The organism is Vicinamibacteria bacterium (assembly GCA_035570235.1).
GTDB lineage: Bacteria > Acidobacteriota > Vicinamibacteria > Fen-336 > Fen-336 > DATMML01.
This window is the reverse complement of sequence record DATMML010000047.1, coordinates 1-57,413: the sequence shown is the minus strand read 5'-3', so window position 1 is coordinate 57,413 and position 57,413 is coordinate 1. Positions and strand designations below refer to the sequence as shown.

49 protein-coding genes and 1 tRNA gene (1 of these 50 running past the window's edge) are annotated in these 57,413 nt (G+C 69.3%); 27 read left to right on the top strand and 23 right to left on the bottom strand.

The annotated features are described in order from the left end of the window. Both VN461_09240 and VN461_09235 read left to right on the top strand, forming a co-directional pair. On the top strand, window positions 1-793 hold the 3' portion of the coding sequence (locus VN461_09240) for a histidine kinase (GenBank protein HXB54952.1). Its footprint begins 278 nt before the window's first position; only the last 793 of its 1,071 coding nucleotides appear in the window; the start codon falls outside the window, past its left edge; the stop codon is at window positions 791-793. Between the two features lie 13 nt (window positions 794-806). Next, a complete protein-coding gene (locus VN461_09235; GenBank protein ID HXB54951.1) occupies window positions 807-2,348 on the top strand; it encodes a M20/M25/M40 family metallo-hydrolase in 1,542 nt (513 codons plus the stop codon). A 2-nt stretch (window positions 2,349-2,350) separates the two neighbouring features. On the opposite strand, the gene VN461_09230 is transcribed toward VN461_09235, so the two are convergent. Continuing rightward, window positions 2,351-3,787: a pyridoxal-dependent decarboxylase gene (locus VN461_09230; GenBank protein HXB54950.1), complete on the bottom strand. Its 1,437-nt coding sequence runs from the start codon at window positions 3,785-3,787 to the stop codon at window positions 2,351-2,353. Between the two features lie 67 nt (window positions 3,788-3,854). Between VN461_09230 and VN461_09225 the strand changes: the two genes are divergently transcribed. After that, the gene (locus VN461_09225) at window positions 3,855-4,259 is read left to right on the top strand and encodes an NFACT RNA binding domain-containing protein (GenBank protein HXB54949.1); all 405 of its coding nucleotides are present in this window, start codon (window positions 3,855-3,857) and stop codon (window positions 4,257-4,259) included. Here VN461_09225 and VN461_09220 read toward each other — a convergent pair. Further along, window positions 4,252-6,084, bottom strand: a complete 1,833-nt coding sequence (locus VN461_09220) for an alkaline phosphatase family protein (protein HXB54948.1) — start codon at window positions 6,082-6,084, stop codon at window positions 4,252-4,254. The two genes, VN461_09225 and VN461_09220, sit on opposite strands and share 8 nt — an antisense overlap. 69 nt (window positions 6,085-6,153) lie before the next feature. Then, window positions 6,154-7,524 carry a hypothetical protein gene (locus VN461_09215; GenBank protein HXB54947.1) on the bottom strand — a complete coding sequence of 457 codons (1,371 nt, stop codon included), beginning with the start codon at window positions 7,522-7,524 and terminating at the stop codon, window positions 6,154-6,156. Window positions 7,525-7,594: 70 nt separating this feature from the next. Here VN461_09215 and VN461_09210 point away from each other — a divergent pair, with 70 nt between their 5' ends. The 3 genes from VN461_09210 to VN461_09200 are packed head-to-tail and all read left to right on the top strand — an operon-like array spanning window position 7,595 to window position 11,513. Next, window positions 7,595-8,599, top strand: a complete 1,005-nt coding sequence (locus VN461_09210) for a GDSL-type esterase/lipase family protein (protein ID HXB54946.1) — start codon at window positions 7,595-7,597, stop codon at window positions 8,597-8,599. Further along, window positions 8,596-10,350, top strand: a complete 1,755-nt coding sequence (locus VN461_09205; protein ID HXB54945.1) for a glycosyltransferase family 39 protein — start codon at window positions 8,596-8,598, stop codon at window positions 10,348-10,350. Before VN461_09210 ends, VN461_09205 begins: the two co-directional genes overlap by 4 nt. Further along, window positions 10,347-11,513 carry an SGNH/GDSL hydrolase family protein gene (locus tag VN461_09200; GenBank protein ID HXB54944.1) on the top strand — a complete coding sequence of 389 codons (1,167 nt, stop codon included), beginning with the start codon at window positions 10,347-10,349 and terminating at the stop codon, window positions 11,511-11,513. Before VN461_09205 ends, VN461_09200 begins: the two co-directional genes overlap by 4 nt. Before the next feature lie 62 nt (window positions 11,514-11,575). Here the strand turns inward: VN461_09200 and VN461_09195 are convergent, their stop codons facing one another. The 4 genes from VN461_09195 to VN461_09180 form a co-directional block, all read right to left on the bottom strand. Further along, window positions 11,576-12,469, bottom strand: a complete 894-nt coding sequence (locus VN461_09195; protein ID HXB54943.1) for a methyltransferase domain-containing protein — start codon at window positions 12,467-12,469, stop codon at window positions 11,576-11,578. 113 nt (window positions 12,470-12,582) lie between these two features. Further along, window positions 12,583-15,738, bottom strand: coding sequence for a hypothetical protein (locus VN461_09190; protein ID HXB54942.1), 3,156 nt, complete (start codon window positions 15,736-15,738; stop codon window positions 12,583-12,585). 72 nt (window positions 15,739-15,810) lie between these two features. Next, a complete protein-coding gene (locus tag VN461_09185) occupies window positions 15,811-17,340 on the bottom strand; it encodes a hypothetical protein (GenBank protein ID HXB54941.1) in 1,530 nt (509 codons plus the stop codon). Continuing rightward, on the bottom strand, window positions 17,337-17,753 hold the full coding sequence (locus tag VN461_09180; GenBank protein ID HXB54940.1) for a hypothetical protein: 417 nt from the start codon (window positions 17,751-17,753) through the stop codon (window positions 17,337-17,339). The genes VN461_09185 and VN461_09180 overlap by 4 nt, the downstream gene beginning before the upstream one ends. Before the next feature lie 29 nt (window positions 17,754-17,782). Here VN461_09180 and VN461_09175 point away from each other — a divergent pair, with 29 nt between their 5' ends. Both VN461_09175 and VN461_09170 read left to right on the top strand, forming a co-directional pair. Further along, a complete protein-coding gene (locus VN461_09175) occupies window positions 17,783-19,048 on the top strand; it encodes a pitrilysin family protein (protein ID HXB54939.1) in 1,266 nt (421 codons plus the stop codon). A gap of 7 nt (window positions 19,049-19,055) precedes the next feature. After that, window positions 19,056-19,880: an MBL fold metallo-hydrolase gene (locus tag VN461_09170; protein HXB54938.1), complete on the top strand. Its 825-nt coding sequence runs from the start codon at window positions 19,056-19,058 to the stop codon at window positions 19,878-19,880. 4 nt (window positions 19,881-19,884) lie between these two features. Here the strand turns inward: VN461_09170 and VN461_09165 are convergent, their stop codons facing one another. Further along, window positions 19,885-21,570: an NAD-dependent malic enzyme gene (locus VN461_09165; GenBank protein ID HXB54937.1), complete on the bottom strand. Its 1,686-nt coding sequence runs from the start codon at window positions 21,568-21,570 to the stop codon at window positions 19,885-19,887. A 126-nt stretch (window positions 21,571-21,696) separates the two neighbouring features. On the opposite strand from VN461_09165, the gene purB reads away from it, so the two are divergent. From purB to purQ, 4 genes are read left to right on the top strand one after another with little or no spacing between them, the layout of a single operon-like run. Further along, on the top strand, window positions 21,697-23,025 hold the full coding sequence (gene purB, locus VN461_09160; protein HXB54936.1) for an adenylosuccinate lyase: 1,329 nt from the start codon (window positions 21,697-21,699) through the stop codon (window positions 23,023-23,025). After that, a complete protein-coding gene (locus tag VN461_09155) occupies window positions 23,004-24,065 on the top strand; it encodes a mechanosensitive ion channel family protein (GenBank protein ID HXB54935.1) in 1,062 nt (353 codons plus the stop codon). The genes purB and VN461_09155 overlap by 22 nt, the downstream gene beginning before the upstream one ends. A gap of 15 nt (window positions 24,066-24,080) precedes the next feature. Next, window positions 24,081-24,323: a phosphoribosylformylglycinamidine synthase subunit PurS gene (gene purS / locus VN461_09150; protein HXB54934.1), complete on the top strand. Its 243-nt coding sequence runs from the start codon at window positions 24,081-24,083 to the stop codon at window positions 24,321-24,323. After that, on the top strand, window positions 24,320-25,015 hold the full coding sequence (purQ, locus tag VN461_09145; protein HXB54933.1) for a phosphoribosylformylglycinamidine synthase subunit PurQ: 696 nt from the start codon (window positions 24,320-24,322) through the stop codon (window positions 25,013-25,015). The genes purS and purQ overlap by 4 nt, the downstream gene beginning before the upstream one ends. A gap of 13 nt (window positions 25,016-25,028) precedes the next feature. Here the strand turns inward: purQ and VN461_09140 are convergent, their stop codons facing one another. Together VN461_09140 and VN461_09135 are read right to left on the bottom strand one after the other, a co-directional pair. Next, on the bottom strand, window positions 25,029-25,346 hold the full coding sequence (locus tag VN461_09140) for a hypothetical protein (GenBank protein ID HXB54932.1): 318 nt from the start codon (window positions 25,344-25,346) through the stop codon (window positions 25,029-25,031). A gap of 138 nt (window positions 25,347-25,484) precedes the next feature. After that, a complete protein-coding gene (locus tag VN461_09135) occupies window positions 25,485-26,753 on the bottom strand; it encodes a sterol desaturase family protein (GenBank protein ID HXB54931.1) in 1,269 nt (422 codons plus the stop codon). Between the two features lie 52 nt (window positions 26,754-26,805). Between VN461_09135 and purL the strand changes: the two genes are divergently transcribed. From purL to VN461_09120, 3 genes are read left to right on the top strand one after another with little or no spacing between them, the layout of a single operon-like run. After that, window positions 26,806-29,025, top strand: a complete 2,220-nt coding sequence (gene purL, locus VN461_09130) for a phosphoribosylformylglycinamidine synthase subunit PurL (GenBank protein ID HXB54930.1) — start codon at window positions 26,806-26,808, stop codon at window positions 29,023-29,025. A gap of 55 nt (window positions 29,026-29,080) precedes the next feature. Further along, window positions 29,081-30,535, top strand: coding sequence for an amidophosphoribosyltransferase (gene purF / locus VN461_09125; protein ID HXB54929.1), 1,455 nt, complete (start codon window positions 29,081-29,083; stop codon window positions 30,533-30,535). 7 nt (window positions 30,536-30,542) lie between these two features. Continuing rightward, window positions 30,543-31,412 (top strand): PfkB family carbohydrate kinase, encoded by an 870-nt coding sequence (locus VN461_09120; protein ID HXB54928.1) that lies wholly within the window; start codon window positions 30,543-30,545, stop codon window positions 31,410-31,412. A gap of 390 nt (window positions 31,413-31,802) precedes the next feature. Here the strand turns inward: VN461_09120 and VN461_09115 are convergent. Continuing rightward, window positions 31,803-31,891 (bottom strand) — tRNA-Ala (locus VN461_09115). Between the two features lie 142 nt (window positions 31,892-32,033). Then, complete coding sequence (locus VN461_09110; protein HXB54927.1) at window positions 32,034-32,444, bottom strand: hypothetical protein; 411 nt, start codon at window positions 32,442-32,444, stop codon at window positions 32,034-32,036. Between the two features lie 386 nt (window positions 32,445-32,830). On the opposite strand from VN461_09110, the gene VN461_09105 reads away from it, so the two are divergent. Together VN461_09105 and VN461_09100 are read left to right on the top strand one after the other, a co-directional pair. Beyond that, entirely contained in the window at window positions 32,831-33,667 is an 837-nt protein-coding gene (locus VN461_09105) for an IS1 family transposase (protein HXB54926.1), read from the top strand. 179 nt (window positions 33,668-33,846) lie between these two features. Next, window positions 33,847-34,443, top strand: a complete 597-nt coding sequence (locus VN461_09100) for a peptidylprolyl isomerase (GenBank protein HXB54925.1) — start codon at window positions 33,847-33,849, stop codon at window positions 34,441-34,443. Between the two features lie 6 nt (window positions 34,444-34,449). On the opposite strand, the gene VN461_09095 is transcribed toward VN461_09100, so the two are convergent. Further along, window positions 34,450-37,026, bottom strand: coding sequence for an FtsX-like permease family protein (locus VN461_09095; GenBank protein HXB54924.1), 2,577 nt, complete (start codon window positions 37,024-37,026; stop codon window positions 34,450-34,452). After that, a complete protein-coding gene (locus VN461_09090; GenBank protein ID HXB54923.1) occupies window positions 37,023-37,724 on the bottom strand; it encodes an ABC transporter ATP-binding protein in 702 nt (233 codons plus the stop codon). The genes VN461_09095 and VN461_09090 overlap by 4 nt, the downstream gene beginning before the upstream one ends. A gap of 33 nt (window positions 37,725-37,757) precedes the next feature. Here VN461_09090 and VN461_09085 point away from each other — a divergent pair, with 33 nt between their 5' ends. The 3 genes from VN461_09085 to VN461_09075 are packed head-to-tail and all read left to right on the top strand — an operon-like array spanning window position 37,758 to window position 40,365. Continuing rightward, window positions 37,758-38,438 carry an arylesterase gene (locus tag VN461_09085; protein HXB54922.1) on the top strand — a complete coding sequence of 227 codons (681 nt, stop codon included), beginning with the start codon at window positions 37,758-37,760 and terminating at the stop codon, window positions 38,436-38,438. Further along, complete coding sequence (locus tag VN461_09080; GenBank protein HXB54921.1) at window positions 38,435-39,421, top strand: ornithine cyclodeaminase family protein; 987 nt, start codon at window positions 38,435-38,437, stop codon at window positions 39,419-39,421. Before VN461_09085 ends, VN461_09080 begins: the two co-directional genes overlap by 4 nt. Beyond that, entirely contained in the window at window positions 39,406-40,365 is a 960-nt protein-coding gene (locus VN461_09075) for a threonine/serine dehydratase (protein ID HXB54920.1), read from the top strand. Before VN461_09080 ends, VN461_09075 begins: the two co-directional genes overlap by 16 nt. Window positions 40,366-40,375: 10 nt before the next feature. Here the strand turns inward: VN461_09075 and VN461_09070 are convergent, their stop codons facing one another. After that, a complete protein-coding gene (locus VN461_09070) occupies window positions 40,376-41,353 on the bottom strand; it encodes an alpha/beta fold hydrolase (protein ID HXB54919.1) in 978 nt (325 codons plus the stop codon). A 70-nt stretch (window positions 41,354-41,423) separates the two neighbouring features. Between VN461_09070 and ftsE the strand changes: the two genes are divergently transcribed. Continuing rightward, window positions 41,424-42,083 carry a cell division ATP-binding protein FtsE gene (gene ftsE / locus VN461_09065; protein ID HXB54918.1) on the top strand — a complete coding sequence of 220 codons (660 nt, stop codon included), beginning with the start codon at window positions 41,424-41,426 and terminating at the stop codon, window positions 42,081-42,083. Between the two features lie 4 nt (window positions 42,084-42,087). Here ftsE and udk read toward each other — a convergent pair whose 3' ends face one another. Together udk and VN461_09055 are read right to left on the bottom strand one after the other, a co-directional pair. After that, window positions 42,088-42,702, bottom strand: coding sequence for a uridine kinase (gene udk / locus VN461_09060; GenBank protein HXB54917.1), 615 nt, complete (start codon window positions 42,700-42,702; stop codon window positions 42,088-42,090). A gap of 177 nt (window positions 42,703-42,879) precedes the next feature. Further along, on the bottom strand, window positions 42,880-43,155 hold the full coding sequence (locus VN461_09055) for a hypothetical protein (GenBank protein HXB54916.1): 276 nt from the start codon (window positions 43,153-43,155) through the stop codon (window positions 42,880-42,882). A 177-nt stretch (window positions 43,156-43,332) separates the two neighbouring features. Here VN461_09055 and VN461_09050 point away from each other — a divergent pair, with 177 nt between their 5' ends. The 4 genes from VN461_09050 to ftsX all read left to right on the top strand — a co-directional run bounded on the left by VN461_09050 (window position 43,333) and on the right by ftsX (window position 47,229). After that, a complete protein-coding gene (locus VN461_09050; GenBank protein ID HXB54915.1) occupies window positions 43,333-44,280 on the top strand; it encodes a hypothetical protein in 948 nt (315 codons plus the stop codon). A 145-nt stretch (window positions 44,281-44,425) separates the two neighbouring features. Next, a complete protein-coding gene (locus tag VN461_09045) occupies window positions 44,426-45,643 on the top strand; it encodes an ATP-binding protein (GenBank protein HXB54914.1) in 1,218 nt (405 codons plus the stop codon). An 11-nt stretch (window positions 45,644-45,654) separates the two neighbouring features. Continuing rightward, window positions 45,655-45,951 carry a hypothetical protein gene (locus VN461_09040; protein ID HXB54913.1) on the top strand — a complete coding sequence of 99 codons (297 nt, stop codon included), beginning with the start codon at window positions 45,655-45,657 and terminating at the stop codon, window positions 45,949-45,951. A gap of 384 nt (window positions 45,952-46,335) precedes the next feature. Then, window positions 46,336-47,229, top strand: a complete 894-nt coding sequence (gene ftsX, locus VN461_09035; protein HXB54912.1) for a permease-like cell division protein FtsX — start codon at window positions 46,336-46,338, stop codon at window positions 47,227-47,229. 1 nt (window position 47,230) lies between these two features. On the opposite strand, the gene VN461_09030 is transcribed toward ftsX, so the two are convergent. After that, entirely contained in the window at window positions 47,231-47,992 is a 762-nt protein-coding gene (locus tag VN461_09030; GenBank protein ID HXB54911.1) for a 3',5'-cyclic-nucleotide phosphodiesterase, read from the bottom strand. A 795-nt stretch (window positions 47,993-48,787) separates the two neighbouring features. Beyond that, window positions 48,788-51,064 (bottom strand): oligopeptide transporter, OPT family, encoded by a 2,277-nt coding sequence (locus VN461_09025; protein HXB54910.1) that lies wholly within the window; start codon window positions 51,062-51,064, stop codon window positions 48,788-48,790. A 136-nt stretch (window positions 51,065-51,200) separates the two neighbouring features. Between VN461_09025 and VN461_09020 the strand changes: the two genes are divergently transcribed. Further along, window positions 51,201-52,415, top strand: coding sequence for an Ig-like domain-containing protein (locus tag VN461_09020; GenBank protein ID HXB54909.1), 1,215 nt, complete (start codon window positions 51,201-51,203; stop codon window positions 52,413-52,415). A gap of 9 nt (window positions 52,416-52,424) precedes the next feature. Here the strand turns inward: VN461_09020 and VN461_09015 are convergent, their stop codons facing one another. Further along, window positions 52,425-54,218: a hypothetical protein gene (locus tag VN461_09015; GenBank protein ID HXB54908.1), complete on the bottom strand. Its 1,794-nt coding sequence runs from the start codon at window positions 54,216-54,218 to the stop codon at window positions 52,425-52,427. 8 nt (window positions 54,219-54,226) lie between these two features. After that, on the bottom strand, window positions 54,227-55,519 hold the full coding sequence (gene purD, locus VN461_09010) for a phosphoribosylamine--glycine ligase (GenBank protein ID HXB54907.1): 1,293 nt from the start codon (window positions 55,517-55,519) through the stop codon (window positions 54,227-54,229). 192 nt (window positions 55,520-55,711) lie between these two features. Between purD and VN461_09005 the strand changes: the two genes are divergently transcribed. After that, on the top strand, window positions 55,712-56,080 hold the full coding sequence (locus VN461_09005; GenBank protein HXB54906.1) for a nuclear transport factor 2 family protein: 369 nt from the start codon (window positions 55,712-55,714) through the stop codon (window positions 56,078-56,080). A gap of 213 nt (window positions 56,081-56,293) precedes the next feature. Here the strand turns inward: VN461_09005 and VN461_09000 are convergent, their stop codons facing one another. Next, complete coding sequence (locus VN461_09000) at window positions 56,294-56,815, bottom strand: hypothetical protein (GenBank protein HXB54905.1); 522 nt, start codon at window positions 56,813-56,815, stop codon at window positions 56,294-56,296. Between the two features lie 290 nt (window positions 56,816-57,105). Continuing rightward, on the bottom strand, window positions 57,106-57,413 hold a 308-nt coding region (locus tag VN461_08995; GenBank protein ID HXB54904.1), incomplete at its 5' end, for a hypothetical protein.

Below are 57,413 nucleotides of genomic sequence, written 5' to 3'. Positions count from 1 at the left end.
CGCGCGGGCCTGGGGGGGGCTGCTCGACTGGACCGGACTGTTCTCCGAGAAACTCACGGCCCGCGCCGCCGCCGCCGGACCATTGCTCCTCGGGATGGGCATCGTCCTCTACCTGCTCGTGGCCGCGCTCCACTACCTGCTCGCGGCCTTCGAGGAGTCTAGGCGCGCGGAGGCCCAGGCCCTGGAGTTCCAGATCCTCTCGCGGGACGCCGAGCTTCGGGCCCTGCGCGCGCAGATCCACCCCCATTTCCTCTTCAACAGCCTCAACTCCATCAGCGCCTTGACCGGCACCAACCCCGAGGGGGCCCGGCGGATGTGCGTGCTTCTCGCGGACTTCCTGAGGACGAGCCTCACCCTGGGGGCGAAGGATCGCATCCCGCTCTCCGAGGAGGTGGGGCTGGCCGAGGGCCTGCTCGCCATCGAGCGGGTGCGCTTCGGTCCCCGCCTGGCCTGCGTGCGGCAGGTGGACGAGGACGCCTTGCCGTGCCTGGTGCCCCCCCTCCTCCTGCAGCCGCTGGTGGAGAACGCGGTCACCCATGGCTTGGCCCAGCTCATCGACGGGGGGACGGTGACCATCGAAGCCCGCCGCCGCGGCGGCCGGCTGGAGCTCGCCGTCGAGAACCCGCGGGACCCGGAGGCGCCGCGGCGCAAGGGGACGGGGCTCGGTCTCGACAACGTCCGGCGACGCTTGGCCGCCCTCTACGGGAACGAAGGGGGGCTGGACGTGCGCGATGACGGGAAGATCTTCCGGGTGGAGGTGAGCCTTCCCGCCCGCCTCACCGCGGCTCCCTGAAAGGATGAAGACCATGCCGGTGGGGCTCCTGCTCGTCTTGATGGGCGCCGCCCTCCCGGGGGCGAAGGCGAACGAGCCGGGGGCCCTCCGCAGGGCGGTGCGGGCGCACGTCAGGAAGGAAGGGCCCGCGATCCTGCGCGAGTTCGCGGCCCTGCTCTCGATCCCTAACGTGGCCTCCGACGGTCCCAACATCCAGAAAAACGCCGACCTCATCGTGGAGCGCCTCGCCGCGCGCGGGGTCAAGGCCCGGCTCTTGAACGGAGAAGGCGGGCCGCCCGTTGTCTATGGCGAGCTTCGGCGGGAGGGAGCGCGCCGCACGCTCGGCGTGTACGCCCACTACGACGGCCAGCCCGTGGATCCCCGCGAATGGGCGGGAGAGCCGTTTAGGCCCGTGCTGCGGGATCGTCCCCTCGAGGAGGGGGGCCGCGAGGTGGACCTCTCCGCGCTCCCGGGGCCCCCGGGGGGCGAGTGGCGCCTCTACGGGCGCGGGAGCGGAGACGACAAGGCGCCCATCGTCGGCTTCTGGGCGGCTCTCGATGCCCTCGCCGCCGCCGGGATACCCTCCTCCGTCAACGTCAAGTTCCTCTTCGAGGGGGAGGAGGAGGCGGGCTCGCCCCACCTCCGGGCGGTGCTGGAGCGGAACCGGGAACTCCTCGCCGCCGACGGCTGGATCCTTTGCGACGGGCCCGTCCACCAGACCCGGCGGATGCAGGTCTTCTTCGGGGCCCGGGGCGTCACCGACGTCGAGCTGACCGTCTACGGGCCCCTCCGGCCGCTGCACAGCGGCCACTACGGCAACTGGGCGGTGAACCCGGCCCTCTCCCTGGCCCACCTCTTGGCCGGGCTCAAGGACCCCGGCGGACGCATCCGGATCGCCGGCTTCTACGACGATGTCCGTCCGCGCACCGAGGCCGAGACCCGGGCCCTGGCCGAGCTCCCGGACGTGGATGCCGCACTGCGCCACGAGCTGGCCCTGGCCGAGACCGAGGGCCAGGGGGCGCCACTCGCCGAGCGCGTGATGCTCCCCGCCTTGAACGTGCGGGGGATCCAGTCCGGCCACGTGGGCGCGCGCACCGCCAACGCCATCCCCTCCGAGGCCACGGCCTCCCTTGATTTCCGCCTCGTGCCCGACCAGACACCGGCCCGTGTGCGCGAGCTCTTCGAGGCCCACCTGCGCGCGGCGGGCTTCGCCGTCGTTTCCGACGCGCCCAACCTCGAGACCCGGCGGACCCAGGCCCGGCTCGTCCGCGTGCAGTGGGGATCGGGCTACCCCTCCTACCGGACCTCTCTCGACCAACCCTTCTCGCGGGCGGTGGTGGGTGCGGTCGAGGAAGGCGCGGGCGGGCCCATCGTCAAGCTGCCCACCCTGGGGGGCAGCATCCCCATGTACCTGTTCCCGGAGGTGCTGGGCGCGCCCGTGATCGGGGTCCCCATCGCCAACCACGACGACAACCAGCACGCCGCCAACGAGAATCTGCGCCTGCAGAACCTGTGGGACGGCATCGAGGTCTATGCGACCCTCCTGGCCCGGCTGGGCGAGCTCTGGAGGGAATGAGCCTACTCCGCCAGGAGCTCCTTCCCCGCCCTCGCCGCCTCTCTTAGGAGCGCGCGCAGGTCATCCTCGGTGGTGCGGAAATTCACGATGCAGACGCGGAGCGAGGTCCGGCCCTTGAGCAGGGTGGGGGCGAGGAGGAAGGAGCCGCTCGCCACCAGACGGTTCGCGATCCGCCGGTTCAGGCGGTTGAGCTGCTCCTCGGAGAGCCCCCGGCCCTGCGGCCGGTACCGGAAGTTGGCGATGGAGAGCACGGGCTCGGAAAGCCGCTCGAAGTCCTCCTGGCCGTCCACCTCCTCGGCCAGGAAGCGGGTGAGCCTCACGTCGCGCTCGACCGCGGCCGCGTACCCGCGCCGGCCGTGGCGCTTCAGGCCCATCCACACCTTTAGGGCCTTGAAGCCGCGGCTGAGCTCGGGCCCCCGCTCGTTGAAGAGGACGGGCCCCTGCAGGGGGCTCTCGGGGTCGTGGACGAGGTACGCCGCGGGCTTGGAGAAGGCGTCTTTGAGCCGCCCCCCCTCCCGCACCAGCGCCGCCCCCGCCTCGTAGGGAACGTAGAGCCACTTGTGAGGATCGGCGGCCACGGAGTCCGCCCGCTCCAGGCCGGCGAAGAGCGGGCGGAGGGCGGGAGAGATCCGGGCCATGGCCCCGTAGGCCCCGTCCACGTGGAACCAGAGCGACTCTTTTCCGCAGAAGTCGGCCAGCTCCTCCAGGGGATCGATGGCCCCCGTGTTCACGGTGCCGGCGTTGCCGACTACGATCGCGGGGGCGAGGCCGGCCCTGCGGTCCTGGGCCACCGCCTCCTTCAGCATGTCGACCCGGATGCGGAAGCGCTCGTCGGTCGGGATCTTGCGGAGCTGGCGGGTGCCGAGGCCCAGGAGATCCACCGCCTTATCCACGCAGTTGTGGACCTCCTCGGAGGCGTAGACCACGAGGGGGGGGCCCAGGCGGGGTCCCTCCTCGCGAATGGTGGGGGCCACCGCGCGCCTTGCCGCGGCCAGGGCCGTGAAGTTGGCCATGGACCCCCCGGAGGTCAGGATGCCCTCCGCGGTTTTAGGCAGGCCCACTATCTCGGCCAGCCAGCGAAGGGCCCGGTCCTCGACGTGGATGGCGGCGTGATCGCCTCCCCAGCAGTTCGAGTTCATGGCCGAGGCCAGGTAGTCGGCGATGGTGCCCAGGGGGTCGGCGGTGGAGTTGATGAAGCCGAAGAAGCGCGGGTGCGAGTTGCCGAAGGGGTAGCCGAGGATGTGTTCGCGCACGAAGGCCAGCAGGGGCTCGACCCCCATCCCCTCTTCGGGCAGGGGCTCTTCGAAGAGCGCGGCCTTCGTCCCCACCTTGCCGAAGACGGGCCGGGGGATGAGCTCCTCTCGGTGCCCCGCCACCGCATCCGCGGCGAGGTAGCCGAGGCGCCGCACCTCCTGGGGAGTGAGATCGAACTCGCTCATGGCACTTTCACCTTCTAGCAAACAGGCCGGCACTGTAGCATGTCGGCCGGAGGCGGCGAGGGAGGCCATGGCGAGCAAGGGTCGGGGTTTCCGGACGCTGGAGGTGGACGGCTTCACCGTGCTCGTGGGCAAGGGCGACCGGGAGAACGACGCCCTCACCTTCGGGGAGGCCGAGCCCCACGACTTCTGGCTCCACGTGGCGGGTCCGGCAGGCAGTCACGTCGTGGTCCGCAATCCCGAGAAACTGCCGGAGCTCCCCCGCGCGGTCAAGGAACGGGCGGCGGAGCTCGCGGCCTGGCACTCCAAGGCCAAGGGCGCCCGCGGTAAGGTGTCGGTCCACCTCTGCCAGGTGGCGGACGTGAGCAAGCCCAAAGGCTTCGCTCCCGGCGAGGTGCGGCTCAAGCGGTGGACGTCGGTGCGCGTGTACCCGCGCCCCCTGGGGGAGGGGGACGAGGGCGGAGACGCTACTTGATGTAGCCCAGGCTCCGGAGCTCCTCGAGCATCTGCCCGTCGAAGTCGCTCTGCGCGGCGTGCGGTGCCGCCCGCCGGCCGTAGGCGGCCACGAAGCGCAGGGGATGCTGAGCCCGGAAGGCGGGAGCGAGCACCTCCTCCAGCACGCGGCCGTCCAGCTCGCGGCTCACGGGCAGGCCGAGGAGGTGGAGCACGGTCGGGGCCAGGTCGCGCTCGGAAACGAGGCCGAGGTCGGTGGTCTGGACCGGGCCCCCCACGATCGCGAGCATCCCCTCGGCGGGGCCGTGGGCGCGGGCCAGTCGCCCGGGGTCGGCCACGAGCACGAAGACGTCCCGTCCCCCAAGGTCCCCGGCCCCTTCCCCGATCCTCCCGTCGAGGAACCGATAGTAGTCACGGATCGCGGCCAGGCGCGTGTCCAGGTCGGCCAGGTCCGCCCCGGGGGCGTCTCCGATCTGCTGCATGGTGAAGATGTCGAGGCCGGGCAGGTAGAGGGCGTCCAGATCGGGAGGGTCGGCGCCCCGGAGCGCACCGGCCGCGGCCAGGGAGAAGCGGTCGAGGCGGCGCGGCCGGTCCGCCTCGTCGGGCAAGAGCGCGCGCACGCGATCGAAGGCCGCGGGCGGGTACACCTCGCGGTCGGGCGGACCACCCTTCTCCAGCTTGAAGAACGCACGATCGGAGACGAGGTAGCCGTTGACGCTCTCCGCGGGCCAGGTGGCCCACCAGTTCACGATGCCCACGCGCAGGCCCTTCTCCGACGCCACGTTCCAGAAGGTCTTGATCCCGCGCAGCACGGAGGTGGGGGGCTCGGCCCGCGTGAGCCGCAGGAGATCGGTGGCCCGGCCCAGGGCGGAGACGAAGGGGTTGCTGGTCGTGTCCAAGCTGACCGGCGTGCGCAGCCCGGGGATGCGGCGCGCGTCCGCGGACTGGATGCCGTGGGCCGCCGCGCCCCGGCCGGTGGCGATGGTGGTCCACACGAGGGCGGGAACCCGCTCGGGCTCGGCCCGGAGCCGGCCCTGGGCGGCCGTGGCGAGCAGGGCCCGCAGATGCGGCATCTCTCCGCGCCCCAGGAGCTGCTCCGTCATGCGCCGCTCCAGGCCGTCGATGCCCAGCACCCGCACCCTGAGCCCCGTGGGCACCACCGTGTAGTCGGGGCCGGAGGGGGCGTTCGCGCGGCCGAAGTAGGCGGCGGCGGCCACGCCCCCCGCATAGAAGACGGCGGCCCCGACGAGGAGGGGGACCATGTGCCGACGGGACAAGCTGGCCGGGGGCAGGCGGTCGGCGACCCCGCCCGCGGAGAGGACGGCCACCGCGGCCAGGGAGCCGAAGCGACCCAGGACCAGGCTCAAGCCGAGTCCCAGGAGGAGGGCCGTGGCCTGGGCGAGGAGAGGGGCCCCGAGCAGATGCGAACGCCACCAGAGCCCGAGGTAGAGCAACCCCAAGAGACCGAGGCCGAGGCCGACGTTGCGGGCGAGGCCGGGCCCCGGGCGCCGGCCCGCCCGGGCCGCGGTGAGCCCTCCGAGCAAGGCGGCCAGCGCGCTCGTGGTCCCGAAGGCCACGACCAAGTAGAGGGTGAGCACGGCCAGGTCCTGCGGCTCCGCGAGCAGGCGGCGATCCAGTCCGACTGCGGCCAGGGCGGAGGCGAGGCCGAAAAGGATGCCGCCGGCTATGCCCACCCGCCGGGCGACCGACAGCGAGGCGGAGAGGGGGGAGGGGCCTCCGGCCCCGGCCAGGACGAAGCGATCCAGGCCGCTCTCGAGATAGCCCAGGCGTTTCAGCTCCTCGCGCACCGCCCCCACGGAGGCGAGCGGCGGCTTCTCGGACGCCATGCCGTCGATTCTACGGTATCGGGGGGTTTTGGCCGGCGTCTCCGCCCGTGTGCGCCGAGCGGCGCAGGTTCAGGGAAGCCCGCCGTAGCGGTAGATCATGGAGGCCACGAACCGCTTGGTCGTGATCGAGTTCCGCACGCCGTTGAGGTCGAAGAAGGCCCCCGACTGATAGAGGTAGGCGACGTCGAAGAGTATGGGACCAATGATGAGCCCGGTCCCCGCCGTCCAGGAGTTGAAGCGGGGAGCGCTTCCGTCGGCGGCCTGCGCGAGCTGCTGGTCGCTGAAGTAGCCGACGCGGAGCGGAACCTTGAACTTCCCCGCCAGCACCACGTACTCGACGCCCCCGCGGATCTGCTCGGTGTCGCTCTGGGCGACCGCGAGCTGGGGCCAGGGCAGGCGGGCGAACGTCGTGGGAGGGGGAGAAGGGGAGGACGCCCCCCCAACGGGGGCCGGGGTGGGCGGCAGGGTGAAGTAGTTGTGGATATAGGCCCCCGACCAGTAGGAGCGCGTGTAGTCCGCGGAGATGGTGAGGGGGCTGCGGGGCCGCCAGGAAGCGCCAAAGCCCACAGCGGCGGGGAAGTCCAGCCTCACGTCGCCGCTCGCATAGGCGTTGGTAGTAACGGCGGGTGGGTTGGAGAAGGTGTCGGTCCGCATCCGGGCCAGACGGATGTCTCCCGTGAAGGACGTCTTGAAGACCGCGGCCAGGTTCACGTCCTCCACCGGCGACCAGATGGCACCCAGGTTCGTGTTCCAGCCCCCAAAATCCAGGTTGAGCTCCAGTTGACGGATCTTTTCGCCTTCGGCCGCCGGGTTGCGGGTGAGGTTCTGGTGGTAGCCGCTGGTCCAGCGGTTGAGCGTGCCCCCCACCCGCAGATGGCGCGTGATCTGGAGTCCGGTGCCGAGGGCAATCACGTCGAAGCCCCCGTGGGCGTCGATCGAGATGGTTTGGGGCAGCCGAGTGATTATGCGCGTGCCGCTGAAGGGGATCACCCGCTGGTAGCTCACCTGGGCCGCGCCGGAAACGCTCCCCAAATGCAAGGGATAGGTGAGGGCGGCGAAGTCCAGGGTGTCGCTTCGGAACTGATTGTCCTCCAGCGCGGTCACCGTCTTGTGGCCGTCGATCGCGGCGTGGTTCCCGACCACCGTCACCTCCGGACGGCGCAGGTAGCTGAGGCCGGCGGGGTTCCAGGAGGCGGCGGTGGCGTCGTCCGCGCGGGCCAGGAACGCCCCCCCCATGCCGAGGGCACGCGCCCCCGCGCCCTGGATCGGGTTCGCGCGTCCCGTGAGGTCGTTCTCGTCTTGGCCGAGGGTGTTCTGCGCGAGCGTGGAAGCGGCCTGCCCCATCCAGAGCGCCACCGCGATCAAGGCGGCTCGACGGCGGAAGCTCTGGGCGGGGCCCCGCAGCGAGCCGCGGCACGCCGGAGGGGGGGGCCGTCGCATGGCGACGCGGGGAGCATATCACGTGGCGGCCGGCGCCGCGGCTTTGAGGCCCCTCGCTTATGATGAGGGCGTGTCCGCGCCCGCCTCCCCGCTCGCGCCCTCCCGGCGCGGCGAAGTGCTCCTCCTCCTCTTCAGCGTTGTCTTCTTTCTGGTGCTGGCGGAGGTTGTCGTCCGCCTCACGGGGGCCGCCGATCCCCGACCCTCCCCCTACCCGCGCGTGGACACCGACCGGCGCGAGCGTCGTCCCATCAACTCCCGAGGCTATCGCGACTTCGAACGGACCCTGGCCAAGCCACCCGGAGTGCGGCGGGTCGTCTCCCTGGGCGACTCCTTCGCCTGGGGGGTGGGGGTGGAGTTCGACGACACCTACGGCCAGCGCGTGGAGCGCACCCTCAGCCGCCGCCGACGCACCCCCTGGCAGGTGGTGAGTCTGGCCCAGCCGGGGATGAACTCCGTAGGGGAGGGGGCCCAGCTGGCGTCCGAGGGCCTGGCCTACGAACCCGACGCGGTGGCCCTGGGCTACGTGCTCAACGACAGCGAGGACGAGAATGCGGCGGAGGCGCGGCGGGTCGAGGACTGGCTCGTGGACAAGAGGGAGCAGAAGACCGGTTCGCTCCGCCTCTTCGACCGCTCCGCGCTTTATCGCCTGGTCAGCACGAGAGTCTGGGCCACCCTCGAGAACAGGCGGCGCATCGCCGGGTACAAGTCGATGTATGCCGCCGATTACCCGGGCTGGATCGCCGGCCAGCGAGCACTCCGGACGATGGGCGGCCTCTGCCGCGAGCGGGGCATTCCCTTCGTGGTTCTCATCTTCCCTCTCTTCGGCAACCCTCTGGACGAGAGCTACCCGTTCCCGGAGATCCACGCCCAAGTCGCGCGCGCGGCCGCGGAGGCGGGGGCCAAGGTGGTCGACCTGCTGCCACGCTACCGCGGCCTGCGCTGGGACATCCTGGTCGTGAACGGGACGGAGGACGAACACCCGAACGAGATCGCCCACCGCATCGCCGCCAGCGCCCTCCTCAAGGCCATCGACGAAGTGGTGCCGGGGGACCCCGCCCCGGCCAAGGCTCGATGAGCGGAGCCGTGTTCGTCCCCCGCGAGCGCCGGTTCCATCCCTGGTCGGCGCTCGCGGTGGCGGCCGGGCTCGTGCTCTACGCGGGCCTGGCCATCGGGAGCGCGCGCCAGAAGTCGGCCACCTTCGACGAAGGGGCTCACCTGCCCGCGGGCTTTACCTACCTGACGCTCGGGGACCACCGGCTGAACCCCGAGCAGCCGCCCCTCATCAAGCTCCTGGCCGCCACGCCGCTGCTCTTCCTCCAGCCGAAGCTCAAGACGGACGACGAGGCGTGGGCCACGGCCCGGCAGTGGGAGTTCGGCAAGCGCTTCCTCTACCGCTGGAACGATGGCGACCAGCTGCTTTTCTGGGGCCGCCTCCCCGTGGTGGCCCTGGGGTGCCTGCTCTGTCTGGCCGTATTCTCCTGGGCGCGGCGACGCTACGGCGGGCCCGCGGCGGCCCTCGCGTTTTTCCTCTGCCTGCTCTCCCCCGACGTCCTCGCCCATGGCCAGATCGTGACCACCGACCTCGGGGTGGCCCTCTTCCTCTTCCTGTCCGTCATGGCCTTCGAGCGCCTTCTCGAGCGGGCCACGAACGTCCGGATCCTTCTGGCCGGATGCGCGGTCGGGGCCGCCCTGGCCACCAAGTTCTCGGGACTCGTGGTTCTGCCCATCCTGGCCGTGCTCGGGCTCGTAGCCGCCCTCTCTCGGGAGCCGATGCCTTCCGACCTCGGCTGGAGCCCGACCGGCCGTTGGGCGCGGCTCGGCCACGTGGCGCTCCTGCTCGCGGGCGTGGGCCTCCTGGCCGGGATCGTGCTCTGGGCCACCTACGGCTTCCGCTTCGCGATCTCCCCCGATCCCTCGGTGAGGGAGGCGATGCGATCCACCCTCGCCGAGCCGCGGTCCTCCCTGGTGAGGGGCCTCGCGGGTGCGGCCGAGCATTGGGGCCTCCTCCCCGAGGACTACCTCCGCGGTCTTCGGTTCGTCTTCCGGCACTCCGAGGCCCGGCCCGCGTTTCTGGCCGGCCGGCTCTCGGAGGAGGGTTTTCCCTATTACTTCCTGGCCACCCTCGCCCTGAAGACGCCCATCCCCTTGGGCCTGCTCCTCCTGGCCGCCCTCCTCTTCAGCCGGCGCGGTCCCCTCCTGAGCGAGGCCTTCCTCTTCCTGCCTGTGCTTCTCTACCTGGGCCTCACCTTCACCCGCAGCATCGACATCGGGCACCGGCACCTCCTCCCGATCTATCCCTTCCTCTTCGTGGCCGCGGGGCGGGCGGTGGGCGTGCTCGGCCGCTCCCGCGCGCCCGCGGCGGGGGCGGTGATCCTGGGCGCGCTCTGCGCCTGGTACGCCCTCGGCACCCTGCGCGTCCACCCGCACTACCTCGCCTACTTCAACGAGATCGCGGGGGGGCCGCGCAACGGCTATCGCTGGCTCGTGGACTCGAACCTGGACTGGGGTCAGGACCTGAAGGGCCTGAAGGCCTACCTGGATGCCCGGGGGATTCCGAAGATCAAGCTCTCCTATTTCGGCAGCGCGGACCCCGCCTACTACGGCATCGACGCGGAGATCCTCCCCGGCTACATGGCCCCCCACCCCGTGCGGGTGACGCGCGAGGTCCGGCGGGGCGACATCGTGGCCGTGAGCGCCACCAACCTCCAGGGCGTCTACCTGGACCCCGAGGACCGCCCGCTCATGGAGCACTTCCGAGCCCAGCGTCCGCTGGACGAGGTCGGGTACTCCATCCTGATCTACCGGGCCGATTTCAACTGGCCGTGAGCACGCCCGCTACGCCCTTCCGCGCCCGCGAGGCCCTGCTCGGCCTGCTCCTCTCCTTCGTCTCGATCGTGGCCGTCCTCCTCGTCCTCGAGCTCGGCCTTAGGGTCCTCGGCTTCGTTCCCGATCGCTTCCAGATGATGGGCCGCATGGCCAACGCCCGCTGGACGCTGCTCCTCGACTGCTATCCCACCAACCCGCGGGGCTATTTCGATATCGACCTCCGCCAGCCCGAAAGCCGCGAGCGCTACCTCTCGGTGGCCCCTCTCCGCTTCGACGCCGTGGCGCGGCGGGCCCCCTGGGCGGTGGAGTCGCGCTACAACGCGCTGCGCTTCCGCGACGCCCCTTTGGGCCCCAAGCGCCCCGGGGTACGCCGGGTGATGGTGCTCGGCGACTCCTTCACGGAGGGGCAGGGGGTGAAGGAGCCCGATACCTGCGTGCGCCAGCTGGAGCGCCTGTTGAACGCCGCCGAGCCCGGGGGTTGGGAGGTGCGGAACTGCGGACGGCGGGGGACGGACTTCCCTGCCATCTATCAGGCCTTCGAGGAGATCCTGCCCTACAAGCCGGACGTCCTCGTCTACGCGATGGTCTTGAACGACCCCGAACAGTCGGAGAGCTTCCACGCCCGCCAGACATACGTCAACGATTGGATCCTGGATCGCGGTCGGCAGACTGATGACCTGGAGGTCGAGCCCAGCCTCTTCCGGTCGCGGCTTCTTACCCTGGTCACGGATCGGGTCACCTCCTGGCGGGTGGGGCGCGAGACCACGCGCTGGTATCTGGACATGTACGGCCCGGCCAACCGCGGGGGCTGGGAGCAGACTGAGCGCTACATACGGGAGATGAACCAGCGGGTCCAGGAGGGCGGTGGGCGGTTCCTGGTCGCCCCCTGGCCTCTCTTCGTGGGCCTGGAGGGAGGGTATCCCTTCCGCCCCATCCACGAGACGATCCGCCGCTTCTGCCTGCAGGCGGGGATCGCCCACCACGATCTGCTGTCCGTCTTCCTGGGCCGCCGGAGCGAGACCTTCTGGGTCCATCCCGTGGACCGCCACCCCAACGAGATCGCCCACCGCCTGGCCGCGGAGAGCCTGGCCCCGGTGGTGGGGGAGATGGGGCGGGCGGAGTCCCCAGAAACGCTGCCCCCCCACAGGTCACGGCAGCGTTGACGCTGACATCGGGAGCAGAGCCATCCAGCAGTTGTGCGTCGAATGAATCGCCGTCCAGGGCCCTAACTGAGAGCGACTCCACGAACCGCCCAGGCCCGAGCGACGAGTGAGATCGAACCATCGGCCCCCAGGGGCATGAGCTCCCGAATGCGGTCGCGGAGGGCTGCCCGTGCGGCCTCGCCCAGGGCCATGGCGTACGCGGGCGCCGGGCCCTGCCCGCCTAGGAACGGGCGCCAATAGTCCTCGAAACTCGCAAAGGGCGTGGCGATGTCGATTGCCGTTACCTCGACTCGGCCCAAACCCGTGCCCGCAAAGAGCTCCGCGAGAGCCTGCGGACGGCACAATGGAAAGCGGACTCCCTGATCCAGCTTCGCGGCGTCCGGGTCGATTGAGACCGCGGCATCCCAGAAGAGACGCATCAGCTCCATTTTTCCCGCGTAGTCCCAGACGTAGGCCGCGATCGTTCCCCCTCTGACCGTCACCCGTGCCATTTCCGCGAGGGCGGCAGGGGCGTCGGGCACGAAGTTCAGCACCAAGCCCGAGACCGTCACGTCGACTTGGGCATCGTCGAGGGGGATCTCGGCCGCGCTGCCACGGTGAAGGGCGGCCCGGCCCGCGAGTTGCTCCTCCGCCTTCACGAAAAACTGCTCCGACGGTTCGACCCCCGTCACCGTCGACGGCGAGCACCTCTCCAGAATGGCGGCGCAGAGCACTCCGGTGCCACAGCCAACGTCCAGCCAGCGTCGCTCAGGCGGGATGCTCAGCCAGGAAAGAAACTCTGGCGCCACCTGACGGCTCCAGCGGCCGACGAATTGCTCGTAGGCGTCGGCACGCTCCCACTTGACCGGCGACGGGGCGGAGGTCGGAATCCGGTCCCCATCCTTGTCCTTGCTTTGCTTGGCCATGGTCGCCCCGCCGCTGCCCTCTAGCGCAGCGGAGTGCAACGACTCGAGCATCGAATGCAGGGCTCCGCGCTCAGGACTTCCACGATGTTATCGGGTGCGGCGGTCGTGAAGCATAGGGTGCCGCTCGAGTCGCCGAAAAAAGTGCGGCCGCCCCCCGGAAGCGCTCAGGGGATCTTCTGGCCGCCGTCGATCTTGCCCATACCGCTCTCCAGCATGAGCCGATTCAGGGCGGGCACGTCGCCCTCCAGGAGCCCGTTGACGGCGGCCACGGCCTCCCCCAGCTCCTTCGTGACCCGGGCCAGGCCCTCGCGGTGCTGGGCGGTGGGGGGCGCGGTGGCGGCGCTGAACGCAAGGTAGAGCCCCCGGGCCCGGGCGAGGAGGGGATCCGGGTCCTCGGCCAGGGGCGCGCCCGCGAAGCCCAGGGGCTCCTGGCGGTTGATCCTCTTGGCCAGCGGCTCCAGCTTTTCGGTGAGAGCCTTGGCCGCGGACTTCACGGCTTCGGTCGCGCGCGCGTCCTTCTTGAGGGACTCCTCCAGCTCCTTGAGCTGCTTCTTCAGGGCTTCGACGGCCCGGTTGGCGGCGTCGGCCTGGGTCCAGAGCCGGGCCGCGGCCCGGCAGGCCTCGTACCAGGCCTTGCGATCGGCCTCGCCGGCCTTTATCCGGGGGTCCTCTTCCACGGCCACGGTCTGGGTGGCGGTGGCGGCGCCGAGGCCGACCTTGACCGTGTAGGTGGCGGGGGGGACGAGGGGGCCGCGCGGCGGTCCGAAGAACTCACTCACCCCCGGCTCGGGTTTGACCGGCGGCTCGTGGCGCAGGTCCCAATTCGTGCGGTTGAGCCCCGCCTCCTTCGGGCCTTTGAGCTCGCGCAGGACGGTGCCGGCGGCGTCGCTCACCGTGATCTTCACCTCGTCCTTCTCGCCGGGCTTGGTCTTGAGCGAGTAGCTGATGAGGGCGCCCTCGGGGGGGTTGGAGGCGAGGAGCGTCTTGTGCCCCGTGTTCCCCTTGTGCTGGTAGACCCGGTATTCGGTGGCGGGCCGGATGCCGAAGAGGTGGAGGTCCGAGGCGAGGGCGTCCCCGGTGAGCTGCTGGAGGGGGGTGAGGTCGTCGAGAACGAAGATCCCCCGTCCATGGGTGGCGAGGACGAGGTCGTTGTCGCGGGGATGGATCTGAATATCGTACACGGGGACGGTGGGCAGGCCCCCGCCCTTCACCTTCACCCAACTCCCGCCCTGGTTGAAACTCAGCCAGAGGCCGTACTCCGTGCCCACGAAGAGGAGATCCGGGCTCTTGGGATGCTCACGAACCACGTGAATCGTCCCCCCGGGAGGGATCCCACCGGAGAGGGATCTCCAGGTCTGTCCGAAGTCGTCGGTCCGGAAGAGGTAGGCGCTGAAGTCGTTGGCGCGATGGCCGTCGAAGGATACGTAGGCCGTCCCCTCGCCGGTGCGGCTCGTCTCCACGCGGCTCACGTAGGTCCCCTTGGGCACTCCCGGCACCTTGGCGCTCACGCTGGTCCAGCTCCCCCCCCCGTCCTTGGAGACCTGCAGGTTTCCATCGTCCGTCCCCACCCACAGGATGCCCGCCTTCAGCGGGGACTGGGCGATGGTGGTGATGGTTCCGAAGGAGACGGTGCCGTCGTTGCGCGAGAGCATGCTCTTGGCCGTCTTCCCGAAGATGGTCATGGAATCGCGCTCGGCGGCGTTGGTGAGGTCGGGGGTGACGAGGGTCCAGGTTTCCCCCCGATCCCGCGACCCGAAGAGGTGGTTTCCGCCGTAGTAGATGGAGTCGTGGTCGTGGCTGGAGACGAGGATGGGGGAGTTCCAGTTGAAGCGGTACTTCTTTCCTTCCGGGGGCTCGGGGCGGATCACGCGGCGCTCGAAGGTTCGGAGGTCCAGGCGCTGAACGTTGCCGTCCTGGCTCTCCACGTAGACGGTGTCGTGGTCCGCGGGATCCACCACGCAGTAGAATCCGTCCCCGCCCCCCACCCGGACCCAATCCTCGTTGCCGATCCCTTGCTGGTAGAGGGTGCGGCTGGGCCCGGTCCAGCTCCCGTTGTCCTGGAGACCGCCGTAGACGTGGTACGGCTTCTGGTCGTCGAGGCTCACCTCGTAGAACTGGCCAAGGGCAACCGTGTTCAGGTAGTCCCAGGAGCGGCCGCGGTCGTAGGAGGCGTGGATCCCGCCGTCGCTGCCGGCCAGCATGTGGTCGGAGTTCGCGGGGTCGATCCACAGGGCGTGGAAGTCGCCGTGGATCTTCTGGACGACGTCGCTCTTGAACGTCTTTCCCCCGTCCTCCGAGTTGAACATGGGGGCCCCCAGCACCCAGATCCGCTGGTCGTTGTTGGGGTCCACGTGGACCTGGCTGTAGTACGACGGCCGCGGGTTGGTGGGAGAGACCTTGGACCACGACTCGCCTTTGTCCTCCGAGCGGTAGAAGCCGCCCTCCTTCGCGTGCTCCACGAGGGCGTAGACGATCCGGGGATCCTGGCGGTAGACGGCGACCCCGAGGCGGCCGATGTCCCCCTCCGAGGGGAGGCCCTTGGTCAGCTTCCTCCAGGTCGTGCCACCGTCCACCGTCTTCCAGAGGGCGCTGCCGGGGCCGCCCCCGTTGTAGCCGAAGGGGGTGCGCCGCCGCTGGTAGGAGGCGGCGTAGAGGGTCTGGGGGCTCTCGGGGTCCATGGCCACGTCCACGAAGCCGGTGTCCTCGTCGATGGCCTTGGTGTTGGTCCAGGTCTTCCCGCCGTCCGTGGTCTTGAAGAGCCCGCGCTCCTTGCTCGGGCCCCAGAGATGGCCGAGCACGGCCGCGTAGACCACATCCGGGTTCTTGGGGTCCACGACCAGGCGCCCGATGTGGTGGCTGTCCTTGAGACCGGCGTGGGTCCAGGTCTTCCCGCCGTCCATGGTCTTGTGGACGCCGTCCCCCCAGGAGGAGGACTGGCGGTTGTTGGCCTCGCCGGTCCCCACGTAGAGGATGGAGGGGTCGGAGGGAGCCAGGGCCAGGGCTCCGATGGTGGAGACGTCCTGGTCATCGAACACGGGCTCGAAAGTGATCCCGTTGTTCACGGTCTTGAAGACTCCCCCCGAGGCCGTCCCCACATAGAACGTCGAGGGGTGCGACTCCACCACCGCAAAATCGTCGATGCGTCCGCCCATGATGGCGGGCCCGATGCTGCGGAAGGCCAGGCCCTTCAGCGTATCCGCGGACACCGTGGATGGGGCCGGCTTCTCCTTGGCCTTGACGGGGGCGGCCCCGCTCCAGGCGGGAAGGACGAGGACGAGCGCGGCGACGGCGATCCGGAGGCGGAGGGCGGCTGGATGCATGGAGTTTTCTCCTTCTAAGAAGGGGGCGCGGAGGAGCACGCTATTCCAGGGTCCTCTCTCAAGTCAAGGGTGCTAGAGCGCCCAGAAGACCCGCATGGTGATGCAGAGCGCGGCGAGGAGGAGCCCCAGAAGCAGCGCCAAGCTCCGTCCGGGGCCCGCGGTCTCGCCGTCCACGCCCGCCGGGCGGGCCAGGGCCGAAACCAGGAGCAGCGGCATGAGGGGCATCCAGATCCGCCCCACCTCGCCGCGAGTGACGCCGGAGAGCACGAGGAGGGAGAGCCCGCCCGCCATCGCCAGGGTCAGGCGTCCCCCCGCCCCCGCGGGCCCGGCGGGCGGGCCGCCGAGAGCGGAGCGCAGACGGGAGAGGCCCAGCAGGGTCACGGGCACCCCCAGGAAGAGGGCCAGGTCCAGGGGGTTGAAGAGGAGCCAGAGCGCGTAGCTGCGCGGTCGCGTGTAGACCTCGCGGTGGATGGCGAGCGCGGTGGCCGCGGCCCGCAGCGGCTCGTAGCCGACCATCGCGCTGAGGGCGAGGAGGCCGAGGGCGGTTGAGGCGGCAAGACCGCAAAGGAGGAGCCCCCTCCACCGGGGGTATCGATCAAGGGCGAGGGCGGCAAGCCCGCCCAGGAGCAGGAAGGCCCCGGAACCGTAGGAGAGAAAAAGTGCGATCCCCCCGAGGAGCCCCGCGGTCAGGGCGGGAAGGAGGGCCCGGGCGAGCGTGTCCGCGCCGAGGGCCCCGATGAGGAGCGCGGCCGCGAGGGTGACGGGCAGGGTCAGGGCCTGGTCGAACTGGGGGACGAACAGGGCCGGCCCGGGCAGCAGGCTCCAGAGCACCCCCACCCGAACGCCGGCCAGGGTATCGCCCGCGAGGCGCGCGGCCAGCCAAGCCACGGGCAGGCCGGTCGCGGCACCGAGGAGGCCGAGCAGAAGCGCGCCCAGGAGGGCGGCCGCGCGGGCCGCGGGCGCTTTGGGTTCCCGATCCTCGGGCAGGGAGCGCAGAAGGAGGGCGGTGAGCGGTGGCGAGGCCTCGCACAGCGCAACGAGGCCCCGATAGTAGAGGACGGGTCCGGGGGGGTGGGTGGCGGCGTGCTTCGCGGCGCTGCGGAACGTGGGGAGGAGGGAGGCGTAGCGGCGGAGAAGCTCCCACGGGTCCCGGGCCTCGGGGGAGACCGCGACCGTGTAGTACGAGGTGTGGGTTCTGGAGACCGTGCGGGCGAGAAGGGTGGGGAGGGCGCCCGCAGGCTCAAGGTCCAGGAGGCCGAGCTGGAAGAGCCAGCCGAGCGCGGCGGCCGCGGGGAGAAGCAGAAGGGCGGCGCGGCGCGGCCCGCGCCGGGCCCAGGCGGAGCCCGAGAGGGCGAGCAGGCCGAGCAGGCCGGCGGCGGCGGCAAGCGCGGGAAGGAGCCGGCCGCTCCCCGGAGACTCGCGGTACGCCCACTGCCATTCCGGAGGGTAGGGAGCGGGGCCCCGCAGGAGAGGGATCGCGTCCGTGGCGATGGCCAGGAGGACGAGAATGGTGGCCGCGGCCAGGAGCGCCGAGCGGGCGGGGCCGGCGAGGTGCACCGCGCCCAGGAACCGAGACCGCGGCCGGCCTTGCTCCGGGCTCACCGCATGGGCGAGTCCGGGTGCTCCCCGCACTGGAGGGAGAGGTCGGCTCCCTCCTGGGCCAGGCCTAGGCACTCGAACAGGTTGCGCACGTGCTGGCCGAGGCGGTCACTCCGGCACGGCGTGGCGAGGATCGCCGCCACCAGGCTCCGGCCCTGCTGTGCGGCGGCGTCGGCCCCGCGCAGGGCGAGCTCAGCGGGAGGGTCCTCGTCGAACTCTCGCAGGGCGCGCTCGAGCGACTCGAACGCGCCGTGCAACCCCAGGGCCCCGCCGTTTCCCGCCTCCCCAAAGGCCCCCAGGGCCTCCAGGCTACGGCCGATGCGCAGCAAGATCGTGCGGGCGTGGGGGAGGTTGATCCGGACGTAGCGGTGGTAGTCGGAGTCGTCCACGCTCGTTCCCGCGCCGCAGTCTAGCACGCCCGGGAGAGGCCCCGCCCTGTGGTATCGTGCCGGTTGTGATCGTCAAGGAGATCCTCGAGAACGGCCTGACCCTGATCACGGAGTCCATGCCCCACGTGCGGAGCGTGGCCATCGGGGTCTGGCTGAAGCGGGGCAGCCGCCACGAGACCCCCGAGCAGACCGGCATCAGCCACTTCATCGAGCACATGGTCTTCAAGGGGACCAAGAACCGGACGGCGGAGGCCATCGCCTCCGAGGTGGACTCGATCGGCGGCTACATGGACGCCTTCACGGCCAAGGAGTACGCCTCCTTCCACCTGAAGGTCTTGGACGACCACCTGCCGAGGGCGGTGGACATCCTGGGCGACGTCGTCATGAACCCCCTCTTCGATCCCCGGGAGTTGACCAAGGAGAAAAAGGTCATCTTCGAGGAGATCAACATGGTGGAGGACACTCCCGACGACCTCGTGATGGAGCTCTTCACGGAGGCCTTCTGGCCCAACCACCCCCTGGGGCGGCCCATCCTGGGCACCAAGAAAAGCGTGGGGGGCTTCCACCGCGAGGATCTGGCCACCTTCTTCCGGCAGGTCTATCACCCCGGAAACATGCTCATCGCGGCGGCCGGGAACCTTGACCACGGCGTGACCGCCGCCCTCGTAAGGCGGCACTTCGGGACACTCGTGCTCCGCCGGACCCCGGCCAACGGACACGCCCCCAAGCCGGCGGCCCGGGTCGTGACCCGGGCCAAGAAAGAGCTGGAGCAGGTCCACCTGTGTCTGGGTGCGCCCGCGTACCCCCAGACCCATCCCGACCGCTACGCGGGCTACATCCTGAACACGGTCCTGGGGGGGAGCATGTCCTCCCGCCTCTTCCAGAACATCCGCGAGAAGAGGGGGCTCGTGTACTCGATCTCCTCCGGCGTCACCTCCTACTCCGACGCGGGGAGCCTGACCGTGTACGCGGGCACCGGCCTCGATTCCGTGGAGGAGGTGGTCCGTCTGACCCGGGAGGAGTTCCGGCGCCTCAAGGGCGAGCTCCTGCCCGAGGCCGAGCTACGCCGGTCCAAGGATCACCTGAAGGGCAGCCTCATGCTCTCCCTCGAGAACACGGGCAGCCGCATGAGCCACCTGGCCCGGCAGGAGATCTACTTCGGCCGCCACTTCGAGTTGGACGAGCTCACCGCCGGGATCGAGGCGGTGGGCGGCCACGACGTGCAGAGGATCGCGAACGAGATCTTCGCCGGCCGCCTGACCGTGAGCGTGCTCGGGAACCTGAAGGGTTACCGACCACGCGCGGCGCAGCTCCGCTTGTAGGGGGTTTTTGAAGCTCCGCTTCCGGGTCATCGGGTCGGGCAGCTCCGGCAACGCCACCCTGGTGGAGGGGGGCGGCACCCGCATCCTGATCGACGCTGGCCTCGGCCCGCGCGCCCTGGCCGAGCGGCTGCAGTCCGCGGGGGTGGAGCCCGACTCCCTGGCCGCGATCGTGATCTCCCACGAGCACTCCGACCACATCCGGGGCGCGGCCGCCTTCTCCGCGAATTGGGGGGTGCGGCTGTGCGGCTCGCGGGGGACCTACGCGGCGGCCGGCTTGGGAGCGACCGATATCGCGGGCTACGACGTGCTGGAGGCGACGGCCCCCCGTCGCGTGGGCGCCCTCACCGTGCAGGGGGTCTCCATCCCCCACGACGCGGCGGAGCCTCTAGCCTTCGTGGTCTCCGCGGGCGGGGTCTCCCTCGGGCACGCCACCGACCTCGGCCACGTGAACCGGAGCCTGGTGGAGGCGTTCCGCGGCTGCGACGCCCTCCTCCTGGAGTCCAACTACGACCCCGACATGCTGCGGGGCGGGCCCTACCCCTGGTCCTTGAAGGAGCGCATCCTGGGCCTCTCCGGGCACCTCTCCAACGGCGACGTGGCCCGTTATCTGGCCGACGGCCTGGGGGGGGCGTGCCGGACGGTCGTGCTCGCCCACCTCTCGCAGACGAACAACCACCCCGAGGTGGCCCGGATGGCCGCGGAGCAGTCCCTGCGGCGTCGGGGTCGGACCGAGGTCAAGCTCCGCCTGACCGACCCCCTGGGCACGGAATGGATCGAGGTGGCTCGGCCGGGGGAGGGGGAGCGCGCCCGGGGACAACTTCGCCTGTGGTGACGGCCTAGGCCGGCTCCAGGAGCGGGTAGCTTGGCTCCCACATGGCGGCGGCCACGGCGGGGGCGATCTCGGCGTCGCGAAAGCCGCGGCCGAGGCCGGAGTCCCGGGCCTCGCGGACCACCGCCTCCGCCACCCGCGCCGTGACCGACCGCAGATCCCCTACGGGCGGGAAGAGCCTCCCCTCCCGGAGGTGCTCGTCCCGCACCTGGGCGGCCAGGCTCTCGGCCGCGGCGGCGAACATGGGCTCGGTGACCTCCCGGGCCTCGGAAACGAGCGCCCCCAGCCCGATCCCGGGGAAGACGAAGACGTTGTTGCCCTGGCCTATGCGATGGGTCCGGCCCCCCCTGGAGACGGAATCGAACGGGCTTCCGGTGGCGACGAGGGCCCGCCCATCCGTCCACGCGATCACGTCCGCGGGCCGGGCCTCGGATTGGCTGGTGGGATTGGAGAGGGGCAGGACCAGCGGCCGCTCCACCTGGGCGGCCATGGCCCGTACCACGTCCTCCGAGAACGCGCCCGCGGCCCCGGAGACGCCGATGAGGGCGGTCGGCCTTAGGGCGCGAACAGTGGTGAGCAGGTCCGCGCCCGGGGCCAGACCATGGGCCCGGGCCAGCGCCGCCGGCCAGGACAGCGCCCGGCGGTAGTCCTCGGGGGCGTCCACGAGCAGCCCCTCGACGTCGAAGAGGGCGACCGACCGCGGCAGCTCGTCGCCCCCCACCCCGGCCTTCTCAAGGGCGCTCCGGATGAGGCGGGCGATGCCCACCCCGGCCGCCCCCGCGCCCACGATGAGCACCCGCTCCTCCGCGAAGGGCCGGCCCGCGGCCCGGGCCCCCGCCTTCAGCCCTGCCACCGCCACCGCCGCCGTGCCCTGGATGTCGTCGTTGAAGGAGGGCAGCTCGCGGCGGTAGCGTTCGAGGAGCTTGAACGCGTTGGCCTGCTTGAAGTCCTCCCACTGCAGGAGGGCGCGGGGGAAGCGCGCCTTGACCGCGCGCACGAACTCGTCCACCACCTGCTCGTAGTCCGGGCCCCGAAGCCGGGGGTGGCGCCGGCCGATGTAGAGGTCGTCCCCCAGGAGGGCGGGGTTGTCGGTGCCGACATCCAGGCTGACGGGCAGGGTCTGCCAGGGGGGGATCCCCGCGGCCGCGGTATAGAGGGAGAGCTTCCCCAGGGGGATGCCCATGCCGCCCGCCCCCTGGTCGCCCAGGCCCAGGATGCGCTCGTTGTCGGTGACCACGATGAGGCGCACGTCCTCGAAGGGCGCGTTCGCCAAGGCCTCCGCCACCCGTCCCCGGTGGGCAGGGGTGATCCACAGGCCGCGGGGCCGGCGGAAGATACGGCTGTACTGCTGGCAGGCGAGGCCCACGGTCGGGGTGTAGACCACGGGCAGGAACTCCTCCAGGTGGTCCAGGAGCACCCGAAAATAGAGGTGCTCGTTGCGATCGTGGAGCGCGCCCAGGCCGATGTAGCGCTCGAGCGGGCTCTGCTTGGCCACGATGTTGCCGTAGGCCCGGCGGGCCTGCTGCTCCATGCTGCTCACGACGTCGGGGAGGAGGCCCTCGAGGCCGAAGGCCAGGCGCTCCTCGTGGGTGAAGGCGGTGGATTTGTTATACAGGGGGTGGTTCAGGAGCGCGGTCCCGCGGTAGGGGACGAGCACGCGGTCTTTCCCGTCGGGGCCGGTCCGCCGGCGCAAGGACTCCATCCCAGGCAGAGCAAGCATATACCCGGGTGGGGGGGGCGTGGCCGGAACGGCGCCGCCCCTTGCCTCCCGCGTGATCCCCGGCAAAGATGGGCGGCCAGCGATGATAGACTCGACCCCGTGATCCCGCGGTATTCGCGGCCCGAGATGGCGCACCTCTGGTCCGACGAGAGCCGCTTCGGAGCCTGGCTCCGGGTCGAGCTCGCGGCCACCGAGGTCCTGGCCGAGCGCGGGGTGGTACCGAAGGAAGCCTTCCTCGCCATCAAAGAGAAGGCGCGCTTCGACCCCGCGCGCATCGACGCCCTCGAGAAGGAAGTCCAGCACGACGTGATCGCTTTCGTCTCCAACGTGGCGGAGAGCGTGGGTCCCCAGGGGCGCTGGCTCCACTACGGTCTGACCTCCTCCGACGTAGTGGACACCGCTCTCGGTCTCCTCATGCGGGACGCCTGCGACCTCATCCGGGAGGACCTCGACGCTCTCCTGGCCGCGGTTTCCGACCGCGCGCAGGAGCACCGGCACACCCCCATGATCGGGCGCACCCACGGCGTGCATGCCGAGCCCATGACCTTCGGCTTGAAGCTCGCCCTCTGGTACGCGGAGCTCGTCCGCCACCGGCGCCGGCTGGCCCGGGCCCGCCGCACGATCGCGGTGGGCAAGCTCTCGGGCCCGGTGGGCACCTTCTCGTACCTGCCCCCGGAGGTGGAGGAGGCGGTCTGCTCCCGGCTGGGCCTGGAGCCCGCCCCCGTCTCGTCGCAGATCCTGCAGCGGGACCGCCACGCGGAGGTGATGACCACCCTCGCCCTGCTCGCGGCCAGCCTGGAGAAGTTCGCGACCGAGGTCCGCGCCCTGCAGAAGACGGAGGTGCGGGAGGTCGAGGAGCCCTTCGGGGCCGTGCAAAAAGGCTCTTCCTCCATGCCCCACAAGCGCAACCCGGTGGGCTCCGAGCAGGTGGCGGGCCTGGCCCGATTGGTGCGCACCAACTCCCTGGCCGCGATGGAGAACATCGCGCTCTGGCACGAGCGGGACATCAGCCACTCCTCGGTGGAGCGGGTCATCATCCCCGACAGCTTCCTCGCCCTCGACCACATGCTGCGGCGGTTCACGGGGATCGTACGGGGCCTCGTCGTCCACGCCGAACGCATGCGGGCGAACCTGGAGTCCACCCGCGGTCTCGTCTTCTCGGGCCGTCTTCTCCTGGAGCTCACGGCGCGGGGGATGCGGCGGGAGGAGGCCTACCGCATCGTGCAGGCCCACGCCATGGAGGCCTGGAAGACGGAGGGGGACTTCCGGGCGCGCGTCTCCCAAGACCCGGAGGTGCGGGCCATCCTGAAGGACGAGGAGATCGCGGAGATCTTCCGCTCCGAGGGCTACCTGACGCATGTGGACGCGGTGTTCGCGCGGGTCTTCCGGGGAGCGGGGGAGGAGCCGTGGCCGGGGACGAGCGCATGAGCCTCTCCACCTCGGGGGGAGCGCTCGAGGGGCTGCTGGCAAGCGCGGGGATCCTCCTCGGCTCCTACTTGGGGGCCCGCTTCCTGTCTTTCCTCCTCGGCCGCATGCTGGCCCGGGCGGCCCGGCGGACGGCCCGGCCCCTGGACGAGAGGGCGATCAAGGGCCTGAAACGGCCGCTGACCTACGCCCTCTTCCTCATCGGGGCCTACGCTGCCCTCCATCGCCTGCCGGCTCCCGGGCCATGGATCGACAGGTTGGATCAGGCGCTCTACGCCCTGGCCGTGGCCCTGGTGAGCCTCGCCCTGATACGCGCCTACCGCGTCCTCCTCGCCTGGTACTCGACCGAGTCGCGCCGGGGGGAGGTCCTGGCCACCGAGTTCGGTCCCCTCCTGTCCAAGCTGGGCCGCCTCGTCATCCTGGTCCTGGGCCTGATCGCGATCCTCAACCACTTCGGGGTGAACGTGCAGTCCCTGGTGGTGTCGCTGGGGGTGGGCTCGCTGGCCCTGGGCCTGGCCGCCCAAGACACCCTGGCCAACATGTTCGCGGGGTTCACCCTCATGCTGGACCGGCCCTTCAGGATCGGAGACCGCATCCAGCTCGCCACCGGGGAGGTGGGCGACGTGGAGACGATCGGCATGCGGGCCACCCAGATCCGCACCCTTGATGACACCTTCCTGATCGTGCCCAACAACTCGCTCACCAAGGATCGGCTGATCAACCTGAGCCGGCCCTCCCGCGCCATCGCCACCCGCCTGGAGGTCGGCCTGGCCTGGGGAAGCGACCTCGCCCAGGCGAAGCGCATCCTGCGCGAGGCCGCCCTCTCCTCGGAGTACGTGGACCAGGACCGGGCTCCCCAGGTGCTGGTCTCGCGCTTCGCCGACTTCTCCGTCAACTTCCAGCTGGTGTTCTGGACCCGGGACTATACCCAGCAGGGGCTCGCCCGCAGCCAGGTCCACGAGGAGGCCTACCGCCTCCTGCGCGGGGCGGGGATCGAGATCCCCGTCCCTGTCCGCCGTATCCTCTCGGAGACGGCCCGTTAGGAGGTCAGCGCGATGATCAAAGCCCGTGTCTACGTGACGCTCAAGAAATCGGTCTTCGACCCCCAGGGCAAGACCATCCACGACGCTCTTCAATCCCTGGGCTACCGGGGGGTGGCCGATGTCCGCCAAGGAAAGTACTTCGAGGTGGCCTTCGAAGGCCTGGGCGGGGAGGAGGCGCGGGCGGCGGCGGAGGAGATCGCGCGTCGCGTCCTCTCCAACCCGGTGATGGAGGGCTACCGCGTGGAGGTCGAGGCATGAGAGTCGGAGTGGTGGTGTTTCCCGGCTCGAACTGCGACCACGACACGTACTACGTCCTGAAGGACGTCTGCGGCCAGGAGGCTCGTTTCGTCTGGCACAAGGACACCGATCTCTCCGGCCTCGATGCCGTAGTCCTCCCGGGCGGCTTCGCCTACGGCGACTATCTCCGCACGGGGGCCATCGCCCGCTTTAGCCCCGTGATGCGGGCGGTGGGCGAATTCGCGGAGAGGGGCGGGCCCGTGCTCGGCGTCTGCAACGGCTTCCAGATCCTCCAAGAGGCGGGACTGCTCCCGGGGGCGATGCTGCGCAACCGGGGCCTCAAGTTCCTGTCCTTGCCCGTGCACGTCCGCGTCGAGCGCAGCGACACCCCCATGACCGCGGGCCTGGCCGAGGGCACCGTCCTCACCATGCCCATCGCGCACGGGGAAGGGAACTTCTACCTGCCGGACGAGGAGCTGGACCGTCTGGAAGGGGAGGGCGGCGTGGTCTTCCGATACACGACGAAGGACGGCCGACTGGAGGATGCGGCCAACGTGAACGGCAGCTCCCGGGCCATCGCCGGCGTCTGCAACCGGGCCCGCAACGTGGTGGGCCTCATGCCCCACCCGGAGCGGGCCTCGGAGCCGGAGCTCGGCTCGACGGACGGCCGCCGCATCCTCGAGGCGCTGGTGCGGGCGCTGCAGACGGTCTAGATCGTCGGATCCGTCAGATCAGCAGCATCCCGTCGCTCTGCCGCCGGTCCGAGAGCCGGCGACGATCCTCGGGCTCGCTCGAGGAGGAATGGGGGCGGCGGCGACTGCCGACCCGCCGCTCCACGACCACCCGGATCTCGGGTGTTCCCCGGAGCAGAGCCTCCATGAGGGGCAAGGTGTCCGCCCATTTCTCGGGGATCACCAGGGTGGGCATCTCCCCCTGCTGCTGGCGGGCCACGCAGGTGGGACAGATGCCGTGGCTAATCGAGAGCGGGTCCTCAGAATCGGCGACTCCGAGGTACTTCTGGCACCAGGCGCAGACCTTGACCATTCGGTGACCCTGAGGGAGGGCCGTCACTTCGCTACCTGCCGTCCAAATTTGATCCTAGCACGGCTTTTGTGCGGGGTCGGTGGTTTTTTTTGTCTTCGTCTACGCTCCAGCCGAGGGGAGGCCTAGCTCGCAACCGATTCAGGCGGCGCGGGCGGGCGCGGTCGAGGCTGGCAGAAAGACGCGCCGGTAGGCGAGGAGCCAGCCAAGGGCGATGAGCGCGAGGGTTGTGCCCGCCGCCGCCCAGGCCGGGGCGGGAAGGAGGGCGGCGCAAAGCGCGGCCAGGCCGACCAGGCGGATGGCCTCCAGCCAGTAGGCCCAGGCCCGCCGGTCGAGCAGACCCCCGAGTCCAGCCAGGGTGACGACGATGGCCAGGCCCGCCCCCGAGCGCGGGAGGGCGCCCATCCCGCTCTCTCGGAATAGGAACGCGAGAGCAGCCAGGTTGACGAGGACGAACTGCCCGAGCACGTAGAGCCGCAGGCCGAGCGGGGCGGGGGTGTCGTACTTGTGGTAGGTCTGGGGGTCCACCTCGGGGGCGGCCAGAAAGCCGCCCAACTCCTCGGGATGCCACCCCGGCGGCTTCAGGAAGAGCCGAAAGGAGTCGCGGAGCCGCCGGGCTCGGCGCGCCTTGGCGAAGAGGTCGACCCAGTAGTGGAGGTTGGCCCAGAGCGGGTTCCAGCTGCGAAGCGGAGTCGTGATCCCGTAGACCGGCTCCTCCTCCTCGGCCTGGAAGGACCCGAACAGCCGGTCCCAGACGATCAGGGTGCCCCCATGGTTGCGGTCGATGTACTTCGGGTTCCGCCCGTGGTGCACGCGATGGTGGGAGGGGGTGTTGAGGACCCACTCCAGGGGACCCAGCCGGCCGATGGTCCGGGTGTGAATCCAGAACTGATAGAGGGTGTTGAAAGAGGATACGGTCAAGAACAGCAGCGGGGGGAGCCCGAGCAGGGCCAGGGGGAGGTAGAAGATCCAGGAGAACGAGCCCTGAAACGCGCCCTGCCGGAGGGCCACCGCGAGGTTGTACTCCTCGCTCTGGTGGTGGACGATGTGCGCCGCCCAGCCCGCGTTCATCTCGTGGCTCCAGCGGTGGAACCAGTAGTAAAGCAGGTCGACCCCCAGGAAGCCGGCCACCCAGGTCGGGAGCGATCTCGTGGGGAGGGTGAAGACCCGATAGTGTCCGTAGAGGTAGAGGTAGCCCGCAAAGAGAACCGTCTTCAGGAACACGTCCAGCACCTGCTGGATGATCCCGCAGGAGAGGTCGTTAATGGAGTCGGAGAGCCGGTAGTAGTCCTTCTCCACGATCCGGGCTAGAACGAGCTCGAGCCCGATGAGGAGGAAGAAGACGGGGATGGCGAGGTGGATGTAGTTCATGGGCGCCGCGGGGGCGCTCCCCTCGATGATGGTACCCAAAAAACCGGGGCCAGATCCACATCGCCTCCTGCCGGTTAGAATGAGAAACGAAATGTCGATCTCCTCCGCGGTCCTCGCCGAGCACAACCTCACGGCCGGGGAGTACGAGCGCATCGTGAAGGCCCTGGGACGCGATCCCAACCGCACCGAGCTCGGGCTCTTCTCCGTCATGTGGTCGGAGCATTGCTCGTACAAGAGCAGCAAGATCCACCTCCGGACCCTGCCCACAAAGGGGCCCCGGGTGCTCCAGGGGCCGGGAGAGAACGCGGGGGTGGTGGACCTGGGGGACGGCCTGGCCGCGGTGTTCAAGATCGAGTCCCACAACCACCCCTCGTTCATCGAGCCCTACCAGGGGGCGGCCACCGGGGTGGGCGGGATCCTGCGCGACATCTTCACCATGGGGGCGCGGCCGATCGCCATCCTGAACTCCCTCCGCTTCGGACCCCCCGAGGAGACGAAGAGCCGCCGCCTCCTGAGCGGGGTGGTGTCCGGGATCGGCGGCTACGGCAACGCCTTTGGCTGCCCGACCGTGGGCGGGGAGGTGGTCTTCGAGGAGTGCTACCGCCAGAACCCGCTCGTGAATGCCTTCTGCCTCGGGATCGTGAAGTCCACGGCAATCTTCCGGGGCCGGGCGGAGGGTGTGGGCAACACCGTCTTCTACGTGGGGGCCAAGACCGGCCGCGATGGGATCCACGGCGCCACCATGGCCTCCGCGGAGTTCAGCCAGGGCAGCGAGGAGCGACGGCCCACCGTGCAGGTGGGCGATCCCTTCTTGGAAAAGGTGCTGCTGGAGGCCTGCCTGGAGGCGCTGGAGACGGGGGCGGTGGTGGGGATCCAGGACATGGGGGCGGCCGGCCTCACCTGCTCCACCTCCGAGATGGGGGCCCGGGCGGGAACCGGGGTCGAGATCGACATAGAGAAGGTGCCCAAGCGCGAGACGGGGATGAGCGCCTACGAGGTCATGCTCTCGGAGTCGCAGGAGCGGATGCTGCTCGTGGCGGAGAAGGGACGGGAGGCGGAGATCATCCGCATCTTCGAGAAGTGGGACCTCCACGCGGAAGCCATCGGAAGGGTGACCGCAGACCAGCGGCTGCGCGTCTTCGCGGGGGGCGTGCTGGAGGCGGACGTCCCCAACCGAGCCCTCACCGACGACGCCCCCCTCTACGAGCGGCCCTTTGTGGAGCCGGTGAACCCGGCGGCCTCGGAGGACGTTCTGGCCCTGCCCCCGCCCCCCGACCTGGGGGAGGCCCTCCTCCGCCTCCTGGCCTCGCCTTCGATCGCCAGCAAGCGCTGGGTCTACCGCCAGTACGACAGCACCGTCCGCACCAACACCATGGTGGGGCCGGGCTCGGACGCGGCGGTGGTGCGTATCAAGGGGACGACGAAGGCCCTGGCCCTGAAGGTGGACGGGAACGGCCGCTACTGCTGGCTGGATGCGCGCGCGGGCGCGCGCCTGGCCGTGGCCGAGGCCTGCCGTAACGTGGTGGCCGCAGGTGCGACCCCCATCGGCGCCACCAACTGCCTCAACTTCGGGAACCCCGAGAAGCCGGAGATCATGGGCCAGCTCGTGGCCGCGATCGCGGGCCTGGGCGAGGCCTGCCGGGCGCTGGGCGTGCCCATCACGGGCGGAAACGTATCCCTCTACAACGAAACCGAGGGCCAGGGCATCTACCCCACGCCCGTCCTGGGTGTGGTGGGCCTCCTGGAGGACGCGGACAAGGCCCTCACCTCCTGGTTCAAGCGGGAGGGCGACGCCGTCTTTCTCCTGGGCGACACCCGTGAGGATCTTGGGGGGAGCGAGTTCCTGAAAGTGGTGCACGGGAAGGTGGCGGGTCCGCCCCCCGGGCTCGACCTGGAGGAGGAGAAGCGGCTCCAAGCGCTGGTGGTGGAGGCGGCCGGCGCCGGCCTCCTCCTCTCGGCCCACGACCCCAGCGACGGCGGCCTGGCCGTGGCCTTGGCGGAGTGCGCGTTCGCCCGGGAAGAGCCTGGCCTCGGCGGTCGCTTCGACCTGCCCGGCCGCCTCCGCCCCGACGTCCTGCTCTTCTCCGAGTCCCCTTCGCGGATGATCGTGACCACCCGGGACGAGGCCCGGCTGCGCGCGGCCGCCTTCCGTCATCGCGTCCCCTGCGTGGGCCTGGGCACGGTGGGGGGCGATCGCCTCGTCCTTCTCTCCGGTACCCGGGTGTTCGTGGACCTGCCCGTGGCCCGCCTTCACGAGGGCTGGATGGACCTCGAGAGGCGGCTGGGGGTCGCTCTCGTCCCCGGTTCCTGACCCCCAAGGCTCCGCCCTCCGCCCCTGGCGCGCTGGAATCGGCTACCATGCGGCCATGCCGCCAGGAGGCGAGAACCCCAAGGACCGGGCTCGCCGCGCCGACGACGACCACTTTCACGACCGCTGCGGCCTCTTTGGCATCTTCGGCCACCCCGAGGCCGCCCACCTGGCCTATCTCGGTCTCTATGCGCTCCAGCACCGGGGGCAGGAGTCGGCGGGGATCGTGGCCAGCGACGGCGCCCTCTTGCGCATCGAGAAGGGCATGGGGCTCGTCAACGACGTCTTCACCGATGCCCGTCTGTCCACCCTGGAGGGGGACCGGGCGATGGGCCACGTGCGCTACTCGACGGCCGGGGACACGGTGGCCGCCAACGCCCAGCCCATCCTTATCGAATGCCATCGGGGGACCATCGCCCTCGGCCACAACGGGAACCTGGTGAACGCGGCCATCCTCCGGCAGGAGCTGGAGGCAGCGGGCTCGATCTTCCAGTCCACCTCCGACACGGAGGTGATCCTGCACCTCTACGCGCGCAGCCACCGCGAGCGCCTGGAGGACGCGATCGCGGCCAGCCTCTCCAAGGTGATGGGGGCGTTCTCGCTGCTCTTCCTCACCCCCGAGGCCCTGGTGGCGGCCCGCGACCCCTGGGGCTTCCGGCCCCTGGTGCTGGGGCGGCTGGACGGGGCCACCATCATTTGCTCCGAGACCTGCGCCCTCGACCTGATCGACGCCCAGTACGTGCGGGACGTCGAGCCGGGCGAGCTCCTGGTGATCGACGAGCAGGGGGTGCGCTCCTTCCACCCCTTCCCGCCCGAGCCGCCTAGCCAGTGCATCTTCGAGCACGTCTACTTCGCGCGTCCGGACAGCCAGGTCTTCGGCCGGAACGTCCTCCTCTCCCGGTTGCTCCTGGGCCGGCAGCTCGCCCGCGAGGCCCCCGCCCCCGCCGACATCGTGGTGCCTGTGCCCGACAGCGGGATGGGGGCCGCCTTGGGCTACGCCCAGGAGAGCGGCCTGCCCTTCCAGTGGGGCCTCATCCGCAACCATTATGTCGGGCGCACCTTCATCGAGCCCAAGCAGTCCATCCGCTCCTTCGGGGTGAAGGTCAAGCTGAACCCGGTGAAGAGCGTCCTGGAAGGGAAGCGGGTGGTGCTCATCGACGACTCCATCGTGCGGGGGACCACCTCCCGCAAGATCGTGGGCATGGTCCGGGGGGCGGGAGCGCGCGAGGTCCATGTGCGCATCAGCAGCCCCCCCACCACCGGACCCTGCTACTACGGGATCGACACCCCCTTGAAGAGCGAGCTGATCGCGAGCCGACACTCGCTGGAGGAGATCCGGCAGTACATCGCGGCGGACAGCCTCGCCTACCTGTCCCACGAGGGCCTGCTGAAGGCCGTGGAAGACCCGGGCCAAACCCGCCACTGCACGGCCTGCTTCTCCGGCCGCTACCCGGTGGCCGTCTCCCAGCCCGACAGCTCCCAGCTCCGGCTCTTCGAGAAGGTGCGGGGCTAGGCCCCTCTTGCCCCGCTTCCTGGCCGTCGGACACGTGACCTGGGACCGGCGGGAGGGGGGCGACGTCCTGGGGGGAAGCGCCTCCTACGCGGCCCTCGCCGCCCGCCGCCTGGGCTGGACGGCGGCCGTCCTGACCTCGGCCAGCCCCCTGGACTTCGACCCCGCCCGCGACCTGCCCGGGGTCGCCGCTTTCGTTAAACCCGCGCCCGCCACCACGCGCTTCGGGAACTCCTACGACGAGGACGGCGCGCGGCAGCAGGTCCTCTTCGCCCGCGCCGACGACCTCGAGCTCCTGTCCCTTCCCGACGACTGGCGCGATCCCGAGGTGCTGCTCCTGGGCCCGGTGGCGGGGGAGATCAAGGGATCGCTCGTCCCCGCCTTCGCGGCCGGCTGCGTGGGGGCCATCGCCCAGGGCTGGCTGCGCGACTTCGATCGCGACGGCCGCGTCTCCGCCCGCGACTGGGCCGATCCCGCGCGCGACCTCGAGGGCGTCCACGTGCTCTTCCTCTCCGAGGAGGACCTCCCGGGGGGGGCGGCGCGGGCGGGGGAGTTCCTGGCTCAGGTGCCGATCGTGGCCTGCACGCGCGGCTGGCAGGGCCTCACCCTGTTCACGCGCGCGGGCGCGCAGGAAGTCCCCGCCTACCCCCGGCCGGAGGTGGACCCCACGGGGGCGGGCGACGTCTTCGCGGCTGCTTTCCTAATGCGCTACCATGAGGCAGGAGATCCCCTGGAGGCGGCCGTGTTCGCGACCTGTGCCGCTTCCTGCGTGGTCGAGGGCGTGGGCACGTCCACCCTGGGCGACCGAGACGACGTCCTTCGCCGGCTGGCCGCGCGCGAGCACCTCCTCGAAGAAGGCGAGGGAGAATGGTCGGAGTAGGCGTCATGAATGTGCCCTTCACGCCTCCCGCGGCGTCCGCAAAACGTAAGCGGTGGTCTCGACGCTCGGTAGTGTCTCAGTTTGAAAGCCCGAAAAAGCCCTGAGCCCTTGACGGATGGCCCCGCCTATGCCTATCTTTGAGGCATGCCAAAGCGGGTCAAGCAAGAGGAAGATGGTACACAATCAGCCCTGAGGGTCATGCGCCAGGCTACGGGGGACGAATCATTCCCCGGGCCCCCTCAGGCCCCCCCGGAGCCCAGTTCCGAGGCTATCAGTGCCGTTATGACCGCCCTAGGTCGTCGGGGCGGCCGGAAGGGGGGTCCAGCCAGAGCTAGGGCCCTGAGTGCAGCCAGACGGAAGGCCATCGCTCGGCGGGCAGCAAAGGCCCGTTGGAGCCGGGGAGGGGATTCGAACCCCTGAAGTCTCTAGGAGACAGGGCCTTGCAGGGACCTTCAGTTTGACCGCTTCCGTACCCCGGCTTTGGCGGACTAACCCCCATATCTTGTAGTTGACAATGGGGTTTTGTGGGCTAGTATGTTGGTAGAGAGATCAATCAGCCTCCTTGGTTCTAGGACTGGGGGGTCTGGGGGCCCGGCGTTGCAGCGCTGGGCCCTTCGTCTTTTAGGGGCTCGACTGGGGGGGCATCGGCTCCCAGCGACCATCTTCAAGCTTCTTCCAGCCGAGTTCGGTGCCGAGCCTCCTGAGGGTCGTCCTGATGATGCTCGTGTAGTGAGGGGACCTACTCTTGATCCCCCCCGCCCTGAGGGCTTCGCCGATCTCTCGCGGGGCCTGAGCCCCGCTGGCTCCATTGGCGGCGTACATACGGAGCGCCTCGGGCACGCTGAGCCTCCGGAAAGGTAGCCTCTGGGGCCCTCTTGGGGCCTTGGCCGCTCCCTCAGGGGCGGTCGAGCCGGACGCGGGTCGCCAGACAGGTCTAAGCTTTCGTCGGAGTACCGCAATCGCCGCATCCAACTCGGCGCGTTCGGCTTCCAGCTCAGCGATTATCCGCTCGGTTTGGTCCATGCTCTTCATCGGAAACCCCTTGAAATGCGTGGCTTTATCGTATAGACTCCCCCTGGAGTCTGGAAAAGGGGCACGGGGTTTTGGTTCCCGTGCCCACGGCGTCAAGCTGGGGTTTCTGACGGAGTTTCCTTAACCGTCCGCCCTTTTTCCGGGCGCCAAACGTGACATAGCCGTTCCTTCCCTGGCGGGAGGCTTCGGTTCGACCCCTGAGAAGGTTCCGAGGCCCCCGCCAAACTTTTTCCCACACGAAGCGTATGCGAACCGGACCGCTAAGTCAATGGCATAGTTCGCCCGAAACTTCGTCCCTGGTTCGCCGGTTTGTTCGTTACGGAAGCTGCACACAAACATCAAAAGAAGTACTTGACGCTTGAGCCGCTCAAGCATATATTAGGGGTATGAACAGGCTAAGCCAAGAGAAGCGGGCGGCGGTCGTGGCGGCCCTAGTCGAGGGCAACAGCCTTCGGTCCACGGCCCGCATGACGGGCGTTGCCATCAATACCGTCATGAAGCTCCTAGCCGACCTGGGCGTAGCATGCGACCGCTACCAGCGAGAGACGCTGGTCAACCTCCGCTCCAAGCGCATCCAGTGTGATGAGATTTGGTCCTTCGTCTATGCCAAGGAAAAGAACGCCCCGGAGACCATGAAGGCCCAAGGCAAAGCCGGCGACATGTGGACCTGGACCGCGATGGATGCGGACTCCAAGCTAATCGTCTCCTGGCTGATCGGCGGCCGTGACGCAGGCTACGCCACGGTATTCATGGAGGACGTAGCCTCCCGGCTGGCGACCCGCGTGCAACTCACCACAGACGGCCACAAGGCGTACCTAGAGGCCGTAGAGGGTGCCTTCGGGATGGACGTGGACTTTGCCCAACTCGTGAAGCTCTACGGCGAGGCTCCCGAGGGACAGCGCCGTTACAGCCCGCCCGTCTGCACCGGCTGCAAGCGCACGGCCATCTCGGGCGACCCCGATCCCGCCCACATCTCCACGTCCTACATCGAACGCCAGAATCTCACGATGCGGATGAGCATGCGACGGTTCACCCGGCTAACCAATGCCTTCTCCAAGAAGGCCGAGAATCACGAGGCGGCCGTGTCGCTCTACACCCTCTACTACAACTTTGGGCGCGTCCATTCCACGCTCCGGGTGACCCCGGCGATGGAGGCCGGCGTCTCCGATCATGTCTGGTCTTTGGCTGAAATCGTGGCCCTTTTGGATCGGCCCTCAAACTGAGACACTACCCGACGCTCCATGTGCTTGACTTTCGGCCCTCCTGGCCGTAGCGCCCGTCATGTGGGCGAGGCAGGATGCCCCGGTACCACGAGCCGACGCCGAGTCAGGTCCAATTGCCTTGGGCAGCCTCTGCTCGGTCGCAACCGGCGGTTGGGCGTCGCGTTCGGTCGAGCGCTCCGATGAGTGAGGGCGGGGGTCGAGCCCCCTTCCTGGCCGCGGTCACCCTGGCCGCGGCCGCCTCCGTCGTCGCGGGCCCGCCCGCGACGACGCCCAAGGCGCCCGAGCCCCTGCCCCCGGAGACGGAAGCGGTGGTCGAGACCAGCCTCGGATCGTTCACGATCAAACTCCTGCCCGAGCTCGCCCCGAGCCACGTCCAGCTGTTCGTGAAGACCGCGAAGGCGGGCGGCTACAACGGCACCACGTTCCACCGGATCATCGCGGGCGGGATCATCCAGGGCGGGGATCCCCTCTCCAAGGACAAGAGCCAGAGCGCCCGCTACGGCACGGGCGGCCTGGGCCTGCTGAAGGCGGAGTTCTCCTCCCGGCCCCTGACTCGGGGCACGGTGGCCGCCGTCCGGCGCCCCTCGAGCCCGGACAGCGCGGGAACACAGTTCTTCGTCTGCCTCGCGGACCAGCCGTCCCTCACCGGTCAGTACACCGTCTACGGGCAAGTCATCGCAGGCCAGGAGGTGGCGGACCGGATCGGGCAGACGCCGGTGGACGGAGACCGGGCCCGCGACCGCGTGGAGATGACGGTGACGGTCAAGAAGCCCTGAGGCCCCTCACTCCGCCCGCAGAACCTCGAGCGGCGTCCGACGGAAGACCTCGGTGCTGCTCCAGAGGCCGACCCCCAGGGTGAGGACGACCACCCCGAGAGCGAGGCCGACGAGGGCCGGCCCGGGCAGATGGAAGCCGGTGTCGAAGCCGAACCGCACCAGAGCCCAGCCCGCTGCGCAGGAGAGCAGCAGAGCGATCAGGGAGGCGAGCACGCCCAGGCTCATGTACTCGGCGATGAGCACGCGCAGGACCTGGGCCCGGGTCGCCCCCAGGGTGCGGAGGAGCACGCCCTCGCGGATGCGCTGGTGGCGGCTGGCGGCCAGGGCCCCCAGGAGCACCACCGCCCCTGCGGCCAGGCTGAAGAGGGCCATGAAGCGCAGCGCCCAGGCCACCCGGGCCAGGATCGCCTCCACCGCCTGCTGCACCAGCGAGAGGTCGAGGGCGGAGATGTTGGGAAAGGCCTCCACGATACCGCGCTGGAACGTCGCCCGCCGCCCGGGGTCCTCGATCCGGCTCAGCATGACGTAGGTCTGGGGGGCCTCGTCCAGCGGGCCCTCGGGAAACACTACAAAGAAGTTGGGCTCGAAGCGCACCCACTCCACCTCGCGCAGGCTCGCGACCCGGGAGGGTACGGGCACGCCCTGCACGTCCCACACGATCTCGTCGCCCACGCCCACCCCCAGCTCCTTGGCCACCCCCGTTTCCATCGAGATCGGAACGGGGGCGCCCTCGACGGGCCCGCGCCCCGCGCCGGGGTCCCAGAAGCGCCCCCCTACCGTATGCTCCGAAGGCTCGAGGGTGTCGCGGTGGGTGCTGCGGTATTCGCGCCGGAAGGCCCAGCGTCCGCGCACCGCCTCCGCCGAGCCCGGCGCGCCCAGCACCTGCGTCACGACGCGGCCCTTCACGGAGAGGATCCGCATGGGGACGATGGGCACGGCCGGCCCCAGGGGCAGGCCGGCCTCCTTCATCTTTGCCTCGACCGCGGGGCGCTGGTCCGGCTGGATGTCGAAGAGCACGAGGTTCGGACGCGCCCGCCCCCCGTCCACGCGCAGGTCGCGGAGCAGGTTGTGCTGGACGAGCAGGAGCGTGCTCAGCAGGAAGGTCCCGAAGCCGAGAGCCAGCACGACCGTGACCGTCTGGTTGTGGGGGCGGTAGAGGTTGGCCAGGCCCTGGCGCCAGAGGTAGGGCAGGCGGGTGGGGAAGAAGCGGCGGACCGCGCGGGTGAGGGCGAGGGCGGCCAGCCAGAGGCCCAAGAGGGCGACCCCCGCGCCGGCCGCGAAGGCCAGTCCCGGGACCAGCCGACCCGCCTGGAGCACGGCCAGGGCCACCACGCTTAGGGCCACGGCCAGCCGGGCTAGGCCCCGCCCGAGGGTTCGGGGGGGAGGAGAGCTGTCCTCGTAGGCCCGCCTCAGGACCACGAGGGGCGACACGTGCCGCACCGCAAGCAGGGGCAGAAGAGAGAAGACCGTAGCTACCCAAAGCCCGAGCGCGACCCCGCCCAGGATCGCCGGCCAGGAGGGGGCGATGCGGACGTCCACGGGCAGGAACCCGCCCAGGACCCGGGGCAAGGCGAACTGGACGAGCACCCCCAGGAGGGCTCCGGCCAGGCTGCCCAGAAGGCCGATCGCCGCCGACTGCACGAGGTACACGGCCAGGACCCGGCCCCCGCTGGCCCCCAGGCAGCGGAGCACGGCCACCGTCTCCATCTTGTTCCGCACGAAGACGTGGACCGCGCTCGCCACCCCCAGCCCGCCCAGAAGCAGGGCGACCAGGGCCACGAGCCCGAGGTAGCGGCCCAGGCGGGTCAAGGTGTCGTTCAGCCGGCGCTGGTCCTCGGACACGGTGCGGAGGTTGACGCGCTCCGCGTTCAGGGGCGTGCGGTAGAGCTCGGCCAGGCGCTGGGCGTCGGCTCCCTCGGGGAGCTTGAAGAAGGCCTCGTAGCGGCCGCGGGAACCGAAGGTCAGGAGGCCCGTCTCCTCCACGCGGCCGGCGGGGATGAAGACGCGGGGTCCGAAGGCCGAGCGCACCCCCACGTCGCCGGGCACGTTCAGGACGGTGCCGCGGATCAGGAACCGGGCCTCCCCGAGGGCGAGGGTGTCCCCCACGCGCGCCCCCAGGGCGGTGAGGAGCGAGGGGTCCACGAGCGCGCCCGCATCCTCAGGGAGCCGGCCCCATTCCCCGGGGGGCGCGGTCTCGATCTCGCCGTAGAAGGGGTAGCCGGGCTCCACCGCCGCCACCTGCACCAGGCGCGTGCCCGATGTCCGGGGCACGTAGGCCATGGCCGCGAAGCTCGTGACCCGCGCCTCGGCCGCGGCGCCCCGCGCCCCGGCCGCCCCCTTGAGCTCCTCGAGCAGGGCGAGGGTCGTGGCCGAGAAGCGGGCCGCGCTGGAGACGGCGAGGTCCGCACCGAGCAGGGCCTTGGCCTGCCGCCGCACGGAGTCCTGCAGGTTCGCGGTGAAGGAGTTGATGGCCACGAGCGCCCCCACCCCGACCATGATGGCGGACACGATCAGACTGATGCGGCGGAAGGAGGCGCGGCTCTCCCGCCCGGCCATGGCCAGGACGAAGCCGAGGCCCTTCAAAGCTGGGGCGGGGCGGCCGGCCGGACCGCGGGGGAAGCCGTGTCGGCCACCATGGCGCCGTCCGCCAGGCGGATCACGCGGCGGGCGCGGGCCGCGAGGTCGTGGTCGTGGGTCACGAGCACGAGAGTGGTGCCCAGCTCCCGGTTCATCTCCGCCATGAGGTCGATGACGGTGGCCCCGGTGGCGGCGTCCAGGTTGCCGGTGGGCTCGTCCGCGAACAGGATGCGGGGGCGGTGGCTGAACGCGCGGGCCAGAGCCACGCGCTGCTGTTCTCCCCCGGAGAGCTGGGCGGGGTAGTGGTGGCCGCGGTCGGCCAGTCCCACCCGGGCCAGCAGCTCCTCGGCCCGGTCGCGGGCCTCCTCGCCCCGAAGCTCGAGGGGCACCTGGATGTTCTCGCGCGCGGTCAGGGTCGGGATCAGATGGAAGGATTGAAAGACGAAGCCCACCTTCTCTCCCCGCAGACGGGCCCGCTCGTCCTCGCTGAGGGAGGAGAGGTCCTGGCCGTCCAGCCACACGTCGCCCTGGGTGGGCCGGTCGAGGCCGGCCAGGAGGCCGAGGAGGGTGGTCTTCCCACTGCCCGAGGGGCCCGCCACGGCCAGGAAGCCGCCGGCCTCCAGCGAGAACGTGATACTTTTCAGGACAGCGAGCTCGTGCCCCCCGGACGAGTACGTCTTGGTCAGCGACTCGCAGCGCAGCATGGACAAGGCTCCGGCCCCCTCTCCCCCTCAAGCATGATAGCCAGAAACGCCCTCTTCCTCGCGCTCCTCGCCGCCCCCGCGCGCCCCGAGCCCGCTCCCACCCCTCGCATCATCCTCTTCCTGGGCACGAGCCTCACCGCCGGCTACGGCCTGGAGGATCCCGCCCAGGCCTATCCGGCCTTGATCCAGGCCAAGCTGGACGCGGCCGGCCTTCGCTACCGGGCCGTGAACGCGGGCGTGAGCGGCGAGACCTCGGCGGGGGCCCTGCGCCGCCTGGAATGGCTGCTGCGCACGAGAGTCGACGTGCTGGTGCTGGAGACGGGCGGCAACGACGGCCTGCGCGGCCAGGATCCGGAAGCGACCCGCGCCAACATCCAGGCCATCTTTGATCGGGCCCGCCGGCAGTCGCCCCCGCCCCGGCTGGTGCTGGCGGGCATGCTGGCCCTCCCCAACTACGGCCCCGAGTACGGCCGCCGGTACCGCGCGGTCTTTCCTGAGCTCGCGAAGAAGAACGACGCCGTGCTCATCCCCTTCCTGCTGGAGGGAGTCGCGGGAATCCCGTCCTTGAACCAGGCGGACGGCATCCATCCCACCGCGGAGGGGCAGAGGCGCGTGGCGGAGACGGTCTGGATGGCCCTCCGGCCCCTGCTCTTAGGGACACCGTCCGGGGGCGCCCCCTCCGGCTCGGGGTTGAGCCAAGATAAGGCCCCATGAAGATCCTGATCTTGAGCCAGGCCGAGGTGGAGAAACTTCTTCCCATGGGGGAATGCATCGACATCATGGCCGTGGCCCTCCTCGGCCTCGCGCGCGGAGAGGCCCACCAGCCGTTGCGCATGATCGTTCGCCCCCCGGGCGCGGCCGGGCTCATGGCCTTGATGCCCGCCTACCAGGGGGGGGCGAGGCCCGCCTTCGGCCTGAAGGCGGTGGGAGTCTTTCCGAAGAACGTGGAGGCGGGGAAGGACGCCCACCAGGGCAGCGTGCTGCTCTACAGCGGGGAGACGGGGGAGCTCCAAGCCCTGATGAACGCGTCCGCGGTGACCGCCATCCGGACCGCGGCCGTGTCCGGCGTCGCCACCCGCCTCCTGGCCCGGGAGGACGCGGGTGACCTCGCCATCCTCGGGGCCGGGGTCCAAGCGCGGTCGCACCTCAAGGCCATGGCGGAAGTGCGGAGCCTCCGGCGGGTCCGGGTGGCGAGCCGGCGGCTGGCCTCCGCCCAAGCCTTCGCGGAAGAGATGGCCGGGTGCCACCCCTTCCCCATCGAGGCGGTGGCGAGTGTGGAAGCCGCGCTCAAGGGGGCGGACCTGATCGTCACCGCCACCAGCGCCGCGGAGCCGGTGGTCCAGCGGAGGTGGGTGGCGGCGGGGGCGCACCTGAACGTGGTGGGGGCCAGCCTTCCCACCCGCCGGGAGGTGGACGCGGCCACCATGGCCGCCGCCCGACTCTTCGTGGACCGCCGGGAGTCGACGCTGAACGAGTCGGGGGACTACCTCTTTGCGCTAAAGGAGGGCGCGATCGGACCGGACCACATACGGGCCGAGATCGGCGAGCTCCTCTTGGGCTCCGCCCCCGGCCGCACCTCGGGGGAGGAGATCACGCTCTTCAAGTCGCTGGGCCTGGCCGTGGAGGACCTGGCCGCCGCCGCCCACGTCGATCGGCGGGCCCGCGAGACGGGGGTGGGGACGTGGGCGGAGTTCTGATCCCCAGCCTGGACGAGATTACCGAGGCCCGGGGGCGCATCGCAGGCGTGGCCTCGCGCACGCCCCTCGTGCGCTTGAACCTGCCCGAGGCCCCGGCCGAGATCCACCTCAAGCTCGAGAGCCTGCAGCCCATCGGGTCCTTCAAGATCCGTGGGGCGGCCAACGCGATGGCGAGGCTCAGCCCGGAGGAGCTCTCCCGCGGGGTTTTGACCGCCTCCGCCGGCAACATGGCCCAGGGGGTGGCCTTTTGCGCGCGACGGCTGGGCATCCCCTGCACGGTGGTGGCCCCGGACACCGCCCCCGCCACCAAGGTGGCGGCCATCGAGCGGCTGGGGGGCCGCGTCCTCAAGGTCTCCTATGAGCGCTGGTGGCAGACCTTCGAGGAGCGGCGTTACCCGGGCCTCCCCGGCACCTTCATCCACGCCTTCGACGATCCCCAGGTGATGGCGGGAAACGGCACCATCGCCCTGGAGGTCCTGGAGGACCTGCCCGAGGTGGACGCCCTCGTCATACCCTGGGGCGGGGGAGGCCTCTTCTGCGGGATCGCCGCCGCCATGAAGGCCCGTAAGCCAGCCTGCCGACTCTTCGCGGCCGAGGTGGAGACCGCGGCTCCCCTCCGGGAGGCCCTGGCGGCGGGGGCGCCGCGGGTGGTCGAATACCGCCCCTCCTTTGTGGACGGCATCGGCGCCAAGACCGTCTTCCCCCGGATGCTGGACCGCGTACGGGGCCTCATCGACGACGCCCTCAAGGCGAGCCTGGCCGAGGTGGCGGCCGCGGTTCGCGTGCTGGCGGAGCGCAACCGCGTCATTGCCGAAGGCGCGGGGGCCTGCCCGGTGGCGTGTGCCCTCTCCGGGGGCGCGGGAAAGAGCAGGATCGTCTGCATCGTGTCCGGCGGGAACATCGACCTCGACCGGTTCTGCGCCGTCCTCTCCGGCACGTTCTGAACGAGCCGCATCAGGAGGCGAGAAAGTCCAGGGCGCGCTCCGCGGCCCAGAAGAAGCCGGGCGCGCGGGTGCGGGACACGAAGCCCACGTGGCCCCCGGTCGGGGCCATCTCGCGCTCGACCAGCCCCGAGGAGGGCAGCGGCCAGCGCGCCACCGATTCCGCGGGGACCAGAGGGTCATCGGCCGCGGCCAGGATCAACGCCCTTCGCCCGATGGCTTCAAGCCAGGGCCCCGCGCTGGAGCGCTCGTAGTAATCGTCGGCGCTTCGGTACCCGCCGTAGAAGGCGGTGATGGCCTCGTCGTACGCGCGGATCGTCTCGATGCCCCGCTCCCGACCCGCCTCGTAGAGGTCCGGGCGTCGGCGCTGGCGCCGCCGGTAAGCGGCGCGAAGGTTCTTGAGAAAGTAGCGCTGGTAGACACGGTTCTGGGGCCGCTCCAAGGCGGCGGCGCAGGCGGCGAGGTCGAGGGGGGGGCACACGGCCACGACCGCCTGGAGGGCGGCGGGCAGCCGGTCTGGATGCCGGCCCAGGGCCAGGAGGGCCATGCTGGCCCCGAGCGAGAAGCTGACCACGGAGATCCGTGGGCAGACCCGCGCCGCCCCCTCCACCACCGCGAGCACATCGCTGTCCAGGCCCGCGTTGTAGAGCCGCGCACAGAGGGCCTCCGCGTCTCCCGCCCCGCGCAGGTTCGCCCGCAGCACGTGCCAGCCGCGCGCGAAGGCCAGCCGGCCGGTGGAAAGGGTGTAGGGGGACCGGTCGGAACCGCCCAGGCCATGGACCACCACGAGCGCGGAGCTCTCATCCCGCGGGCCGGGCTGCCAGGTCGCGCGCACGAGCAGGCGGGCGTCGTCGCCCGCCTCCACCACCATGTCTTCCACGGGCAGGGGCCAGCCCAGGTAGCGCCGGGACCAGAAGCCGAGGATGGTCTGCCGGTGCCCGCCGACCAGGAAGGGAGGCGGGCGGAAGGGGGAGGTGGAGGATGGCGGCACGCCCTTGTGGCTCCCGGGCGGCTGAGCGAGACCGCCGTATAATGCCCGCGTCCCTCGCCGCGGACGCAGCATGATACAGGCCTTCCACGTGTACAAGCAGTACGACCGCGAGTCCTCCGCCCTCTCTGATGTCACCCTCCACATCGAGAAGGGCGACTTCTGCTTCCTGACCGGGCCCTCGGGGGCGGGGAAGACCACCTTCCTGAAGCTGGTCTTTCGCGAGGAGCTTCCCTCCCAGGGGCAGATCCTGGTGGGAGGGCGGAACATCACCGCCATTCCCGACCGGCAGATCCCGGAGCTGCGGCGCTCCATCGGCGTCGTCTTCCAGGATTTCAAGCTCCTCAAGCGGAAGACCATCCTGGAGAACGTGGCCTTCGTCCTCCGCATCCTGTCCGTGCCGAGCAAGGAGCAGAAGCGGCGGGCCTTCGCGGCCCTGAAGGCGGTGGGGTTGCACCACAAGATGCACGCCTACCCCCTCCAGCTGTCGGGGGGGGAGCAGCAGCGGGTGGCCATCGCGCGCGCCCTCATCAACGAGCCCATGCTCCTCTTGGCCGACGAGCCGACCGGGAACCTGGACCCGGATCTGGCCCAGGAGATCATGGCCCTCTTCCAGGAGGTCAACGCCCGCGGCACCACCGTCCTCGTGGCCACCCACGACCGGGAAATGATCCAGCGCATGGGCAAGCGGGTGGTGGCCCTGGAGAAGGGCCGGGTGGTGGCGGGGTCCTAGAGCCTCAGCCCCTCTGCATGGCCTGGACGCGGGCCACCACCGCCTCCAGCGCCACCTCGTTCTCCGCCCCTTCCGGGATGATGAGATCCGCGTAGCGCTTGGAGGGCTCCACGAACTCGAGGTGCATGGGGCGGACGGAGGACAGGTACTGCTTCCCCACGGACTCGAAGCTCCGGCCCCGCTCGCCGAGGTCCCGCTGGAGCCGGCGCAGGATGCGGACATCCGCGTCGGTGTCGATGAAGAGCTTGATGTCCATGAGCCGGCGCAGCGGCTCCTCCACCAGGACCAGGATCCCTTCCAGGAGAATCACCGGGCGCGAGGTCAGGGGATCGGGCAGGACCCGCCTGGCGTAGGTCGCGTGGTCATAGGTGAGCAAGGGCACCGGGCGTCCCGCTTTGAGATCCCTCAGATCCTGCACGAGCAGGGAGGTGTCGAAGGCGTCCGGGTGGTCGTAGTTGATCGCGGCCTGGGCGGCGCGATCGAGGGAGCTGCCGTCCTTGTAGTACGAGTCCTGGGCGATGATCAGGCACCGCGGGGCGCCCAGGCGGATCTGGAGCTTCTGGGCGAAGGAGGTCTTGCCCGACCCCGTACCGCCCGCGATTCCCACCAGCACGGACATGGAGGGGGATTATAATTACGATCCACCGTTGGTTTCAAAGGTCGCCATAGCGCAACGGGGCCTTACAAGCAGCGACTTACGATGAGTCCGCCCCCCAGCGATCCGGCGTATCCAACCTGGCCCGACCCCGGCGACAGGCACAAGACGGGCACAACCTAGGCCGACCGCGGCCCAGGCTCACTCAAGGTTCCGGTCATAGTCGCCATCTGCACGTCCCGGTCCCGCTGACGGCGGCGCTAACGGCTCTTGCTGGCGGTCCGTCTTCTCGGGCTCCGGCCGCGCCATTGCGTCGAAAGCGCGGCAGATCACGTAGGGCACGATGACCCAGGCTGCCGAGAGTGCCGCTCCGGCGGCTTGCTGAGGTGCGCCGTTCGCCGTTATGGTCGTGTTGACGAGGTTGATTCCGGAGATGAAACCAAAGAAAGCGGTGACTCCCCACAGGAACTTTCGCACGCGAGCCTCCAATCACCTACGCGTTAGGTGGGGGCCGCGCCCTCGGCGCTTCCCCCCCGCTTTGTTCTCCTTGGGTGTGATGGAAGGCTATCACTCCCGGCCCCGGTAGGGGGATAAGAAGCCTAAGTCCCCCCCGGGTGTAGACTCAGGGTCTCCCTCCGAGGAAGGCGGCGACTGATGGCTGCTCTAGTCAGGCTCAGTCCTGGGACCTTAGTCGTGTGGGCGCTCCCCGTGTTTGCGGTTGCAGCGGAGGCTCTACCCCAAGCTTCATTGCAGCCGATCATCTACTCGGTGACGACCGATGCCGCACTTCGGCGGCTCACTCTCGTCGGTGCCAACTTTGGGACCGCGCCCCGCGTCTTCACGGCGTTCGGCGAACTTCCGGTCACGAGCGGTAACCCGACAACGATCGTTGTCGACCTTACCAGCCCGGCGGCACCGGGCAGCTACCTCCTTGCGGTGCTGAATACCGAGGCTTCTCTCGTGGCTGTCTTTGATGCGACCTTCGGCGCGGTAGGACCGCCGGGTCCGGCTGGTCCCAAGGGCGACCCGGGCAGCACCGGACCCCAGGGCGTTGCTGGTCCCGTTGGGCCTCCCGGCGCCGCCGGAGCGACCGGACCAACCGGGCCTCAGGGTCCCCCTGGTCCGCCAGCCATCCGAGTCGTTGACTCCCTCGGGCAACTCGTCGGTGCCTATCTACTCGACTGGTCCAAAGACCCAAACGCTGGCAACCTCAACGAGGGGGACACGGTCGCGTTTGTTCGCGACGGCGTCCTCTACCAGGTACCCATTACGGAGAATGGCTTCAGGCCGCAGGCAGGCGTCGTGCAGTTCTTCTACCAATCGGCGGACTGCACGGGGCAGCCGTACTACCTAGTCGGCTCTGTGCCATTGGGTGGTCTCAGAGCGACGTCCGATCCGTTTTACAACTTCGTTCGGGCGGGAGTCCTCTGCCATCTTGCTAAGCCTTGGGGACAGACCTACAGCGTTCACAGCACTGATCAGCGCTCCAATCCGCTTCTACCAGCAACCTGTACGGACACAAATCAGGTTGGTCTACTCGCGGCCCCCGTGCTATGCGAGGATATCTCACGCTTCGTTCCGCCCTTCCGAATAGTCGAATGACGGGTTCCGCGCGGCCACCGCTCGCCGCGCCGGCGTCGGCAGGCCAGCATGAGTTGAGGAGGGCCGCTTTCACGCGAGCTCCACGATAGACGACTCCTTGGCGGAACAGCGGTGCCCCGGGGACAAGACGGTGGAGGAGCAACGGATGTTCTTTGACGACTTGGAGGCGGTCGATGAGACCGCGCTGCGACGCATCGCGGAGAATCAAGTCGCCGAGAATCTCACCCTTGAGTTTAAGCGCGAACTCTCCCTAGATACGAAGGAGGAGAAGCGCGAGGCCGCGAAGGACATCTCGGCGATGGCCAACACCGTCGGCGGGCAGATCCTCTATGGGGTCGCCGAGAAAAAGCTCGCTGACGGTTCAAAGGTTGCAAGCGCCATCATGCAGCTCACCGACGGAGCTGTCGACTCCCAGCTCGCCGATGTGCTTGCGAACGGCGTACACCCTAGGGTCTATCCGACCATGCGGAAGGTCGCCATTGCGAAGGGCGGGTTCGTCCTGATTGTTCAGGTGCGGCGCTCTTACGCCGACCTACACATGGTGATCGGTTACGAGACCTTCCGTTACTACAAGCGAGACGCTAAGGGAACCGTGCCGATGACGGAGCCGGAGGTGCGGCAGGAGTACGAGAGGATCGCTCTGGCGAAGGTATCTTTGGACACGAAGCTCAGCGAAGTAATCGAGGCTGAGGCGAGGGTTCGAGGCGCCCTTGACGAGTCGATCATCGTGGTGCCGTGGTACTCAAGCCCCACATTTCTTGATCCGCGGACAATTGAACCGCTTGGTCAACGACTGCGGACCGAAGTCTTAGTGGGGCTCAATGACAGCGTGCGCTTCGGGGACTTAAGGTTGATGGCAGACGGCTACCGTAAGACGACGCTCAACAAGCCCGTACAGACGGCGGATGTCTACATCGCGGTCCTGAGGACTGGAGTGATGCACTTGTCCGACCGGGATGCTCTCCGCTGGTCCTCCGAAAACCAGGATCTCATGGTTTTTTACTCGGTACCGGCAATCATCAGGATCGTTGAACTTCTCATGGTGGCGCGATACGTCTGCAAGTACGTCAACTACTGGGCTCCGGTAAGGCTCGCCTACTTCCTTCGGCCGACGAAGCCCTTCGTGATTGATCCGACACCATGGAATGACCCCCCGATGGTCCAGCCGCTCCTCTTGAGGGCCACGCCGGTCGATGTTCGGTTCGATGAGACGAAGAGCATCGGGAGGGCGACAAAGGAGATTCTGGACCAGATTTTCCAGGCGGCCGGAAGAGCAGAGTCGCCCTATTTCGATGCTGATGGCGTGATGGTTGAGGCGCACCGGCAGCACTTCCCGGAGCCGATCGTGCGGCGGCTGCTCTAAGGGGGAACCAGATGAAGCTCACGTTCAGTCTTCACCCCAGCATGTGGCGGGGAGAAGGGAAGGAACCGCCGACGGATCCGATCATGTATGACGTTCGGGGCCTTCCGCCGGGGCACGAAGAGGTGCGCATACGGTTGAAACCCAAGGGCTGGACGATCGAGACCCGTAACGCCGAATCCGGCGCGTGGATCGCCGAACTCGACGAGACCGACCCGACGACCGATAAGGCAAAAGCCTACCCGACTGCCGACGCTGCCCTAGCCGCACTCACGGCTGCCTTCGCGAACCGACCCACTACCCGTACCTAAGCCACGCCGACGGGCGCGCGCTACCCTTCCGCAACGCAGGAACACGCAACCCCTCCCGCCCGGCAGCTTGGTCAGGCCGGGCGACCTCCCGGGTGCAGACTGGCTCGTCATCCCTCCCAGGAGTGCCGTCTTATGCATCAACCCACGCTGTGGGAGATCGCCCTCCCCGTTGTCATAGGCGCGATCGTCGGCCTCTTGTTCCTTCCCCTCGTGGAAGTGCTCAAGCTCTGGCTGTCCCGGCGTAGTTGGGAGGCGCAAGAGCGATGGCAGCTTGAGCAGGGGGTTATAATCCCCCCCGCAAATGGGGTGGCCCGAACAGTGACCCCGCCCGGGGTCGGGAAGGGGGCGTCAGGAGCGCGGTAGTTTCTCGCCCCGATTTCCACCATGTCCCTGCTGCGTGCCCTTCTCTACTTCTTCCAGGAGGCCCTGACCAGCCTCTGGCGGAGCCGCCTCATCAACGCCCTCTCCGTGGGGACCATCGCCGTGAGCCTGTTCGTGCTCGGCGCCTTCCTGGCCGTGGCCAGCAACCTGAACCAGGTGGTGACGCGCTGGACCCAGAAGGTCCAGGTCATCTTCTACCTGGAGGACCGCATCGAGGACCGCATCCGCCAGAGCCTGGAGGACCGGCTCAAGGAGGACCCCGCGGTGGCGGGGGTGGTGCTGGTCAGCCGGGCCGAGGCCCTCGAGCGCTTTCGCGCCCTCTTCCGCGATCTGCGGTCCCTGCCCGAGGACCTGGGGGAGAACCCTTTCCCCGCGTCGCTCGAGGTCTCGCTGCGACCGGGCCACGAGGTGTCGGCGGAGGTGCAGCGCCTCGTGCACGCCTACGAGAAGGCCCCCGGGGTGCAGGAGGTGCAGTACGACCTCCTCTGGATCGAGCGGCTGGCCACGGGCGCCCGCCTGGTGCGGGGGGTGGGCACGTTCCTGGGCGGCATCCTGGTCTTGGCCGGGGTGTTCACGATATCGAACGTGATCCGCCTGACCGTCTACGCCCGGCAGGACGAGCTCGACATCATGCGCCTGGTGGGCGCGACCCAGGCCTACGTGAAGGGCCCCTTCATTGTGGAGGGCATGGTCCAAGGAGGGCTGGGCGGCCTCCTCGCCGTGGGCCTGCTGGGGATGGCTTTCCGTTTGGTGGCCCGGGACCTCGCCGCTGCCTCCGACCTCCTGGGCCGCGCCGCCATCTCCCTCCCCTCGGAGCTCGGACTGTTTCTGGTCCTGGGCGGGATGACGGTGGGGGTGGCGGGGAGCCTGGTGAGCCTGGGCCGGGTCCGGGTCTGAGCTAGAACGTATATGTCTTGCCCTGGACCAGCAGGCGCACGCGCGCGTGCTTCAGGGCCTTCACCTGGCGCTTGATGGCCTCCAGGTGCTTCGGCTTCCCTCCGTAGAGGTAGACGGGCACGTCGTGCTTCAGCTTCTTGAGCTCGCGGTCCAGGGTCTGGGGGGTGAGGTGACCCGAGACGTCGGCCAGCTCCTGGAGCTCGTTGGGGAAGGACGTCTCCGTGATCACCACCTTCAGTTTCTTGACTCGGTTCAAGACTTCCCAGAAGCGGTGGGTGGGGCCGGTGTCGCTGGAAAAGGCCACCGCGCCCCGCTTGTCCTCGAGGATGAAGCCGGTGGTGGGGACGATGTGCGAGACGTGCACGGCCCGGATGGTCAGACCATTCACCACGAAGGGATGCTCAGGCACGATCTCGACCAGCTTGAGCACCGGGGTCAGGTCGTTGGGCAGGCTGGTGAAGTCGGGCCAGGTGTGGTTGTTGAACAGGTGATTCTTCATGGACGCGATCACTTCGGGGATCGCGTAGATCCGCAAGGCGAAGCCAGGGGCGCTGAAGTTGTTGTCGATGAGGAAGGGCAGGGTGCAGGTGTGGTCGAGGTGGGAGTGCGAGATCAGGATGTCCTTGACCTTCACCTGTTCCTTGAGCGAGAGGGCTCCCGACACCCACCCCGCGTCCATGGCCAGGGTGTCATTCACGAGGAACGCGGTCATCCCGTGACCGGGGATGTTGCCGCCGTAGCAGCCCAAAACCCTCAGCTTCATGGTGCTGTCGTCGTCGCCCCTCCCCGGGGGGAGCCGCGCTGGCGGAGTCCAGTTTCCGACCAACCTGCCGGAAGTCCCTCATACGTAGGCGGTTGGAGGGAATGGCCCGTGGGCGCGACGGTACCATGGGGTCCTAGGGGTGTCAAGTGTGAAAGATCACGTGACACTCGAGCAAACACCATGCTTTGTGGTGCCGTTCCTCAGAAACCCCGACCGGTTGTGCCCTTTTTCCCTTGACAGCCTCCACGGGGCGTTCGTACACTCCCAATCACGCGAGAAAGGAGGTGGTCCAGTGGACAGTTGCCTTAAACCCCGCGAGGTGGCTGACGCTTAGGTCTCGGCCGAGCGTAGTCAACTGGGAGCGTCGCTACTAGAGAACATCGGGGCTGCAGCGATGCAGGCACGCCCCAACTAGAGCGCCTTCAACTGGATGCCTCCTTACCGGACGCGTGGCGCCCGGCGGGGGCCGCTAGGCGTAAAGACCTGGCGAATCCCAACAGCTAACCGGCCCCGGAGGGTGGGCAAAGCCCTCCGGGGCGTTTTTTTGTCGGCCGCGCTGGAGCGCTTGATCAAACGCGACCCTCGGCAGCCGGTTGCGACCGAGCAGGGGCTGCCCAAGGCCGTTGGACCTGATTCGGCGTCGGTTCGTGGTAGCGCGGCATTCTGACTCGCCCACATGACGGGCGCTACGGCCAGGAGGGCCGAAGGTTAAGCACGTGGAGCGTCGAGACCCCCGCCGATGTTTGGCGGAGGCCGCGGGAAGCGTGAACGGCACGTCGAGGACGCCGACTCCGATTAGGTCTCGAGCGGCTTGCGGGCGAAGTGATAGAGCGTCGCGGCTAGGCCCAGGAAGGTCACCACCCCGATCACGTTCGCGATCAGGTCGGCCTGCTGCGGACCGCCGAGCGCCTCCACGATCCGGTAGTGAATGCCGCCCGCCTTGTCCGAGAAGGACCCGAAGCTCAGGACCTGGCGGAGGGTGTCCGCCGCCGCCGAGCTCCCCGCGTCGCGCATCTGGGTCTCGATATAGTTGAAGGCGATGCCGATCAGACCCACGATGCCTCCGGCCGCGATCAGCCCGCTGGCGTAGAGCGAACCCGGGCTGACGTCGCTTTCCTTGTGCTCTTCCCCCGACCTGCGGGCGCTCGTCTCCACCAGCCAACGCACCACCCCCCCCGTGAAGATGGCCAGGGTGGTGGCGATGGACAGATAGAACCCGACCGCGAAGGAGAGGGACCGGATGCCGAGCAGCTCGACCCCGATCACCATGAACACGCCCAGCAGGACCAGTCCCCAGGGAAGCCGCTGGTTCAGGATGCCGCTGATCACGGTCGCCATGAGGCGGGCCTGGGGAGCGGCCGCGCGCTCGGAGCCGATGCCCTGGATCCAGGTCACCTCGATCTGGTTGGTCTCGGTGTTGTAGAGGTATTTGCCGTCCGGCAGGTCGGCCGAACCGAGCGCGTTCAGCAGGGCGTACTTCTGGCCGGGCCGCGTGACCTCCCCGCTCTCGCTGGAATAGCGGACCTGGGCCCGATCGAACTGCTTTTGCTGCACCTCGACCCCGGAGGGCAGCTCGGCCAGGGTGAATTGGCGGCCCGCGTAGGCGCGGAACTGTTCGAGGCCGCGGTTCATGCCCATGAGGGTGAACCCGATCACGAACACGGAGACCAGGACCCCGATGAGCAGGCTCATCTGCTGGTTCCGCGGGGTGGCGCCCACGATGAAGCCGGTCTTCAGGTCCTGGGAGGTGTTGCCCGCGTTCGCGGAGGCGATGCAGACGACGCCGCCGATGCTGATGGCGAGGGCGCCGAAGGCCGCCCCCGTCCAGTGGAGGGCGAGAAAGACCGCGCACGTCGCCATGAGGGTGGCGATGGCCATGCCCGAGATCGGGTTGGCGGAGGTCCCGATCAGGCCCACGATGCGCGCGGAAACGGTGACGAAGAGAAAGCCGAAGACCACCACGAAGACCGCGGCCGCCAGGTTGGCGAGGAGGGAGGTCGGCGCGTTCGCGACCGGGTAGAAGGTGAGCATGGCCCACATCATGGCCAGGATGAGGAGGGAGCCGAAAGCGGCGACCCTCATGTCCATGTCGCGCTCGGTGCGCCTCGTACCCGCCGCGGCCGCCGCTCCCTTACCGAGGTCCGCAAAGCCGGCCTTCAGAGCGGAGACGATGGTCGGGATCGTCTTCATCAAGGTGATGAGGCCGGAGGCCGCGACCGCGCCCGCCCCCATGGGGCGGATGTAGGTCTGCCAGAGCTGGGTCGGCGACATGTCGCGGATGGGAATGGTGCCGGGGTAGATCGGGGTAGGCATGTGTCCGCCGAAGAACTTGATGGCGGGCATGACCACGAGCCAGGCGAAGACGCCCCCCGCGAAGATGACGCCCGCGATGCGGGGACCGATGATGTAGCCCACCCCCATGTACTCCGCGGTGGTGTTGGCGCGGACGGAGGCGCCCGGATACCCGGCCGGATTCCAGGCCGGGGTGCTCGGCCAGGCCGCGAACATGTTCTCGTTCTGGAAAAGGGTGTAGAGCGCCCCCAGCCCGAGCCCCAGAAAGACGCGGCTGGCGAAGGATCCCCCCTTGTCGCCCGCGATGAGCACGTCCCCGCAGGCGGTGCCCTCGGGATACTGCAGGTTCCCGTGCTCCTTGACGATGAGCTGGCGGCGGAGGGGGATCATGAAGAACACCCCGAGCCATCCCCCGATCAGGGCCAGCATGAAGATCCGCCAGTACTGGAGGTCGAAGCCTAGGAAGATGAGGGCGGGGAGCGTGAAGATCACGCCGCCCGCCACCGATTCCCCGGCCGAGCCCGTGGTCTGCACGATGTTGTTCTCGAGGATGGTGGCCCGGCCCAGAGCCCGCAGGAGGCTGATGGAGAGCACGGCGATGGGGATCGACGCGGCCACGGTGAGGCCGGCCCGAAGGCCCACGTACACCGTCACCGCCCCGAAGATGATCCCGAAGACCATGCCCAGGATCACGGCGCGCCACGTGAACTCCGGGATCACGGTGTCGTCGGGGATGTAGGGCTTGAACGCCTCCGGCGGGGCCGCTCTCTCCTGGGCCATGCCATCCTCCGTGGTTGACCGCTTCGGGAAGCTGCTGGGGTTTAGGCGCGAGGATGTTAACCACGGGGTCGGGCGGCGTCAAACGGCAAAGCGGGGACGCTTGACCCCGCCGCCATTCCCGGTCCTATACTGGGGCATGCGGGCTTGGGGACGCGCGGGGACACTGGCCCTCGCCATGGGGGCCCTGGGGGTGCCCACCGTTGCCGTACCCCAAGAGCAGCCGGGCCTAACCCAATACGACTACCTATACGGCACCCCCGTTGATGTCAGCGTCGACGATCTGTTGAATCTGGGCTCCACGGCTTACGCCAACCGCGCGGTGCGGGTCAAGGGCACTCTCGAGATGTCGACCCGGCTCCAGGGCCGCGTATTCGGTTTCGCCCTGCGGGGGACGTTCGGGGGGCAGGTCGAGATCCTTCCCATGTCCGAGGTCAGCTTCGAGTTCGAGACCGAGGCCAAGCGCTGGTTCGGGCAGGAGGTGCAGATCACGGGGGTCGTGCAGGAGTCCAGCGACTCCGCGGGGCGCCTGGTCCTAGTCCAGTTCTGGAAGTACCTAGGGCCACCCGAGAAGGATGCCAAGGCCCTCCAGAAGGCCGGCACGGTGACGCTGGAGAGCCTGGTCTTGAAGCCGGGCGGCCACGACGGCCAGACCGTGCGCGTGGTGGGCAAGTTTCGGGGGCGGAACCTCTACGGCGACCTGCCCGTCCGAAGCCAGCACAACTCCTCCGACTGGGTCATCAAGGACGATGTGTTCGCGGTCTGGGTCACGGGGAAGAAGCCCAAGGGCATCGGCTTCGACCTGGACCCGGGCCTGAAACGCGATACCGGAAAATGGGTGGTGGTGGTGGGACGTCCGGAGACCTCGGGCGGCGTGACCTATTTGAGAGCCCTCCAGGTCGAGGTGACGTCCGCTCCCACTCCCACCGCGCAGGTCGCGCCCCCGCCCCCCCCGCCCGAACGGCCCAAAGTCCCCCCGGTGGTGGTCTTCTCGTTGCCCCTCGACGGGGACCGCGACGTCCCGACCGACGGGCGCTTCCAGGTCCAGTTCAGCAAGGACATGAACGAGCAGAGCTTCAAGGGCCGGGTGATCCTGCGCTACGCAGGGCGCGTCCAGCCCGGCGACCGCGGGTTCGACGGAGCCAAGGTCACCTACGACGGCGGAAGGCGGAGCTTGACCGTCGAGCCGGGGGACGTGCTGCGGCCGGGACGCCAGATCGAGCTGATCCTCCTCCCCGGCATCGTGGACATCGACGGCCTGGGCCTCACCCCGCGCCCCGACAAGCCGGCGGGAAACGCGGCCGACGTCCTGCGCTTCCAGGTCGCGATTCCGGGCCTGGCCGGCGGCTCCTAGTCGCCTCCCTCAAACCCCAGGGACCGCGCCTTCCCGGTTCTTGCGAAGGATCACGATCTCGGGGTCCAAGAACTCGGCCGGCGGGTGGAGCCAGCCCTCCTGGCGAAAGCGCGCCGCGACCTCGAAGCCACCCCGCCCCTCCAGGAGCTCGCGGAAGAAGCGCGCCCTCTCCGGGCGCTGCTCGGGATGCTCCAGGAAGCGCTCATAGAAAGAGGCGGTGAGGACGAGCCAAGGGGCCGCCTCCGCGGGGTAGCGCGCGGCGGCCTCGGCGAAGCGCTCGGGCGGCGCCATCTCCCGGGAGAGGGTGGGCACGAGCCGAAGGGCCCAGCCCTCCGGGATCTGGGGGGCGTAGCCGGGGTTGTTCGCGATCAGGTCGAGGGTGGCGCCCATGGGCACGTTCCGCTCGATCCAGCGCGTGGCCAGGATCCGGGAGTCGACGAAGAACAGCCGTAGGACGAGGAGGGTCCCGAGGGCGGCCCGGGCGGCCACGAGCCCGCTCAACCAGGGCCGCGCCTTCGGCCAGACGAGCGCGCGCAGCCCGAGAGCGGCCATCCAGGCCGCGGGGGGCAGCACCGGGGCCAGGAAGCGCATGGCTTGGTGCCCCGACGAGGCCACCAGCAGGTAGGGCGTGAGCGCGGCCAAGAGAAGAACGAGGGCGGGACGGTCGCCGCCCCGGATCCGCTGTACGAGAACGAGCCCTCCCGCGAGGGCGCTGGCCAGCAGAGGCCAGGTCAGGGCATCGCCGAGCAGGCCCAGGTAGGGCAGGAACGACGTGGAGGCCCCGACCAGGCCCTTGTACTCGAAGCGGGTCTGGTCGTTGAAGGCGAGGTCGCTCAAGAAGGCGAGGGGCCGCACGGCCGCGAAGGGCGTGCCGATCAGGAAGCCGACGAGGGCGAAGAGGCCGACCGCGACGACCTCGATCCGGACGAGACGCGCCGCGGCCGGCCGCGCCTTCGAGAAATAGGCCAGGAGCGCGAACGCGGCTCCTCCCAAGAGGGCCGCCCAACCCACGCTGCGGACGAAGCGGAGGGCGTGAGCGGGATGGAGCAGGCGCACATCCCCGAGGTGCAGGCGGGAGGCCAGTAGGGCGCCGGGGTGGAGGAGAAGGGCCAGGCCCACCGCCATCCCGGCCAGGCCGAGGGAGAGGGCGATCCGGCGCGGGGCGGCGCCGGCTTCCCCCCCGGGGCGGAGCCAGACCCCGGCCAGGACGGGGATGAGAAGGGCGGCCGCGGTGTACTTCGTGGACGCGGTGAGGCCCAGGGCGAGGCCGACGGCCCAAGCGGGGGCACACCCTCCGAGATGGCGAAGGGCCAAGAGCAGGGTGGCGCTGGCGCCGAGCAGGTACCAGGCCTCGGGGGTCGCGAAGTGACAGAGGTTCACGAACCCCGGGCAGACGGCGAGAAGGAGCGCGGGGAGGATGCCCAGCTGGGGGTGGGTGCGGGCGACGGCCGCGCCCAGCAGGAAAACCGCCCCCGCCCCTGCGGCGGCGGAGAGGATGCGCCCGAGGAGGAGCGGATCGGCGGCGGAGCCCGCGAGCGCCCCCGCCCGGCTGAGCCCGTCCTGGACCCAGAGCGGAGGCAGCATCGCATAGAGGGGGAGAGAGGGGTTGATGAAGGAGTCGGGGGCGAGGCCCTCGCCCCGCGCCATGCGGGCGGCCACATCCGCCTTCTCGTCGGGGTGCCAGCGGGCGGGGAGGCCCCAGGTGATCCCGGTCAGGTTCAGAGCCAGGCTCAGGCCGCTGGCGACGAGCAGGCGGGCCCGCGGGGGAGGGGAGTTCCCGGCCTGCGTCGCTCCGGGGCGCAAGGGGCCCCTTAGCGTGGTGCGTGCAGGCGAGCCAGGGCCTTCTGGCCGATGTCCTTCCGGTAGTGCATCCCCGGGAAGGACACCTTCTGCACGGCTTGGTAGGCCCGTGCCACCGCGGCATCCAAGTTGGCACCCATGGCCGTGATCCCGAGGACGCGCCCTCCCACCGTCACGACCTCGCCGTCGCGCTGGGCGGTGGCCGCGTGATACACGAACACGTCGGGCAGGCCCCGCAGCGACTCCAGGCCCTGGACCGTCTGGCCAGTCTCGGGGCTGTCGGGGTAGCCCTTGCTGGCCAGCACCACGCACACCGCGGGCTCCTTAGCCCACTCGATCTTGGTGTCCTTGATCTGCCCCTCCGCGGCCTGTTGAAGGATGGGCACGATGTCGGAGCGCATGCGGGGCATGATCGCCTGGCACTCGGGGTCGCCGAAGCGGGCGTTGAACTCCAAGACCCGGGGGCCGCGGTCCGTCATCATCAGCCCCGCGTAGAGCACGCCCACGAAGCGCCGGCCCTCTCCGGCAAGCCCCCCGATGGTGGGCAGGATGATCTCCTGCATGATCTGCTTGTGGACGTCCAGGGAAAGGTTGGTGGCGGGGGAGACCGTGCCCATGCCCCCCGTGTTGGGGCCCCGGTCGCCGTCAAGGGCGCGCTTGTGGTCCTGCACCGACACCATGGGGACCACGCGCGATCCGTCGGAGAGGACCAGGAAGGAGACCTCTTCCCCGGACAGGAATTCCTCGATGATCAGTTTGGCGGCCGCGGTGCCGAACCTCTTGTCCGTCATCATCTGGGCGACTACGGCCTGCGCCTCCGCGGCGTCCTGCGCCACCACCGTGCCCTTGCCGGAGGCCAGCCCGTCCGCCTTGATGACCAGGGGATAGCCGAAGGGAGCCCGGCCCAGGAAGGCCTGGGCTTCATCCAGCGACCCGCAGGTCTCGTAGCGGGGGGCGGGGATCTTGTGCCGCTGCATGAACTCGCGGGCGAAGGCCTTCGAGCCCTCGATCTCGGCCGCGGCTCGATCCGGGCCGAAAACGGAGAGCCCCCGCCGTCGGAACTCGTCCCCGATACCCAGGACGAGGGGCAGCTCTGGCCCCACCACCGTCAAGTCGGCTTTGATGGTCTGCGCGAAGTCTGCCACCTCCACGATGTTGGAAGTGTCGATGGGGACGCAGTCCGCGAGCTCCGCGATCCCGGCGTTGCCCGGCGCGCAGTACACGTCCTCGACCAGTGGGCTCTGGCGGATCTTCCAGACGAGGGCGTGCTCCCGGCCGCCGTTGCCAACAACCAGAACCTTCACGGGAGCGAGAAAGAGGGTTTTGCGTTCAATCTAACCCCCAACACTGACACGGCTTAGCTTTGGCTGTCAACCTGACGTCCTCCCGGGCAGTAGGTCAGCTTTAGGTTAGCCCGTCATTCGGGAAGAATCCATCGGAGCCGATTTTCTGATCTAGAGCAGATCACTTCTGGTATACCGACTTAGGAGAACGAGATGGAACAATCAGTTGAGAAGATCATAGAACGGAACTTGTTGGCGGTCTTCAACGGAAGAGACGCGGACAGTCGTCGCGCGGCAATCGACGAGCTGTGGGACAAGAATGGCGTCTTTATCGATCCGGGCGGCGTCCATGAGGGCGTCGAAAAGCTTAACGCCATTGTTGAACTCCTTTTCACGCAGTTTGAAGGCTATGTGTTCTCGGTCCGTGGGCCGGGACAGTCTATGCACGGCGTCGGTCGTCTTCCTTGGTCGTATGGACCGCCCGATGACCCTCAGCGGCTGACTGGCACTGACGTTGGTGTAACGAAGGACGGTAAGCTGATGGCGGTTTACGTCTTCGTCGACCCCCCTTCGCAGAAGTAAGTTCGCTCGCGCGTTTTCAGAAGGCGACAAATTGAACTTCCGATAAGGAAACAGTAGACGCGCTTGTATTCATTGATGGAGCAAACTGCCGGATGGTCGGCAAACCGGAAGTTATCCTCGGCCCCGGTTTGTTCAGTGGTCAGGTTATCAACGCGCTTTCATGTTGAGTCGGATCACGCGAACCTGACCCCCTACCCGCCCCCGGTGAGTGGGTCAGGGTGAAATCCATCGAGCCTTGACGAGCATCTCACGGGCAACCTCGGTTGGCGGGCGATTCTCGCTGGTGACGGTGAAATCCTCGAGTCGCTCGCGGTCCAGGATGACGCTCAATTTCGTGACCCGGGCCACGTAGTCTCGCTGCGATACGCCCAATTCGCGCCTCTGGACGCGCTCCTGCATGGTTTCGACGCTGGCGGTAAGGCGGCAGATGACGGTCTGGGTCGCGGAAACAACGCTGCGACACAGTTCGAGCTCGGGACGGTCTTCGATCGCACGCGCCAGCAAAAGCCGCTTGACGCCGAGGGAGGCATAGTTGTCGCAGACGGACTGAAGATTTTGGTACATCACGCGATCGTTGCTGGTAGTGGACGGGAGATGGGCAAGCCCGAGGGCGTCCAAGTCTATGGCCGCATGGGCAATGTCGCGCAGGGCGAGGACGTCCGATGCTTCGCCGAGAACGGTCGTCTTGCCCGCGCCCATGCCACCCGTGATGATGAGCAGCGATTCCGTAACCACTCCGTAGCTCTTTTGTTCGGAGTCGGCGTCCTCAACGTGCCGTTCACGCTTCCCGCGGCGGCCGCCAAACGTCGGCGGGGTCTCGACGCTCCGCGTGCTTTACTTCCGGTCCTCCTGGCCGTAGCGCCCGTCATGGGGGCGAGTCAGGATGCCACGCTACCACCAACTCCACGCCGAGTCAGGTCCAATAGCCCTGGGCAGCCTCTGCTCGGTCGCAACCGGCTGCTGGGGGTCGCATTCGGTCACGCGCTCCGATCTCATGGCTTCGGACCTGGTGACATCGGGAACAGTCAAAGCGACTCACGGGCGGCCCCGGATGCCGCACGCGGGGCTTCCTTGGCAAGCACCGTCGCAAGGTAGTGACTGGTCCCGCTCGTGAGCGTCTCCGACCTCTCGATGCGGCCCCGAGGGCGGAAGAGGCGCCGGTAGTCCTCCGCTGCGCGCGGGGGACGGCCCCAGTGCTCGCGCAGGCGGCCGAGGAGGCCGCGGGCACCCATGACCCGCTCCACGAGGAGGGCCCGGCCCCCGCCCGAGAGCATCCGGAGCGCCTCGCCCAGGAGGGCGGAGGCGTCGGGATCGGCGAGGGGGTGCAGCCGCT

What these genes read in the sequence shown, in the direction of transcription:
- VN461_09235 (HXB54951.1), top strand. Translation starts at nt 807, where the DNA reads ATGCCGGTGGGGCTCCTGCTCGTCTTGATGGGCGCCGCCCTCCCGGGG.
- VN461_09230 (HXB54950.1), bottom strand. Translation starts at nt 3,787, where the DNA reads ATGAGCGAGTTCGATCTCACTCCCCAGGAGGTGCGGCGCCTCGGCTAC.
- VN461_09225 (HXB54949.1), top strand. Translation starts at nt 3,855, where the DNA reads ATGGCGAGCAAGGGTCGGGGTTTCCGGACGCTGGAGGTGGACGGCTTC.
- VN461_09220 (HXB54948.1), bottom strand. Translation starts at nt 6,084, where the DNA reads ATGGCGTCCGAGAAGCCGCCGCTCGCCTCCGTGGGGGCGGTGCGCGAG.
- VN461_09215 (HXB54947.1), bottom strand. Translation starts at nt 7,524, where the DNA reads ATGCGACGGCCCCCCCCTCCGGCGTGCCGCGGCTCGCTGCGGGGCCCC.
- VN461_09205 (HXB54945.1), top strand. Translation starts at nt 8,596, where the DNA reads ATGAGCGGAGCCGTGTTCGTCCCCCGCGAGCGCCGGTTCCATCCCTGG.
- VN461_09195 (HXB54943.1), bottom strand. Translation starts at nt 12,469, where the DNA reads ATGCTCGAGTCGTTGCACTCCGCTGCGCTAGAGGGCAGCGGCGGGGCG.
- VN461_09190 (HXB54942.1), bottom strand. Translation starts at nt 15,738, where the DNA reads ATGCATCCAGCCGCCCTCCGCCTCCGGATCGCCGTCGCCGCGCTCGTC.
- purQ (HXB54933.1), top strand. Translation starts at nt 24,320, where the DNA reads ATGAGAGTCGGAGTGGTGGTGTTTCCCGGCTCGAACTGCGACCACGAC.
- VN461_09140 (HXB54932.1), bottom strand. Translation starts at nt 25,346, where the DNA reads ATGGTCAAGGTCTGCGCCTGGTGCCAGAAGTACCTCGGAGTCGCCGAT.
- purL (HXB54930.1), top strand. Translation starts at nt 26,806, where the DNA reads ATGTCGATCTCCTCCGCGGTCCTCGCCGAGCACAACCTCACGGCCGGG.
- purF (HXB54929.1), top strand. Translation starts at nt 29,081, where the DNA reads ATGCCGCCAGGAGGCGAGAACCCCAAGGACCGGGCTCGCCGCGCCGAC.
- VN461_09110 (HXB54927.1), bottom strand. Translation starts at nt 32,444, where the DNA reads ATGAAGAGCATGGACCAAACCGAGCGGATAATCGCTGAGCTGGAAGCC.
- VN461_09105 (HXB54926.1), top strand. Translation starts at nt 32,831, where the DNA reads ATGAACAGGCTAAGCCAAGAGAAGCGGGCGGCGGTCGTGGCGGCCCTA.
- VN461_09100 (HXB54925.1), top strand. Translation starts at nt 33,847, where the DNA reads ATGAGTGAGGGCGGGGGTCGAGCCCCCTTCCTGGCCGCGGTCACCCTG.
- VN461_09090 (HXB54923.1), bottom strand. Translation starts at nt 37,724, where the DNA reads ATGCTGCGCTGCGAGTCGCTGACCAAGACGTACTCGTCCGGGGGGCAC.
- VN461_09085 (HXB54922.1), top strand. Translation starts at nt 37,758, where the DNA reads ATGATAGCCAGAAACGCCCTCTTCCTCGCGCTCCTCGCCGCCCCCGCG.
- VN461_09080 (HXB54921.1), top strand. Translation starts at nt 38,435, where the DNA reads ATGAAGATCCTGATCTTGAGCCAGGCCGAGGTGGAGAAACTTCTTCCC.
- ftsE (HXB54918.1), top strand. Translation starts at nt 41,424, where the DNA reads ATGATACAGGCCTTCCACGTGTACAAGCAGTACGACCGCGAGTCCTCC.
- udk (HXB54917.1), bottom strand. Translation starts at nt 42,702, where the DNA reads ATGTCCGTGCTGGTGGGAATCGCGGGCGGTACGGGGTCGGGCAAGACC.
- VN461_09050 (HXB54915.1), top strand. Translation starts at nt 43,333, where the DNA reads ATGGCTGCTCTAGTCAGGCTCAGTCCTGGGACCTTAGTCGTGTGGGCG.
- VN461_09045 (HXB54914.1), top strand. Translation starts at nt 44,426, where the DNA reads ATGTTCTTTGACGACTTGGAGGCGGTCGATGAGACCGCGCTGCGACGC.
- VN461_09040 (HXB54913.1), top strand. Translation starts at nt 45,655, where the DNA reads ATGAAGCTCACGTTCAGTCTTCACCCCAGCATGTGGCGGGGAGAAGGG.
- ftsX (HXB54912.1), top strand. Translation starts at nt 46,336, where the DNA reads ATGTCCCTGCTGCGTGCCCTTCTCTACTTCTTCCAGGAGGCCCTGACC.
- VN461_09030 (HXB54911.1), bottom strand. Translation starts at nt 47,992, where the DNA reads ATGAAGCTGAGGGTTTTGGGCTGCTACGGCGGCAACATCCCCGGTCAC.
- VN461_09025 (HXB54910.1), bottom strand. Translation starts at nt 51,064, where the DNA reads ATGGCCCAGGAGAGAGCGGCCCCGCCGGAGGCGTTCAAGCCCTACATC.
- VN461_09020 (HXB54909.1), top strand. Translation starts at nt 51,201, where the DNA reads ATGCGGGCTTGGGGACGCGCGGGGACACTGGCCCTCGCCATGGGGGCC.
- VN461_09005 (HXB54906.1), top strand. Translation starts at nt 55,712, where the DNA reads ATGGAACAATCAGTTGAGAAGATCATAGAACGGAACTTGTTGGCGGTC.